This is a genomic window from Sphingobacterium sp. HSC-15S19 (assembly GCF_050433745.1).
GTDB classification, from domain to species: Bacteria; Bacteroidota; Bacteroidia; order Sphingobacteriales; family Sphingobacteriaceae; genus Sphingobacterium; species Sphingobacterium siyangense.
This window is the reverse complement of the sequence record NZ_JBNPWQ010000015.1, coordinates 57,672-115,342: the sequence shown is the minus strand read 5'-3', so window position 1 is coordinate 115,342 and position 57,671 is coordinate 57,672. Positions and strand designations below refer to the sequence as shown.

Here is a 57,671-nt window from a genome sequence, read left to right as displayed (position 1 = left end):
ACTATACTGAATGTTAATTATTTGAAAATATCGAACGTATACTTAGCCGAAGACCAAAACTCATCCAAAGCAATTATTCGAGGCTTAAAAAAAGAAATGAGCTCGGCCCAGTCATCCTCTTTAAAAACACTGTAACCGTTTAAGCTTGTATAGATCCGACAAATGGGCTTTCCATATTCGTCCATTCCGTCCATGTCCCAAATCCACTCTTCTCCAAGAAGATCCTGCAACAATACTTTAAACTGAAGAAATTGTTCTGCCATTAACGCCCTGAGCCCAGCATCAGGTTGGGACCACTGTATCGCAATAGTTGCCAGCTTCTTATCCGCATCCATTCTGAAGTATAAATGCTTAATACCTGTCTTGTAGTTAATCCAATTTGCCTTCTCCCCATCTGCCGATGCATGTAAAGCCATAAATTGGCCAAACTTCGTCCAGAATAATTGTTTCAATTGTTTTATCTCTTCCCTTGAATACACCGATACAAATTTTTAGTCAACAAAATTAGTAAAATAGCTCGGTATGTCTAAACCTTATTGGTATCAAAATTGTTGTTTTAACAATAAACATATTCGAAGATGAACATGGATAAGAAAAAATCACTGTTACTATTAACTGGCATAGCACTTGGGGCTGTGGCTTATAACGCCTTTAAACCTGTCGTCTCGCGACCTGATGTCGTGGATCCATTTGATTTGGATAAATATCTTGGAAAATGGTTTGAAATAGCCAGACTAGACTTCTATTGGGAAAAAGGCTTAAGTCAAGTTTCCGCAGAATATAGCAAAAATAAAAATGGCACAATACGTGTCAATAACCAAGGGTACTCCGAAGACAAAGAACGCTGGAAACAGTCTATCGGAAAAGCCAAATTTGTCAACAGCCCCAATGAAGGCGCACTTAAAGTATCGTTCTTTGGTCCTTTCTACAGTGGGTATAATATTGTAAAAATAACGCCGGATTATAAATATGCACTCGTTTTTGGTGACAATCTAGACTATATGTGGATTTTGGGCCGTGAGACGGAGATTCCAGATAAAATCAGAAATGAATTTTTAACCTATGCCCTGCAATGTGGCTATGAAACCGGCGATCTTGTATGGACCAAGCATTAGTCGAAGATCGGAGCTAATAGCGGGTAGTTTAGCGTCTTGTCCTGTGTGAGTACATCAGCTATTTCCTCAATATCTTCCGGCGTGATTGCATTTCTGATACCTGCATTGTAGAGATTTACAAGGAATAGGGCACCCGCACGTTTTTCGTCGAGTGGCAAAATTGAACTCCCGACATAAAAATTTAATACAGATACTGCATAATCACCAAACACGTTAAAACCGAAATCACCATTTTTCTGTAGGCAATAACGCATCATTTTTTCAAAATCAGAACGCAAAGTATCTTTAATCTCAGTAGTCATGAAAATCTTTTTAGAGGCACAGGTACTAGAAATAGCGCATAACATCATACACTTCTCTCCTGGCAGGACAAAAATGCAAAAAATATCCCAAACAATGTACCGCTAAGCAGTAGATTGTTTGGGATAAACTATGCGTTATGCTGCGACTAGGTTACAATGCTTCTGCATGTTGAGAAACATCCAAACCAAGCTCTTCATCTGTCTCTTCGACGCGTAATGGAGCAATAAGATCGGTGATCTTCAATAGCACAAGTGAACCAACGAAGGCAAAAAATGACACGGCAAATAGTGCGACCATATGGACAAAAAACAACTTCGTTTCGCCAAAAAATAAACCATTGTCCACAACAACAGGATTAATGTTATGATGGGCAAACACACCGGTAAGTACCATACCAACCATGCCACCTACCCCATGACAAGGGAATACATCCAAGGTGTCGTCGATACTTGTTTTACTCCTCAGATATACAACCAGATTACTAACCAACGCGCCAACCAAGCCAATGATCATCGCATGTGGAATACTGACAAAACCAGCTGCTGGTGTAATCGCAACCAAACCAACAACGGCACCGATACATGCTCCCATTGCTGAAGGTTTCTTTCCACGTATGATATCGACAAATATCCATGCCATGGCGGCCATTGCTGATGCTGTAGTCGTTGTCGCAAAAGCGTAAGCTGCCAAAGAATTTGCTCCACCAGCTGAACCTGCATTAAATCCAAACCAGCCAAACCACAAGAGTGCTGTACCTAATATCACGTAGCTTATGCGCGCCGGATTATGAATTTGCATTTTACGTCCTTTTAAATAAATCGCTGCTGCCAATGCTGCCCAACCTGCCGACATGTGCACAACTGTACCCCCGGCAAAATCAAGAACACCAAATTTTGCCAATATACCTTCAGGGTGCCAAGTAGCATGTGCCAACGGCATATAAATAAAAATACTGAACAGAATAATGAATAGCATAAATGAATTAAAACGAATACGTTCCGCAAAAGCCCCCGTAATCAATGCTGGTGTGATAATCGCAAACTTCAATTGAAACATCGCAAACAAAACCAAAGGTATAGTGGGAAGCGCTCCCCAAGCGACATTCCCTAATGTACCTTTCATCATAAAAAATGTACGCGGATCACCGACAATACCACCGATATCATCGCCGAAAGCCAAACTGAAGCCAACAATGACCCAGAGGATTGTCATTAAACACATACATATAAAGCTTTGCATCATCGTTGAAATTACATTCTTCTTGCTAACCATACCGCCATAAAAAAAGGCAAGTCCAGGTGTCATAATCAACACCAATGCAGAAGAAGTTAACAACCAGGCCGTATCTCCCGTATCAAATTCTGCCTTGTTTAAATCAGACAAGTCGATGGACGGAAATACAAGTCCCAATACTCCCAAAAGAACTAGAACAATGAGTGGAATAATTTTTTTCATTTGTTTAAACTGATTAGTGTTTTCAATATATTAATAAAATTGTTAAAAAAATACAAGAACAAAACAAAAACCTACTTTCCCTTATAATTTTTTCAAATATAAAGTCTTTTTGTTAAAAAAATACTATGCTATTTTATTTTTTATTATTTTTTTTACATAATTTCACAAAAACAAACACAAAAACCATAATTACCAATTAATTTTTAAACAAAAACCAATACAAAACAGACAAAACAAAAGAATTAAGCCTTAAAAAATCAAACAAATCAAACTTAAACCAAAAAAAACATGAAAAAACTTCTAACAACCATCTTTTTATCAGTATTTCTAATAAAAATAACCACAGCACAAGAAGAAACCAAAGAAAAAGGGATAGAAATATCCGGATCAGTGGATACTTATTGGAAATATGATTTTCAAAACAAACCTAACATCAACACCTATTTTACCGAAGACAACAACTCCGTCTCTATTGGGATGGTGGATTTGGCTGTAAAAAAGAAGTTTAAAAAGGCATCATTTGTCGGAGAATTATCTTTTGGCCCCAGAGGGCAATATCGATCCATTATGAATGGCGACGGCCAGGCTGGCGACGACAAAAACAGTTTTCATATCCAAAATCTATATGTAGGCTATGATCTAACCGAGAAACTCAATCTTACTGCAGGATTCATGGGAACATTTGTGGGTTTTGAAGTAATATCACCAACCTACAACTTCCATTATTCAACTTCTTATTTATTCGGCGCCGGCCCATTTCAAGACGCTGGTTTAAAAGCTACGTATAGTTTCTCAGATAAAGTGGCTTTAATGGTCGGACTATTTAACGACTGGAATGTCTATCAAGATATGAACGGAGTTTCCCATGTCGGCTCCCAACTAGCCTATACCCCCAATGATAAAAGCAGCTTTTATCTCAATTTCCTGACAGGATCCTCTGCTGGCGGTAAAACCAATTACAGTTCTGGAACCTTGATCGATCTCGTTGCTAATTATGATTTCACCTCCAAATTTTTCCTTGGTTTAAATGCTACAAATTATAAAAAGAGAGATGGTGGGGGTTACTCTGGAGTAGCACTTTACCCAAGAATTCATTTTTCAGAACATTTTGGCCTAGGATTACGCGAAGAGTTTTTCCAAACGCATAAAGAGGAAGAAAATGGAATCCCTAGTTCCAATATCCTCGCAACCACTTTGACAGCAGAATATAATTACCATGGATTCAAATTTATTCCCGAAATCAGAATTGACAAAGGAAATACCGAACGATTCATCAAAAACGATCTAAGCCCAACCAAATCTGCAGGACAATTTCTGTTGGCCTGTGTCTACAGTTTCTAAACAACATGCATTATACATAAAAGGAAAGAGCAGGTTCCAGTGGAATCTGCTCTTTTTTATTTTCACAGCGGTCTAGCTATGCTGCACAAAGCAATTATCGAACACTTATCGAAACATGCCGATCCATAATACGATCAGATTCTGGCGCATCGGCCTTATACTTAGCAAACTGTGAGCCGTACCCCTCTGCACCTATCACCTGTTTGGAAAGCTGCTCTTTACTCAGGTAATCCTTTACAACCGTTGCCCGCTCAAGCGATAACTTTTTATTAAAATCCTCATTGCCCGTTTTGTCGGTATAGCCACCGATCTTAATATTAGCTGCAGGAAAAGCCTTTAATATCGCTGCAAGATTACTTAGTTGCACCTGACTTTCAGGCAGTACCTCGGCTGTACCTGTTTTGAAATTCAGGTTATCGAAATCAAACCAGGTATTTTTCAGGGAATCTTCACCCATCGAATTATAATCGGATTTTAAAAATTGGACCAAGTGATCCTCTATCCCGCCTTTAAAAGCAGCAAGTTTGACACCGTTTGGTAGGATGACCTCCGTTTGCTCGCGCTCGACCATACTGGAACCCGTTTTCATAGTATCTGACTCTACTTTTGTATTGTTTACACTGGTGTCGGTAGCACCGTCTTGCTTGCTTCCACTACAGCCTTTTCCAAATAAAAACCAAAGCGCAGCCAATACGACCAGGGCGATTAAAATCTTCCACCAACCGCCACCGGAACCGCTTCCAGAACCGGTTCCAGCGATTGCTGCCCTGGACTCTTCCGCTCTTGGCAATGACAAGGGCTCTTTATGTGCTTCGAGTTCATTTGCCGGATTAATGGATATTGACTTATGACTATCCACCTCCTTAGTAACATCAGCAGGAATTGCATGTTCAGTCGCGGATTCTTCCGGCGCAGAAAAATGTGCACCATCAAAAAGCTTCCCAAAGGCGCCTAAGCCTAACCCAGCTGGAACAGCAGCAGCAAAAGCGGTTTTATTTTCCTCCAAAACATGACCGATACGATCAAAATCCCAATTTTGGCCCTTATTTGTTAGACTGGAGAATATCGCGGGCAAAGAAAAATTCATTAATTTCCCAATAGAACTGCCATCATACCCCAAATAACCGGCAACAGTACTCAAAACAGTATCCAGACCGCCACCAAATATTGATCCCAATAAACCCTGAGCATTCTCGCCTTTCACAGCAGGATCCGCTGCGGGCTCATCTGCTTTGGTTACACTACCGAGAAGCTCGCGGAAATCAAAATTCGCAAAGTGCTGCTTAGCCCTTTCAAGTATCGCCGAAATCCCACTACCGGAATCGGAATGTTGGCTTAAACCTAAAAACAAGGCGGGAATTGTTACATTCAAACCATGCTTTACCCCTTCTTTATCCTGATTTAAAACTTGCCCTATCTGAGCGACAGCCTCTTCGTCAAAAAAGTCCTTCGCCCCTTTTAAAAGCTGATTTTCCATAATCTTTGTTTGTTTATAGTTTATATAAAACTCTAACAAACAAAGGTTTAATTTGTTTACCCTACACGATTTAACGATCAAAATCACCGGAAAGCCATTTTGGTAGAACAAACTCGGATGCCAGGTGTGCCCATTGGTAACTTTGCCAATCAGCTCTACTGATCCACAGCACTTCTTCCAGTTCTTCATAAGGCTCAAATGCATGACGCTCTGCCAGTTTAATTAAATAGATATAGCCCACGACCACCGTATTTACCTCATTTACAGCCTGTGTACTGTGACTACCGATAAAGCTTATTTCCATGCTGCTCACATCATACCGAAGCTCCTCTTTCAGTTCACGAATTAAGGTCTGCTCACGGCTTTCTTCAGGCCCTACCTTCCCCCCAGGTAGCTGAAAATAGCTAGACCCTTTTTTACGTACCATTAGCAAATCCCCTTCCGGAGCAAGCATCACCGCCGAGCAAATAACAATTTTGTCCATATCATTTATTTCAGATCACAAAACTAACTTTTTATCCATCATCGAAGAAATATCTCGCCCGCATTCAAGACAGCTCTTTAAAATAAAATTTTACCGCAATAAACGCCTTATCATTGAAAATCTGTTACAGTTCACAAAACGAATAGTAAGGTTTAACAGCAAATCTATTTCCTTCAACTGCAATAAAATTGCAAATAATAAACTAATTATCTAAGTTTAAGGTATAAAACGATAATCTATACTTCCATATATGAATCGAAGATTAACCTGTTTAATACTAAGCATATTGTTTCTATTGCCGGGATGCCAGCAGGACAAGAAAAACACAGCAAAAACCAATCAGCAAACTGAGCAGCAAAAACCTACTCCACCTAAAGAGCAGATTGAGCAGAAAAAAATACTTACCGCTGAGGATATTATCTTAAAAAAAGAGCTGCTTTACAACAAATACACCCTGGAAGACAGCTATCCTTACAAAGACACTACACGCAGTTTTCAATGGGAAAAGATCAAAGAACGCCTGGCCTTTATCGAAAATTTTCAACAGACGCCATCGCTGTATGGGGTTCTACAGAATTATCAAAATGAAAAAGGCGAAGCCCCAACAATACAGGACTATAAACGGGACTCTTATAAACGCGTATCCGACAGTTTCAACGTCGAACGCTATCAAGCGGCACCACTCTACGATCTTAACAGCGCCAAAGCTGTTCGTTACGGTCGGGACGGCTGGCTCGTCCGCATACAAGGCCCCGACAGCATAGCTCGAATTCCGATTGAAGGTATTTCATTCGAAGGAAAATATACGGTTCCCAAAAGGTATCTGCGTATTATTAGCGACACCGTGCAGTTCAAGATCATCAATGTCGTCGATGTAAAGAACCAAAATATCTGCACCTTGGAAAAAGTCGGAAACGAATGGCTTGTCCGAAGCATGAATCCTGTGACGAGTGGCCGGCACAAACCTCCCCATGCCCAGGAAACTCCAACAGGCCTCTTTGTTGTCCAGGAACACAAATCCAAGATGTTTTATTATGAAGACGGCACCAAAACTTACGCCGGATTCGCGCCTTATGCCACTCGATTTACCGCCGGGGCCTATATACATGGAGTTCCAGTCAACAATCCCAATGGCAGCATTATCGAATATAGTGAGAGCCTAGGCACAACACCCAAGTCGCATATGTGCGTCAGAAATGCGTCATCTCACGCTCAATTTGTCTATAAACGGTCAAAAGACCTCGCTTCACTGGTCGTTGTTATTGATTAACAATATTTAACATTCTGTAAATCAAATATGTATTAACTTTAATAATTAATTTTGTAAACATCTACACAGAAAAGGGAGAAGAATGGGAAATACGTTTATGTTTCTTTTGATGGCACTCAATACAGCATTGTCCTCACAAGAAGAATTAAAAACAACAGATCAACAAACCACCAGCACTCATCGTATCAATGTCGAACGTCAACGCACCGAAGTTGACTCGTTGTATGATGAAATGAATCTAGGCAAAGTATTAAAATACGAAGCGTTTCGTCAGGCAATGGAAGGCAGAAAAGAACTTCCGATCCACAACAAGGACATCATGACCGTCATTGACTTTTCATTGGCATCAACGGAAAAAAGACTTGTGGTACTCGACCTTGCGCACAAAAAAGTACTTTTCAACACACTGGTTGCGCATGGAAAAAATAGCGGAGAAAACTATGCCGTCAATTTTTCAAATCAACAGGAGTCACTTAAAAGTTCTTTAGGGTTCTTCACAACAGAAAACACGTACAACGGCGAGAACGGCTACTCCTTGGTATTAAATGGTCTTGAAGAAGGTATAAATGACAATGCAAAAGCAAGATATGTTGTGATGCATGGCGCCGATTACTGTAGCACAGGAACAATAGCAAGCTTAGGCAGACTCGGTAAAAGCTACGGCTGCCCCGCAGTACCAAGGGAATTTGCAGGCCCTATCATTAACACCATCAAAGATGGAACGTTGTTGTTTATTTATGCCGACAACTCCGAATATCTCACAAAGACACACTTGATCCATCAACCCAATATATTGATGGCTCAATTTCAAAAAAGACCACCTGCATTTGATCACGAAGGCTAATAAATAAAAAAAGCCTGATGAAAATACTTCATCAGGCTTTTTTTATTTTATAAATTGTCTTTCGATACACCGCTACCGGACCAATACGACCCTAAGATTTATGCTTTTTCTTAAATTTCAACATCCAATTGTAAATTGCATCATCATGGAACAATCGCTCCACACTTCCATGCGTCCCCCCTTTTATCACATTTAAGCTCACATTTGCATCCGGATCTTCTCTTTTGATCGCATTCATAATTTTTCTGGACTCCGAAATTGGCACTGCACGATCAGCGGTACCATGATGAAGCCATATCGGCACCTGCGTCAGGTTAGAAGCATACTGACTCGATCCGCCGCCACATATTGCTACTGCAGCAGCCACCCTTTCGGGATATTTACCAGCCACATCCATCGTGCCATAGCCCCCCATACTCATGCCGCAAACGTAAATACGGTCGGGGTCAGCATTATAATGCTCAATAACATAGTCGACAATTTCGATTACTTTGTCCGGATCCCATCCTCCCCGGGACTGTGGCGCAACAATTATCCCAGGTACCTCCTGCCCTTTGTTGATGGCATACAATACACCATAACGCTTTACACGATCTAAATTTGTCCCGGACAAACTTCTTCCATGTAAAAACACAAATACAGGCTGTTTTTCAGATTCCAATGAATCTGGTGCGGCATCTTTCAATAAAAAAGGATAAGCAGTTTCTCCTTTTATAGCATGTATTTCCTGCGCGTTTACGCGCATCAACAGCATAAAGAAAAAAAAGATATACAGGTAAACTTTTCGCATATTTCTTGTCTATGACTATCTAGCTTAATTTTGGAGCACTAAAAATACAATTAAATGACTTTTATGACACGCATTTAACATGTTTTAACATTTCAACTGCGACAGCATTACACTTTAGCACAAAGCAAAGACTTCATCCCATATTGGCCCGAACTGATCATTTCGAAGATTCCATCCAATTATAATTGCATTTCATGCCAAATTTATCTTAGTTTGTAACATTGCGCAAAATATCCAAGCTCTCACATGAAAATATTGCATACCGCCGATTGGCATTTAGGAAAACGATTGGACAGTTTCTCCCGGATAGATGAACAAGTACTGGTCATGAATGAAATCGTTGATATCGCAGACCGGGAAAACGTGGATCTCGTGATCATTGCAGGAGATCTGTTCGATGCATTCAATCCCGGTGTGGAAGCCATTGAGCTATTCTACCGAACAATCAAGCGTCTTACCAAGAATGGCATACGCCCAGTACTAGCAATCGCGGGCAATCACGATTCACCCCATTTGATTGACGCGCCCGATCCTTTGGCACGAGCGTCGGGCATCATCCTAATTGGGCATCCGCATGCTGTGGTTACCCCTTTCGCAACAGATGGCTTCACCGTGTTACAGTCAGATATGGGCTTCATTGAATTGAGCTTACCGCAATTTGACTACCCGATTCGTATTCTTCATACAGCCTATGCCAACGAAATACGCTTAAAACAATATCTAGGCGAAGAGAAAGAAAGTAAATTAAATGAGGTCTTAGCAGCAAATTGGCAAAAAATAGCCAATACCTATTGCGATGATAAAGGCGTGAATATATTGACGGCACATCTTTACATGAATAAATTGGGCAGCGCACTTTTAGAGGAGCCTGACGGCGAAAAACCGGTCAAAATTGGCAATGCAGACTTAATCTATTCAGAGGCCATCCCACCACAGGTCCAATATACCGCATTAGGGCATCTCCACGGGTATAAAAATATCGGTTCTGCCGAAAAACCGGTGGTTTATGCATCTTCACCCCTATGTTATAGTTTTTCGGAGGCTGGGCAAGCTAAATACGTCGCACTGGTCAATGTATCGGCCGGCGAGCAAGCAAGGGTTGAGCGCATTCCACTAACTCAGGGCAAACCGCTGATCCGAAAATCGTTCGACGATATTGAACAGTGCATATCCTGGTTGTCTGAAAACCCCGATGCTTTGGTGGAGCTCACGCTGAAATCAGAAACCTTCTTAAAAGCCGAAGACCGCAAGCGAATCTATCAGAGCCATTCGGGAATAATCTATCTCATTCCGCTCGTTAAACAAGATGAGCAAGCGCTTCTGGACAACAAAGAAATCAATCTTACACAAGACATGTCGACCTTATTCAACGATTATTTCAAATCCAAGAATGGCAATCAGGCGCCCAATGATGACATCCTTGATCTTTTTCGCGAAATCCTAAACTCTTAATCCATGATTCCATTAAAGCTAACTCTAGAGGGTATATACTCTTATCAAGAACGTCAGACGATCGACTTTACCGCGCTTTCTCAAGCTGGGCTTTTTGGTATCTTCGGTGCTGTAGGCTCCGGTAAATCATCGATATTGGAAGCGATTACCTACGCCTTATTTGGAGAAACGGAACGCCTGAATGCACGGGATAAACGCGCTTATAACATGATGAATCTCAAGTCCAATCGATCTTATATCGAGCTTGATTTTGTCAATTTTGAAGACCGTACATTTAGAATTACCCGCGAATTTAAACGCAATTCCAAAAATTTCGATGATGTAAAATCCCCCACGGTTGTACTCTACGAAAAAATAAATGAAGAATGGGTTCCACAGGAAAGCAGCAACACACAGCATATCATTGGATTAAGCTATGAGAACTTTAAAAGAACAATCATCATTCCCCAAGGGCAGTTCAAAGAGTTTATAGAACTTGGCGCTAAGGAACGGACGGATATGATGAAAGAGATTTTTCAACTGCATCGATTTGACCTGCAGGATAAAGTTTCCAACCTCTATAAAAAAAATCAGTCCGAGCTGGATCACCTCAACGGTCAATTAATAGGTTTTGACGAGGTTACAAGCGAACAGATAGAAACGACCGAAACAAATCTCCAACTGGCAGTCGAGTCCTTTGTCGCGATTGAATCGTCGTACAAGTCGCATCATGAAAAGTTCTTAAGGCTCAAAAAACTCAAAGAGGATGTCTTAGAGCTTCGTACGGTGAAGGCGCTCTTTCAGCAATTGCTAGAACAAAAAGGTGAAAAAGAGACCTTACGATTAAAGTTAAACCGCTTTGAGGAAGCGCAAACCAACTTTCTACATATTCTTAAATCCAAGGAAAAATTAGCACAAGAAGGCCTAATTGCACATAAAAGAGTAGAAACCGAAAAAAAGAGACAGGCCGAAATTCAGCAGCTGATGCAGGAGCATTCCTCAAATCTCAATCTGTTGAAATCACAATACGAACTACTGCCGCAACGTCGTGTCCAGGAACTGGACCTTGAATTGATAAGCCAATTGATTACGTTTTCAAATGAAATTAAGAGTTTACAGGATCGGGCACAGAAGGGGCGTAATTTTGTGGAGGAAACAAGAGCGCAACAACGACATTTTAAAGCCAAAATCCAAGAGACAGAAATTCAGATCGCTAGGCTAAAGCAATCAAAGCCTTCTGCCCATGAACTCATGGAGCTGGGCCAGTGGTACGCCAAACAGCAGGGCATCCAACAACAGGAAGACGATCTAAACAAGCAGGCCATTGATTTAGAAACAAGTATAGCTGTGCTGAAGCAGGAACTCCAGGCCATTCATCCGGACCTCGAAAAATTCCGATCAAATCACCTCCTTGTAGCCAGTGCCCTCGAGCGAAAACTTCAGTCTCTCCAAAATGAAAAATCACATCTTCTCCTGCAGCAAAGGTTGACCCAATATGCAGAAAACCTTAAAGCAGGATCCCCATGTCCACTATGTGGAGCATTGGAACATCCTGCTATCAACCAAGGACAGGATATTTCCCAGGAAGTTGCCGCCAATGAAAAATTGATTGCCGAGACAAATGAAAGTCTTAAGCATCAACAGGACCAACAATTCCAAGTCGAAAAACTCCAGCTGCGCTTGCAGTCATTAAATGAGCAGCAACAAGATCTAAACACGAAAATTCAGCTGAATACCAATAGCAAAATTGCGCATGCTCAGCAATTTACATGGATCGGTTATAGCGCTACGGATGAATCCAGCTACACATCAAATAAGCAGGAACTTGCCCGGATCGAAACACAGATAACAACAGTGGAGCAACAGCTTGGTGAGCACCAGACGACACTCGCTTCCGTTGAGGAAAAGCTGGAGAAATACAATAAAGCACTGCATCAGTTTGAACGTGATGAAGCAAGCAAACAGGCCCAGATTGATCAAAATATGGGGAACCTGAAAGCGCTGCGCTGGTCTGATTATGAGATGCGGAAATCCGAAGCAGTTGAAAAGGAATATACTGCACTGAAAAGATCAAATCTGGAGATTGAGCGCGACTACATTACTTTAAGCGAACGATTAAATGAGTTAAACAGTCAATTTGCAGCACAATACAGCTTGGTACAGACGATTGTTGAACAGCTTGCAGATATCCGTCGTGAAAGTCAAGAAACCGATGCTACAATCCAGCAGCTACTTGTGGCTTCATCCTTTGAAACTTTGGCAGAGATTCGGCAAATTCTTGCCGAGAATTTGTCTGTCATACAGATCCGACAAGAGCTTGAACAGTTTCAAATCCAGTTTGAAACTGTGAAGGCACAGATCAGTCAGTCGGAAAAGAAACTCGTCGACCAGGTATATGACGAGAACGAATTTCTTGCACAAGAAAAAATCCTGGATGAGAGCGCCCAACAATTGAAAGCGAGCACTGAAGCTGTTGCCCTACTTCAGCAGGAGCGCGATCAGCTAAAAATCGCCTATGCAAAAAAGGAAAATCTCCTGCAACAACAGGTAAAACTAAATTTACGCCATGACAATTTGAAGCAACTTTTTAATCTCTTTAAAGGTGCGGGCTTTGTACAATATGTTTCTTCGATTTACCTAAGGCAGCTGTGTGATCATGCAAATATTCGGTTCCATCGCATGACCCGAAATCAGCTTAGCCTACAGCTGAACGACAACAATGAATTTGAAATTATAGATTATTTGAATGAGGGAAAAAGTCGCAGTGTAAAAACATTATCCGGTGGACAGGCATTTCAGGTATCCCTAAGTTTGGCTTTGGCTTTGGCCGAAAGTGTGCAGTCAAATTCGCGTGCGGCCAAAAACTTCTTTTTTATCGATGAAGGTTTTGGAACACAAGATATCACTTCTGTTAATATTGTTTTCGAAACGCTATTGGATTTACATAAGGAAAACCGGATCGTCGGTATTATTTCACACGTTGAAGAACTCAAAGAACGTATTCCAGTGTCCCTTTCGATAGAAAAGGACGAAGAACAGGGTAGCCAAATTTTTATCAATTAATTCCGTTTTATTTTGTATATTAGTTATAGCGGTCCCGCTGAACAAGCCTGATCGCTATAACCAACAAAAACAAAAGATTATGGGCTTATTTTCAAACAACAAAAAAGGAAAAGGGTCTCATCCTTTTTTTCATAAAGCGAGCAAAGCAGTAGTCAATACGACCTTTTCAGCTAAAGATTCCAGTCCATTAAGGACAACACAATCCATGCTTTTTGTCAAACAATACGATATCCTAACGATCTTGAAGGAGGTTTTAATGCCGCAGAATCAAAACTAAATTCGAATAAAAAGGCTTATCTTTCCATCCAAAAGTGAACAATTGGTTTGGAGTTGCTGGATGCAAAATAGCGTCATTGCCATTCTCATGGAGCCACCCAATCCAAACTGATCCGGGGACAAAAAAAAGAAATTCAAAAAATCATTGAAATTATAAAAAAGGAAGTTTAATTTAACAAGATAAAACTTTTCTAAAAAAATATTGTCATACGATAAATAACAATCGATAGACAGTATATTTGTCAGCTATATGAAGTACAAACAAATCAACAATAATTCCATCAATCAAATCATGCTAATCGTCATCATTCTGGCGATATGTATATTGATCTTTACAAGCCTATTCTACTACCTACCCGGTTTTCTGGGAGCAGTTACCTTATATGTTCTTTTTAGAAAAATCAACTTTAAGCTGACTGAAGAAAAAAAATGGAATAAATCTTTCGCCAGTATTTTATTGATATTATTGACCATCATATTCTTGGTAGGACCACTCTATCTGTTAATCAACTACATGGTACCTCAGGTAACAGAAGTCATTAGCAACAAAGACGATCTGATGCACAAGTTTGACTCGATCAAAACCTACTTTAAAGACAGTCCTTATTTAAGCAATATTGATCTTTCAGATACTGCCTTAATGGGAGCGCTTCAAAAAGCAGCTAAATTCATACCCAATATTCTGAATTCCGTTGCAGAAGTGGGTGTCAATATATTGGTTGCTTTGTTTGTTTTGTATTTCATGTTGGTTAGCAGCAAAAAATTGGAACAAACCATCTATCAAGCGATCCCTTTCACCAAGGCCAGTAAAGCCGAATTGTGGAAAGAGTTTGACATGATGGTAAAATCCAATGCAATCGGTATCCCGATTTTGGCCATGTGCCAAGGTATTGTAGCCGGTCTTGGCTATTGGTTCTTTGGCTTGGAAAGCCCTATCTTTCTAGGGATACTCACCGCTGTTTCCACCATAATTCCTATTTTGGGAACGATGGTAGTCTATCTACCGGCAGCGCTTTTTCTACTTGCGAATGGGCAGTCCGGAAATGCAATAGGTCTTGCCTTATACGGGATCATTATCATCGGGAGTATTGATAATGTCCTTCGGTTTACCATATTGAAAAAGTTGGGCGATGTACATCCATTAATAACCGTGTTCGGGGTATTGTTAGGATTAAATCTATTTGGTATGCTGGGATTGATCTTCGGTCCGCTCATTTTATCCTGCGTTAGCGTACTCCTGAAAGTCTACAGTATTGAATTTGGACGAAGTACGCCTGAAATCATTCAATCTACCTCATTGACAGACACAAAGTCTACTCATGACAGCCCTGACATTATAGAATAAGGGCACTTCAATAGGTTAAGTTGATTTGATCACAAATGCATCAATATCCAGTAAACTGTCATAAATGAGATTCAACGATTGATAATCCCTTTTTTTTCATAGTTTTGAATCATTAATACAATAGATTGTTCAATGCTTTCTACACAGAATTTGACAATTTATTAAGCATAAATATTAAAACGATAAAATCACTAAAACTGATTTAAAAGCAAACGTATTCTATGAATAAAAAGATAATCTTAGGAGTGACTGTGGCATTGGCTGCCGGAATTCTTTCCTCATGTAACAACAACAAACCGAAAACAGATCATACTGCAAATACGACCCAGGAAGCCAGCGCTGAAAGCCATGACCATGCAGGTCACGATCATGCAGGCCACGACCATAGTCAAGCTGCACCAACGCAATCTTCCGACCCTGCAGCCATTCTCCCTAATTTCACATTTTATCAGCTTCGTTCGGGCATCCGTGTTACGCAGGAAAACGTTGCCAAAGACAAGAATACCGTGTTTATCCTATTTGATCCAGGATGTAGTCATTGTCAACATGAAGCTACGGAGCTAGAAAAGAATATTGATCGTATAAAAGACGTCAATATCTATTATATTTCCATGAATGACCCGGCATTAGTATTAGGTTTTTTTGACACATTCGCTCCTAAGCTATCCAAAGCATCTAATGTAGAGGTATTGATTGATAAAGACCAAACGTTTATACAAACAATCCATGTGCCTTCACAATTTCCGGCAAATTATGTGTATGGTGCGGATGGAAAGCTAAAAGCGCATTGGGAAGGTGAAAAAAATATTAACGAAGCAATAAGCCAATTTCATAAATAATCTGAAATGCTAAACATAGCAATCAATGGATTCGGACGTATCGGTAGAAATACACTACGTAATATCTTTTTAAGGGGGGCTTTCGATGAACTGAATGTCATCGCTATCAATGATCTGACAGACACCAAGACGTTGGCCCATCTATTTAAATATGATTCTGTACATGGTCCTTTTCCTGGTACTGTGACGCACGACGACAAACATATTATTGTCAATGATCTTTCCATCTTGGTCACCAATGAAAAAGATCCCGCGGCATTGCCTTGGAGGGAGCTTCAGATTGATGTTGTCATAGAATCTACGGGGTACTTTACCAGTCGTGACAAAGCGTCGTTGCACTTGGAAGCTGGTGCAAAAAAAGTGATTATTTCCGCACCGGCACAAGATAAAGACATTCCAACAGTGGTATTGGGCATTAATGATCGTGTCATTGATTTATCTGCTTCGATTTTATCCAATGCCTCCTGTACAACAAACAATGTTGCTCCCCTAGTTAAAATATTGGATGAAAATTGGGGCATCAAAGATGGTTATATTACCACGGTTCACTCCATGACTGGAGACCAGAATCTTCACGACGCACCACATAAAGATTTAAGGAGAGCGCGGGCAGCATCGTCGGCGATCATTCCAACAACTACTGGTGCTGCTAAGGCGATAACCAATGTCTTTCCACATTTGCAGCATAAATTAGGGGGCGCAGGCATACGTGTACCTGTACTTAATGGCTCATTGACGGACTTTACCTGTACACTTGAGAAAGAAACCACGGTAGAAGAAATTAATAAAGCGTTCAAAGCAGCAGCAGAAAACGACTTAAAAAATGTATTATTTTATACAGAAGACCCCATAGTTTCGGTAGATATCATCAATAACCCCTATTCATGTGTATTTGATGCCCAGTTAACCTCGGTAGTGGGTGGTCTGGTCAAGGTTGTGGGCTGGTATGACAATGAATTTGGTTATTCTAATCGTTTGGTTGACCTCCTGATCAAGATCGACAAGCTTGTATAATCAGCTGCCCTGCAGCATCTTACGATAGGTTCCGGTATAAAAAAAGCGTCTTTGCCAGCTATAGTTGACAAGGACGCTTTTTTCTTCACGCCTTAATTTTACATTTCCCCTTCTACGCCTAAGCCAAACAACGCAAAATCATACTTGACCGGATCCAGCGGATCTAGTAGGCGTAGATTAGCCGTTAATTCCTGGGCTGTTTTCCAATTCACTTTATCCAATGTAATTAGACCAAATTTACGGGCAACGCGCTCAACATGAACATCGCACGGACAGATTAGATCTTTTGGGGACAGACGGTGCCAAATCCCAAAGTCTACCCCTTTTGTATCTTTTCTGACCATCCAACGTAAAAACATATTGATCCGCTTGACGGTTGACTTCTGTGCTGGACTACTAATGTGTTTCCGTGTGCGAACAGGATAATCAGGCAACGAAAAGAAATAGGTTTTAAAGGCATTCAGTGCCATTTCTAAGTCAACCTCCTCCCTGTTCTCCTGCCCTACAAGAAAAGCATCTTCTAAAGATTCGAAATGCTGATAGTGATGCTTAAAAAAAGAAACAAAATAAAGAATATCGGTATCATTGAACGTGCGGTGTTTAAATCCCAGTAAGGTTTTTAAATCCTGCTCTTGGTGATTGACGATATAATCGTATGGTGAACCATCCATTCGAGCCACCAGCTCGTTGCATTTATTGATAATCGTCTTTCTTTGCCCCCAAGCCATAATGGAAGCCAAGAATCCCATGATCTCAATGTCCTGCTTCGCTGAAAATTGATGCGGAATGGATATGGGATCATTTGGAATAAAACCAGGTTGATTATATTCATCAACTTTCTTATCCAAGAAATCTTTCAGATCAAAATCAACTGCCATGCTAATCCTTATCTTCCTGTCTGCAATATGCCTTTACAAATCTTTGCGATCAAGCCTGGACCTTCGTAGATAAAACCGGTATAAACTTGAATAAGACTGGCTCCAGCATCTAACTTCTCTATGGCATCTTTCGCCGAATGAATCCCCCCTACACCAATGATAGGAAATGCCTTGTTGGACTTTTCACTTAAGTAGCGAATAACTTCTGTTGAACGCTTGGTCAAAGGACGTCCACTTACCCCGCCCGCTTCATTAATAAGTTCCTGTTGACTCTTTAAGCCTTCTCTTGAAATTGTTGTATTCGTTGCGATGACACCTGCAATTTGTGTCTCCAATACGATCTCGACGATATCATCCAATTGACTATCCGTCAAATCAGGTGCTATTTTAAGCAGAATTGGCTTCGGAGCTATTTTAGCGACGTTGAGGCTTTGTAAAGTATTTAATAGATGTTTTAAAGGTTCCTTTTCCTGCAAATCGCGTAAGCCCGGTGTGTTCGGGGAGCTCACATTGACAACAAAATAATCCACGTAGTCAAACAATGCATTGAAGCAATAAATGTAGTCATTGACAGCTTCTTCATTAGGCGTCACCTTATTCTTACCGATATTCCCCCCTATTAACAATCCTTTTCGATCCTTTAGATTTTTCAATCTTGTGGCAGCAACGTCTGCCCCTTGATTATTAAATCCCATTCTATTGATCAAAGCTTCATCGGAAACAAGTCGGAACATCCTGGGTTTATCGTTGCCCGGTTGTGGCTTAGGAGTTACCGTTCCAATTTCGATAAAACCAAATCCCAAATTAGTCATATCTGCAATATATTCCGCATTTTTATCAAAGCCAGCAGCAAGGCCCACAGGATTTTTAAATTTCAATCCAAAGACTTCGCGTTCCAAACGTGGATCTTCCACGGTAAAAAAAGCATTCAATAATTGTTTGGCGCCCCAAATTTTTGAGAAAACATTCAATCCACCGGTCACTTTATGGTGAGCCGTCTCCGGATTCATTGTAAAGAATATAGGTTTGACTAATTTATACATAATCGCAAAGTTACTCAAAGAAGAAGAAATATTCATTACTTTTGTACTTTTGCAGTTGAAATGATATCAATAAATAATTTAACATTTGAAATAGGATCTCGCGCTTTATATGACGAAGCAAACTGGCATATCAAACCAGGAGATAAAGTTGGCTTGATCGGTGCCAATGGTACAGGTAAATCGACTTTACTTCGCCTTATTGTCGGTCAATATACGCCCACATCAGGAACGATTTCCATGGCGAAGGACCTTAAGATTGGTTATTTAAACCAGGACTTATTGTCGTACCATTCTGACAAAAGCATTCTGCATGTTGCCATGGAAGCTTTTGAGCGCCAAAATCAATTACATGCCGAAATCGAAGACTTACTCCACAAACTAGAAACAGATTATTCGGATGACATACTGAATAAACTAAGCGATAAACAAGTAGAATTTGAGGCCTTAGATGGTTATAACATCGAATTTAAGGCCCATGAAATCCTTGCTGGTCTAGGTTTTTCGGAAGAAGAACAAAAAAGACCATTGGCCACTTTCTCTGGAGGGTGGCGTATGCGGGTTATGCTTGCCCGTATCTTATTGCAAACTCCGGATATTCTGTTACTGGATGAGCCGACCAACCACATGGACTTACCTTCCATTAAATGGCTGGAGAACTATCTGCAAGCCTTTGATGGGGCCATTGTGATTGTTTCCCACGATCGATATTTCCTTGACCGCATCATCAAGAAAACGGTAGAATCACGTAAAGGAAAATTAACACTTTATGCAGGTAATTACAGTTTTTATCTTGAAGAGAAGGAATTACGAAATGAATTGCAGGCCAATCAGTTTAAAAACCAGCAAGCCAAGATAAAACAGGAAGAACGTTTAATTGAGCGTTTCCGCGCTAAGGCTTCCAAAGCCAAAATGGCGCAGTCGCGGATCAAAGCGTTGGATCGCTTGGAGAGAATTGACGATGTTGACGATGACAACCCTACAGTAAACTTCAGCTTTAAATTTTCAAAACCTTCAGGTCGTCACGTTGTGACGTTGGAAAATATTTCCAAGTCCTACCCTAACCTGGAGATCTTAAAAAATACCTCAGCAATTATAGAAAAGGGTGATAAGATTGCACTAATTGGTGCCAATGGTAAAGGTAAATCTACCCTCTTACGTATCGTGGCTAACGCGGATCACGAGTTTGAAGGAAAAGCAGAGCAGGGACACAACGTGTCGCAAACATTTTTTGCCCAACACCAACTGGAAGCCTTACACCTGGAAAATTCCATCCTTGCCGAGTTACAAACTTTCGCACCGAAGCATACAGAGACCGAATTGCGCTCCATTCTTGGATGTTTTCTATTCACCGGAGACGATGCTTTCAAAAAGATCAAAGTACTTTCCGGAGGCGAGAAATCACGTGTGGCTCTTGCAAAAGCATTAACCGCAGACGCGAACTTCTTAGCGCTCGATGAACCTACCAACCACTTGGATATGCAGTCTGTCAACATTCTGATCCAGGCTTTGCAGCAATACGAAGGTACATTTATCGTTGTATCCCACGACCGGTATTTCTTGGACAATGTGGCAAACAAAATCTGGTACATTGAAGACAAACAGATCAAGGAGTACCCAGGTACTTACCAGGAGTATGAAGAATGGGCTGCAAAACGCGTTGTGAAAGCGGAGGTAAAAACCGAGAAAAAAGTCAAGGAAGAACCCAAAGTAAAGAAGGAGAAACAACCTCTTACGGAAGATAAGACACGTTTGTTGAGCAAGAAAAATAAGGAGCTAACGTCTTTTGAACAAAAAATTGAGGAGCAGGAAATTTTAGTCAAAAACTTAGAATCGAAGCTTGCGGACGAAGCGGTTTATTCGGATGCGACTAAGTTACAGGAAACTACACGTTCTTACAACTCAGCAAAGGCATTATTGACACAATTCCAGGAGAGTTGGGAGCAGTTGGCGGAAGAAATCATGGATTTGGAAAATGATTAATTTTTTTGGCTTAAAATCAGCTTATTAAGCATTAGAGCGTGATTTTAAGCCAAAATTATTTGCAGGAATAGGATTAAAGCCCTACTTTTGCATCACTTCAAACAAGGAACGGTAGTTCAAAAATAAAGAAGTAAGATTCCGTAGCTCAGCTGGTAGAGCAATACACTTTTAATGTATGGGTCCTGGGTTCGAATCCCAGCGGGATCACAGAAAAAAGCTAATCACAAGATTAGCTTTTTTTGTTTATATGAATTATAAATGACAAAGACTGGACGATTATGTTATCTATTCTCACTCAATGACTTTAACCTTTTAATTCCGTTCAAAATACCTCCTCTAATCATATTTCCATATCCGTCATCAGATAATTTGTCCGTGAACGAAAGTGCTGATTGATAATTTTTTTCTGCATTTTCAGCATCGCCTAGATCCTCATAGCATTTGGCAATGTTCAAGTACAGCGACGGGAAGGCCCCGCTGACATCGTTGTTCTTTATTTCTTGAGCCAAATGTAAGGCCGTCTCATCCCGTTTCAATTTGTCTGCAACACTCTTCTGATGTCTTGCTATATAATGGGCTGCTATAAATCTTTCAAAGTCATTTATCGCTTCATTCCAAGCTTGAGTAAATAATTTGCTTGCTTCTTCCGGTTTTCCCTCGATGTCCATACCTTGGGCACAAAGTTTAACGGCGTGGTTATCTGGATCTAAATACATATTGATTATTTTTAAAAATGTAACTAATCAAATTTAAAACATTCCAACTTTAGACGCGTTGATGTATGTCAAAAAATCATTTCGATTTAAGCCTGCTCAACGTTTCTTGTGTAATATCAAGATAAGAGGCAAGTATTTCTGTTACATGCTGTAGTGTGAAGCATCTGCTTATCTGGTCTATGTGTTCCTCAGTGATACTCGCGTTGTTTGTAAGATAATATTTTAGTTTTCCTATCATACCAATTATTGTTTTGTTATTTGTTTATTACTGCAAGCAGTTTTGAAGTTAATTTTTAACGACACCCATGCCAAAACGTTCTTACATGCCTAACACTTCTTGTCTATTTGAGGAAGCGCGAAACCCAGTATTTGCTTTTGAATAGTTTCAACTATTTTCAAGGTTCTGATTAATTTAGGAATATTAGGGTTCGAAAGGAGGATTGACTAGGTTTAATACAATGTAGAAATGTCTTTAAAGAATTAATCGCACTTTACTCCTATTTTTTTTACCAATTCACTAATTTGACCTAAGTGCTCCTTTCTCACTTCATCTATTGCTAAAGTTCCGCCTAGAATTAACATTTCTTTATGCTGAAAGCGTGTTCCAAGTCTGTCCTCAAGCATAACTTTTTCCATGCTCTGAGCAATACCAATTTCCTCTAAAAACTTATTAGGATGTCCGGCAGTACAGATCACTATTCCCTGCTTAATTATTTTCATCTTTGGCAGCTCTGCTACGTGGCCATAAGCATAACCAAGGCAATAAACTCTATCAAACCAGCCTTTCATCATTGCAGGACAATCGCTCCACCAAACAGGATAAAGGAAGATAATACAATCCGCATTTTCTATTTTTCGATGCTCTTCGAGCACATCATTGGGAATAGACAATTTGATATTGTTCCCCCCTTCCCGCTGGTATTCTTCTACGGTCAGATTACTCTGAAAATTGTTAGCATACAAATCGGAAACTTCAATAAAACAGTTCTCAGAAATCAACATCTTTTTTAAGTGATTATATATATCAAATGTATACGACAGATTACTAGGATGGCAGTAAACAATTAAAATATTCATAATAACAGTATTGTTTTTTCCTTCTAAGGATTACAAGATAATATATAAAGATTTCTGAAGCAAAGAATAAGTAACTGCTACCTAAACCACACTCAAACAATACCAGCACACTGCATCACACTTAAAATGAAATAATTATAAATTAATCTCATATAAATATAATATTTTACAACTAGTATCAAAAAAAACACGTAGCTTAATACAGCTGGAAGTTGGAATCATATCGTATTTTTTTAATCTTATAAATTTAAAAAATGAGAATTGCTCTATTTGGCACGCACAAAGTAGGTAAAACCACCTTAGCAGAAGAGCTGCTAGAAAAGCTTCCCGGGTATACACTGGAAGTAGAACCTTACTATCAGCTGGAATCATCGGGGCATGAATTCCTTGAAGAACCCACTGCCGAAGATTTCGTTGAACAATTTAACTACTCCGCCCAGCTAATTTCACAAAGCGGAGACAATGTAATATTCGATAGATGTGTACTCGACATCTTAGCTTATCTGTATATTCTTGATCCAAAGAAAAATATTCAGTTCCTTTTTGAAAAGACCTTTGCTATATTGGCCGAAATTGATCTTTTGGTGTTTGTCCCCATTGAAGAACCCGATTTGATACCTTGCCACAAGTCGGATCTACCCAAACTTAGATCTAAAGTTAATGATTTACTCCGCGATTGGATTGACGACTTTGGTATACAAGCTATTGAAGTAAACGGCCCATTATCGAGTCGTAATAACCAGATACATGCAAAAATTAAATCCTGAGATGTTAGATTTTTATATTATTGATGATAAACAAGTAAAACCAGATTTCCCTGAAAAGGCAGGATTGGTTTTCGCTGGACAACTTGAAGAAAAAACTTTCAGCAGTCTTCAGCGAAAAGGCATAATCGCCACACGATTTGACTATTATACGGATTTCAGGCTGGATACTGCTCTGATTAAACAAATTGAGCAAATTATACTAAACAAGGGACTCCAAATGGATACTGACATAAATAGCTTCATCCAAATACTTGACATTGCAAGTAACAAACAAAGTGGTTTAATTGCCTATAGTGATTAAACATATCTTTTGCATGAAGCGCGGTCCCTCCTTCGCTAAAACGGATCGTTTGAGCTCCCTATAAAGTTCATAAACTCAATTTTGGGCTCAACAGCAAGGTTTTTATCTCTTTGTTCCTGAAAAAGGACAAAGCTCGGTATTCTCAGCAATTGATCCTGTATCTCTTTATTCTTATATTGGGAAATATGTACGAAAGTATTGCTTTCACCACCCTGCAAAATAGTATACAGGAATTGTGTTCCATCTAACTTCCTGAAATCTTTGAGAAAGCTTTCAATCATTTTTTTATTCATGTGTACATAGTCATCATGGACACTATAGGTTACTTTAACAACGATCATTTCTTTTATTAATTTATGTTTATAAATGCACAGCGGAATTTTCAATGCGCAAAGGGAGCTTCTCGATTTCACGTAAACTGACAGTCGAAGAAAGCCTTTGTGAATTGGACAACAAGATATGAAAAATTTGGGTCATTGGATCTCGGAATGTACAATCTATAAGCATTAAAATGCCGGCAGCTGAGTGTACCAGCAATAAAAATTGTGAATCCCCATAAACGATTCGGTACATCACAAAAAATGAGACTAACCATCGGGATTTTGATACGATTTGATCAAATTTAAACCTGTTATTTCATTATTTTCAGCCATTCATTCAATAACATTTATAAACAGTTAGCAAGTCCATAGACATCTTCGAAATACAATCAGAAGCCATGAACAATAAAAACCTTTCTACAAAGCCACACTATCCCATTTTAGACGGACTACGAGGCGTCGCTGCGATTATCGTTGTAACCTTTCATCTCACGGAGCCATTGGGAACAGGACATCTCGATATCTTGGTCAACCATGGCTATTTGGCCGTTGATTTTTTCTTCCTTTTATCTGGATTTGTAATCGGCTATGCCTATGATGATCGCTGGCATAAAATGTCTATTGGTACCTTCTTTAAACGCCGTATTGAACGCCTTCAGCCGATGGTTATATTAGGTATGACTCTTGGCGCAATAGGCTTTTATTTTACAGATTCTACAATCTGGCCACTTATTCACACCGTTCCGCTCTGGAAAATGCTTTTGGTCATGCTCATTGGTTATACGATTCTTCCAGTTCCCCTCTCTTTGGATATTCGAGGCTGGCAGGAAATGCATCCGCTCAATAGTGTCGGTTGGTCATTGTTTTTTGAATATATTGCCAATATGCTATATGCCATCGGTATTCGCAAACTATCCAAAACAGGGTTAAGCATTTTGGTCTTTATTGCAGCTGTGGCACTCGCCCATTTGGCGATCACAAGTCCTACTGGAGATGTTAGCGGTGGCTGGACATTAAATGCTGAACAAGTGCGGATAGGAATCACCCGCACCATGTACCCTTTTTTTGCGGGACTCCTGCTATCCAGAATAACGAGCCCGAGCCGTATCCGACATGCTTTTTTATACTGTAGTATTTTAATCGCCATTGTATTGTATATGCCTCGTATAGGTGGAGCAGAACAGCTCTGGATGAACGGGATATATGAGTCGGTATGTATTATCATTGTATTCCCCCTGATCGTTTACCTGGGGACAAGCAGCATATCAAGCAGCAGATTAGAAAACAAGCTTTGTAAATTTCTGGGTGACATCTCGTACCCGCTATACCTCGTACACTACCCTTTCGTCTATTTTTATGTTGCCTGGATCAGCAACAATAAGGATATGACGCTTATAAAAGCTTTGCCTTATGCCCTATTGATTTTGGTAGGAAGTATTACAATGGCCTATGTAAGCTTGAAATGGTATGACGAACCTGTCCGCAAATGGCTCAGAAAGAAACTGGGTTAATGTATAAAAAATTTGCCGGCATAAGAGGCAACCGCTAAAAATAGTGCTATTCAATACACCTGTTTAACGTTTCAGTATTCTTCGAATAGCTTGTTGTTCATGCCGTAACAACAAATTAAGTTCGTCGGGACTAACAGTCGACTTTGCAGCAATAAACAATACATTTGGGTAGTCAATGAGTTTTTCTTGCAATAATTTCGCTCGCTTCATGTGAAAATCTGAGGTAATCACGATGAAGAGATCCGGAGAGATCTTTTTGATGATCTCTTTTGATAGCATAAAATCTTCGTCAGTATTTGTGGATAGTACACATGGAAGTAAATCTTTCTCCGCGACACCTCTTTCCATAAGATAAGCTTGAGCATAAGCGCCATGCGGCTTTTCTGTCCGATTGAAATGTTCACCCATGCCGCCGGTACACAAAATTGTAGTCCCTTCATTATGACAATAGAAATTATAGGCACATTCATTTCTATCTAATGCCATAACGCTGAGATTCCCCTGCTCATCATTGGGTGCGCCCAACAATAATATCAGGTTTTTAATTTTTTCCATACGATTTAAATATTCATACAATCAAATGTAATAAGACCTGGATGAAAAGCAAGTAAGAAGTCGGTTAAATTTTATCCAGCCATTATTAACTCTCAACCATTTCATGCTCAAATAAATTAAAATGTTACAAAACATTTTTCAAAGTTGATTAATCAATCGATTGACTAAACTAATTGTGATAAAAGTTTATTTTTTTACACACCAATAAAAGATGCCTTATTTATATTTATTGATACACAATATAAACCATTATGAGAAAACTTTTAAATCTAATGCTTGCAACCCTCGCTTTAGGGGCTGCATCCTGTAACAAGACCTTGGTAAATACCGAAGAAAGTGTCGAAACTCTAAAAGCAAAAACATCAACTAGCTCGGTAACAAATGAATGGAACAGTAATCCCTACAAGCTGAACGTCATCTATTTTGTTCCAAATGATGTGGATTCCATTCCCAACTTCAGAAAGCGTCTTAGCAAGATCCTGTTGGACGCCCAAAATATGTTTGCAAATAATATGGATCGCGAAGGCTTCGGCAGAAAATCCTTCGGATTGGATCTGCTCAATGACAGCCTGATTAATATCCATTACATCGCTGGAAAATATGGCAAAGCTACTTATCCGTACTCAGGGGGCAGCGGCGCTGTGAAAGCCGAAGTGGACAGCTATTTTAATCAAAATCCGTCAGGAAAAAAAAGCGAGCACAATCTAATCATTATTCCAACCTACAATACAGATCCAGCTAATCCGGGAGGCCCTCCATTCTATGGCACAGGTACCAGCTGCTACGCATTAGATTATGTAAATCTGGACGCCAAAAACTTAGGAATAGGCGGTGATATTGGATGGAAAGCAACTGTATGGATAGGTGGAATGATTCACGAACTGGGCCATGGCTTAAATGCCAGCCACAACAGAATGAACAAAACGTTAGCGCCAGCTTTAGGTACGGCATTGATGGGTTCGGGCAATTCAACCTATGGAATCTCTACAACTTCTTTGACCAGTACCACAGCAGCAACATTTAACAATAGCCAAGTATTCAGCTCTGTGGTAAGAACTGACTGGTACGCATCCGCATCTGCAGAAATAACATCCTTGTCATCAAGCTTTGTGAACAATAAGATTATCGTTTCCGGGAAATTTACAACAACAAAACCGGTCAATGACATTGTTGTTTGGCATGATAGGGAGCCATTTGGAGTGAATAACGATTATGATGCCGTACAATGGTCGACAAAAATAATTGGACAGGATAGTTTTCGATTTGAGTGCCCATTAGCTGATTTTTATGATCTGACAGGGAATTACGAAATGAGAATAGGATTTCTCCATGTCAATGGAAGCCGTACCACCTTAGGATACGCCTATAACTTCGTTAACAATATACCCGATTTATCGAAGGTTGTGACCTATAAACTGTTACCGACAACAGGTTGGTCAATTGTAGCTAGCGATAGTAATGAGCCTGGATCACCAGCCAGCAATGTATTGGATATGAATAGAAGTACGGTCTGGCATACTCCGTGGTCGTCCACTCAAACCCCGCAGCCACATTTCTTTTCCGTCAATATGGGTGCATTACGCACCGTGAAAGGTATTGCTTTCCGTAACCGCGATAATTTAAATGGAGCGATGAAAGATGTCAATATTTACTCAAGTACAAATGGTGTAAGTTGGACCTTGATCAAAACGACACAATTGAGCAAAGTCGCGGGCTCCTGGATCAATGTCGACCTTACTACATCCGTTAGCACCCAATACCTTAAAATAGAGTCGACAAGTTCTTGGGGTGATTTCTTCTATTCTCATCTTGCAGATTTTGGTGCATATTAAAACTTAGATCGATAGAATAAACGGCCGGTATAACAAATAGTACCGGCCTTTTTTAGCTTTGATCAACACCGAATAAGTGAGATTCATAATTGAGGGTAGCAAATAATTTTATATTTTTAGTAGATCATACTGACTTTGACTTATCAATAAGCTAGAAAAAACGATCGAAATAATCACTTATCACTAAAATTAGGATGAATAGACAAGAACTGATCAAAACTTTTTCTGACAACCACCATACGGTTATTGCCTATATCCAGGCATTACCTGAGCCCCATTTTTCATATCGTAATCATGAAAAATGGACGGCTGGTCAGCAGCTAAAACATATTCTCTTAACGCTTCTACCATTTCCAAAGGTACTTCAGTCAAAAGATTATATAGCCCAAAAATTCGGATCCCTGCAACGCGCAACCTGGGACTACGACACGGTGCGTAACAATTATCTCAAAACAAGCCGGCAGGCCCCAAGTCAATTTTTGCCTGAAGAAATCCTGCCCGCACAGAAAGAGGGGCTGATTGCGCAACTGGAAGAAGTATTGGCTAAAATCAATCAGCTATTTGTACTGTACAATGAAGAGGAGCTCGATAGCCTTGTTTTACCACATCCTTTGCTCGGCAAACTCAGTATTCGCGAAATGTTTTTTCTGATGAGCTATCATCCCTTACACCACCTGAATCAAATCAAGGAAAACTTGGTCTCATTCAATCAATGAGCTACACTTTATTTATCAGCTTTTCATCGAATCAGTGTTAACGGTACTGTCTATTCTCTTGTATGGACCATATCATATAAATCAAAGCCTTCAGCCCAATAGTCTTTATGGATTTCCCTTAGTATAAAACCATTTTTCTTATAAAATCCGAACGTGAATTGAGAGGTACCGACTTCGATCTTTTCAACCTGATGATGGGTGTACAGAAAGTCAATACGGTGATGCAATAGATTTTTTCCAAAACCAAATCCGTGATATTTTGGATTTAAAAAACTCCAGCTCAAAAAACCTATGCGCTCATCATCAGAAAAACCTACTCCACCGCCACCAATAATTTGCCCGTTAACCAGCGCAACAAAATACGTCTCCATTTCCTGGTCAAGATATTCTGTGAAATCGGCAACCTCGCTCTGTGCAAAGTACTTCGGTATATTCATATGAAGAATATCGATCAGCTTATTTCTGTCCTGAACATCATATTTCCTAATTTCCAAATACTTATCCATAATTGGTATGATTACAAATCCCTGTCTATTGTTAACTTACATCTCCTATAAAGTTTATTAAATATAATAATAATTTAGTGTGTTTTTATTGCGCTATTTCCAGCCCTACCGATTGGCCGTATTTTTCCTAAAAAACATTAAAAACCATCGCTATTGGCTTGATTTTTGATTAATTTTACGGTCGCACTGCGGTAAGCAGATAATCATTAAATACCCAATATGCAAAAACCTCAAAAGGATATTCCGATTTTTTTTGAAGCATTAAATCAGATGCCGATTGCAACGGCGATTTATGATAATTCGAACCTCAATATCGCATTCGCCAACTCGCGAATGCTAAATATGTGGCGTACAGAGAACGAAATATTTGGACATTCCTTTGGAGAGGTTTTTCCGGTTTTTACCCAAGAAGGGTTTACAGATATACTCCGTAATGTCTGGGAAAGCGGCGTCACCTACAAGGCATTTGAAACCCCTGCAACGATCATTGACCGTGATTTCAAGATCAAACGCTATTTTGATTTTGAATACAAACCCCTCTTTGATAAGCGTGGCCGAACTTATTCCATCCTCCACACAGCCACAGATGTCACGCATAAGATACACGAAGAGAAACTTGAAGATCAAGAAAATATAACAATCAATCCCGCAACCAACCTGCGCATGATATCCTATACGCTATCACATGATGCTAAAAATCCTTTGGCTCTTGCTAAATTGGGTATAGGTGTACTAAAAGAACATTTGGATATGCAGTCCAATAGACGGCTCGAATTGTATGATGTCATTGATCAATCAGTTGAAAACATTGCTGATATTATCGACAAAACGGTCGAACTGAGTCTTGCTCCAATTAATAGACTACGGAAACAACCTGTTCGTTTAGATCTTACATTGCCCAATTGGTGCCGGGAAGCGAAATTACTATACCGTAGCCCACATACTGAACTTATCTTTGGTGACCTTTTTCCAGTAAACAGTGATCAAAATGCAATCTACCAAATCTTTACAAACTTGATCAACAATGCGGTCAAATACTCTTCGGCCAATAAGAAAGCAGCGGTGCATATCTATAGTGAAAAAGTAACGAACGGTGTATTATATATCATCAAAGACAATGGTATCGGTATTCCCCAGCATGAACTCGAAAATATACGCATGGAAAGACTCCGTGGTTCAAATTCAACGGATTATCAGGGAAAAGGCATTGGGCTGTTTATCGTTCAGGAAATTCTTGAAAGACTCAAAGCGCAGATGGCCATCTTCAGTAAGGAGAACCAAGGGACCGAAATCCGTCTATTTTTTCCAAATTAATCGAGCGACCTAGCTCTTTTATCTTCCTTTGATGGCAAATTTTGTCAATCTTATTCTGCTTTCAAGAAAAATCATTGTTGGACTCCTGATTTATGGCTAATTTTGAGTGTTTAGAAATTGTAAGCAAAATCAGACACGTCTCTATGAATCATTTTCGTAAATATTGGAAACTATTTTCCCATATTGGTGCACATCCGGGCATGTCATACATCGATTTCAAACGTGTGCACATGATAAATTTGATTGCATTGTTATGTTTATTTCCGACAATTTTCTTTTCAATCCTCAATCTTATCGACCACCGCTATGTTTTATCGGCGATTAATTTCTCCAATTCTATATGTTCGTTTACGGTCCTTCTGCTTCAATATTATGGGAAACACAATATCGCTAAGGCAACTCTATTGATAAGTAATTCTGTGTTTTTCTTCGCTGGGGCACTACTTTATAAAAATGGCGGCGAATATTTTCTATTGTGCACATTGATTGTCTCGATGTTGATGTATGACAACCGAAAGATCCATATAGTCCTTTGTATTACGGTAGCTTTCCTGATTTTACTGTTATATCTGCTTCCTGATATACTTCCCCTGAGTCAGCAAGTTCCACGATCCAGATCTGTTTTCAATATTATCAATGCGCTTGCTTTTATGGTCGTTGCGGTCAACTTTTTTCTTGATATCATCTATAAGAATATGAAAAAAATTGAGCAGCAACGCCTCAACTTAGAATCCATGAATCGGGACAAAGAAAAAATTTTTTCTATTATCGCGCACGACATCAAAAGCCCTTTTGCCAACCTGGAAGCACTGATATTTATGTTTCGTAATCAGATGCTCGATAGTACGGCATCCCAGGAATATATCCAACAGATCTATCAGCAGATTACACAGCAGAATCAAGCTTTGGATGATTTGCTACAATGGGGCAGCAGCAGTATGCAAGGTATGAATACCAAAGCATCACCCCAATTAATCAAACCTATGATACAACAAATTATTAAAGTTTTTAATGAGAATACACAATCTAAACAACTAAAAATCAATATTAATATACCAAACAACACGCAGATAATTGCCAATCGGGATCATACCATTATTATTTTACGCAACTTGATTAGCAATGCGATCAAATTCAGCTATGTAAATGGGAATATCAACATCTACACCAGCGTGGATGAAACCTATACACATATTCATATTCAGGATGAAGGAATAGGAATTAACCCCTTGAAGTCTGCTGCACTTTTTAATGAAATTCAGCAAAAGTCCTTTGGCACTGAAGACGAGCCCGGATCGGGTGTGGGCCTTGTCTTATGCAAGGATCTTATTGAACGAAACAAAGGTATTGTGAACATCCAAAGTACACCCAATAAGGGATCCGTTTTTACAGTTGGATTGCCATCCTGCCCCAGCCATAAGCAGCAAACCAAGATCGAAGTTCCTACATGCTGTTAACCCAAATATAGGTTTAGAAAATTTTTGATGAGATTATTTATGGTAGAAAAACTTTGTGTACTTCAATATAGGTTCATTTTTGTAGATTTACTCCTAATACACATTGACGCAAAGGAAATATGGAAGCAAATGCCAATTATGTATATAAAATCATCGACACACCAGTTGGCCCTATACACTTAATCGCTACCGAAAAGGGACTTTCAGGTTTAGTTTGGGCGGACAAGGATTATATCCGCACAAAACTTCCTACAGCAACCTACAATGAAGAGACTCCCGTTTTAATACAGACGGAACTGCAGCTGAATGAGTACTTTGCAAAAAAAAGACAGATATTTGATATTCCGCTTGATTTTCAGGGAACAGCCTTTCAGATCAAGGTCTGGAAAATGCTTTTAGGTGTTCCCTATGGTACAACCAGGACTTACGGTCAACTGGCGCAGCAACTTGGCGACAGCAAAGCCGTCCGGGCCGTTGGTGGCGCGTTGAATAAAAATCCTATCGCTATCATTGCCCCTTGCCATAGGATAGTTGGCACCTCGGGCAAGCTCGTTGGCTTTGCCGGAGGCATTCGCAATAAGTCTATCCTGCTTGACCTTGAACAACAATATCGGACCCCGACACTATTCGGTCTTTAACGCTGACTATTAGCCTTAGAGTATGTTATTCCTGCGGAATAACAATCATTTCAGGGAATCTTTGAATTGCCGATGAAGAGAAAAAAAAATGCATCTCCGCTTTTGTAATTAAAACTATATCTTTATAAAAAGAATTACACGGTCACTATGATAGAGAATACGTTTGGAATGGATATAATGCCTGAAAATGAACATGACAGACTGAATGCCCTCAGACGCTATAAAATAACTGGAACCCCTTCTGAAGCCAGCTTTGATGGAATTGCAAAATTAGCCACACAAATCTTCAATGCCCCTATTGCATTACTCTCACTGGTCGATGCAGAATCTGTCTATTTCAAAGCAAATATTGGCATGGGCACTACAAAGGAAACGAACCGAGGGCAAAGCTTGTGTAGTCTAGCTATTCTGGACAAGAAAGTAACGGTCTTTGAAGATACACTGAAAGAAGATATTCTACTGACCAATCCAAATGTAATTGGAGATTTTGGACTACGGTTTTACGCAGGTGCACCACTTATTACCCATGATGGTTTTATGATCGGTTCGCTGTGCGTCATCGACAAACATCCACGCGTTTTCACTACAGCAGATCGACAGATATTAGAAGGTCTTGCACGGACCGCAATGGACCAAATCGAGCTTCGAAGTTCTTCCATAGATAAAATTGATGAGCTTGAGGGTGTCAATATTACCATGGCAACCATGCAACAACGGCTGCTCGAACTTAATGACGAGATGGAACTTGCCAATGATGAACTTTATCGTACCAATAGCCAGCTCAACAAATCCTATGATTTGACAGTGCTGCTCAACAAAAACCTCAAAAAAAGTGAACGTCGATTCAGATCCTTTATAGATAAGGCCCCAATAGCATTTGCGATTTTAACAGGTCGTGAATTAGTCATTGAAGTTGCCAATGATATGATGCTCAAACTCTGGCACAAAACAGAAATCATTCTTGGCAAACCACTTGAGCAAGCACTTCCCGAATTACAGGGACAGCCTTATTTGGGAATATTGGATGATGTCTTTACTACTGGCCAAAATTATATTGGAGACACTGCCTACGCAAGACTTGAGTCTATGGGAGTATTGGGCGATCATTATTTTGATTTCACCTATGAGCCGTTGAAGAATGATGAAGGTGAAACGGAGTCTATTATTGTCATCGCCAATGAGGTTACGGAGCGTATCAAAAGAAACGAACACCTTGAAGCCCTCAACTATCAGCTGGAAATTGCACTAAAAGCTGGTGAACTCGGTTCTTACAATCGCGATATAAGAACAGGTAAAATGGACTGCTCGGAAACCTGTAAACTCAATTTTGGCCTCACTAAAAACGATCGCTTTGACTATGACGTCCTCATGCAAAGCATCGTCCCTGAGCACCGCGAAATGGTCTATCAAAAAGTTCTGGATGCTATCCAGAACAAGACCACTTATCACGCTGAATATCTCATACGTTGGCCTGATGGATCGTTGCATTGGATCAATGCGTCGGGTCTTCCCAAATACGATGCAGAAGGTAATGCGACTCACCTCATTGGTGTAGTGGCGGATATCACAAAACGGAAAAATTATGAGTCTCAAAAAGATGATTTCTTGGGTATTGCCAGCCATGAACTAAAGACGCCCGTCACGGGATTAAAGGGAACAATTCAACTGCTGGAACGATTCAAGGACAAAACTGGAAGTGACATCATTTCAAGACTTATTGATCAGTCTGCTGTCAATATCAAAAAGATCGTTACTCTTGTTGACGACCTGCTCAATATGCATCGAATCAGTGAAGGGCAGCTTCATCTCGAAAAAACAACCTTCAAGGCATCGAAGATACTTACCTCCAGTTGTCACAATATCATATCCCAAGGCAACCATCAAGTTAATATTACCGGCGATCTCGATGCAGATATCTTTGCCGACGAACAACGTCTAGAACAAGTCCTTGTCAATTTTGTCAATAATGCCGTTAAATATGCTCCAGAATCGAGAGAAATCAATATTACGGTTGAACAGTTGCAAGATCGTATCAAAATAACCGTCAAAGATCAAGGTGAAGGTATTAATCCGGCAGTACAGCCATTTATTTTTGATCGATATTATAGAGCTAATCACGAAGGCAAATCCTACTCGGGGCTTGGACTGGGGCTCTATATTTCCGCTGAAATAATCAAAAAACACGCGGGTCAGATAGGAGTTGATAGCACCGTGGGTTTGGGCAGCAGTTTCTGGTTTTCCATCCCACTCCCGACAGCAGAAAAATAAACACAAAAGAGCCGGTTTTTACCCGGCTCTTTACTATCAAATCATACGTGCTTATTGACAGACTGCTTACACTTACGTGTAATAGTCCGGCATTTGAAAATAGACTTAGGCTATCTCCTCAACCGTCGCATCAGGCGCATTCTTCTTGACAGATTCAATGCCATTTTCCATACCACTTGCGCTTTCATACATCTCGCTGGTTCCAATAATTTGGCCATTGGTAGCCTTGAGGTTGAAGTAGTGCTTACCGTTCGTAGAAGTTTTACGATCAAATTTGTTATCGTCCTGAGCGTTCTTTTTTACAGATTCAACGCCATTTAAGCAGTTTGCTTTAGTTGTATAACCTTCACTGCTTAAAATCACCTGTCCGTTTCCAGCTTTTAGATTAAACTGGAATTCTCCATTTTTCCGTGTTTTTACTTCAAATTTACCCATTTTCTCAATTAATTAAATAAATATGTGGTTATCGGAATTAACTTCCATACTAAAGATAATACTTTTCAATGTTTTTATTGTAAAACAACGATTAATTTTTTTATTATCAATAAGGCACATACTTCCTATACATCTGTACTAACAGATTCAACGCCACAGTACGCAAGACAGTTTAATCTCTTAAAGCGGTTAAATCTTGTGTAGGAGCCGGCAAATTCAGATCACTTATCGCCGTATACACAGATTCATCGATTTTAAAACCCCATTTTCTAAAAAAATCCGAAAGATCTTTTTGTGCAATCTGACATGCCGACAGCATAAAATAGCGCATTTTCTCTGCGTCTGTTGAAACTGTGGGTCTGTTCTCGCGGGTAGTTTTGCTAAGTTTGATGTAGAAATCATCACCAAACCCTAGCCAAAGCTGATGAAACATAATCATTTTCAAATCATTATCTCCTGAATTAAAGTTGCGGTCCGCGATGTTTTTCTGAAAGTAAGTCGTCAATTTAGGCCAGGAATTATTGGCAGTCACCCGGCTTACCGGCAATCTAAATCCCCTTTCACTGGCTAGAGAATAGACATTCACGGTTGTTTCTGTCAGATTGCCCCAGGTCCAAGCTTTTTGTTGATAGGTATGCCCTACTTCATGCCATATTCCCCATCCATTTGTATTGGACAAGTATTTTGGCTGCAACATATGATAAGATAAAGCATCGGTAAAATAAATAGAAATACCGGCAGCCATATAACCACCTGCACTCGAATCTCTCACGGTAATCAGGTGTTTATTATATGGTATGGCATGGACTCCACTCGTACCATTCAAACCACTTATACTATTGGAAAAACCAATAATTGAATCCAGTCTATCCACAATAAGCTGTTGATCTTCGTTCTTATACAATAGCGCATCGGCAATTTTGGTTACCATAATGGTGTGATCTGACGAGAAGACGACATCCGGCACGGTATTTTTCAACGAATCCAATGTAGCTACCCATTTCTCATGGGTGGTAATTCCCTTTTGAAAGTAAGGCACCGGGATAAAGCCATTGCCAAAAGAAAGCTCTATTTCTCCAGTTGTTGTGTAGTTATCAGCTGTATAAATCACATAAACCAAGCCCCCGTATTGGTCCACTGTGAACTTTTGCGTACCTGCCTGCAGATTGAAATACTGCCGCACTGGTCGAATATTGTCTCTAAAAGGCGTCCCGATCGCCAAGCGTGCTGCTGTCGTCCCCGAGTTGACTTTGACTTTTATCGTTATAGTACTGTTTGGCACTACATAAAATCCGGTCATTTGCATTTCATTATGATTTGCTCGAAACTGAAGTCTATCAGCCTCAGTTGCAGCCGAAGGACTTACTTTAAATCGTTGGACCGAATCCGCTATTGCTAAGGATTCTGCACTGGAATCGTTAAGTAAAGTGTACATTAAGCTACCATCCTTCCGGCAAGAAGTGGTCATAGCGATCACTAAAATCGTGATTAAGGAAAACAGGGTCTTTCTCATAATTTTTAAATAAAGTTTATAATTTGTATTAATTGTCAACACTTCTTTCCGATCACCCTTCAAAGCCTAAGCCGCTGTTTCGAAGTTTTTATTTTTCTGATCGATTTATGGTTCATCGAAACTTGAAAACCAGATGATCCATGCAAAGAATTCACTTCACCTTCAGCAAAGTATTTTAGTTCATAATCTAAAAGCAAGATATAATATATTGTACGGAAAAATAATCAACCACTCCACATCAAACGTTTGCACAATCAACGAAAACCTTTTCGCTTTGATAAATTTCAAATAATTATAAAGAAAATCTGTTTTAAAAAAATGACAAGAAACGAGTAACACCCCTATTCTCTACTGCTATAGAAGCTAGATGTTATTCAAACTAATTACACAACCCCAACGTTATTCCCTCGAACACCACATCATAAAGGACTAACATGGCAGCACATGATCATCACAACTGTTACCATCAATAACATTATATATCATTCTCTTGATGCAGAATAATCATTACGTGAAGTCGAAAAACTCCAAAAAAAACAGTATAACCAAAAGTTATAACACACCTGTTTCTATAATCAACTTTTAATACAGATAACAAACATAAACACCTACAATACAAAGAATAACGAAAAATAAAATCATAAAAAACAGCAGTCAAAAATTAAAATAAAAAAGGCGATTTCTCTGTTATTGGAATCAGGTTTTTACTCATCCGCCTATTTTTCCAGTGATAGTCTTCTGCAGGTTGGTTTTACCACAATCGGTGATAAAAAATTATAATTTTAAAAAGCGAATCGTTAAATTCGAAAAGTACACTATGAAATTAATACGCTAATTTTGCTTGCAATCAAACAAGATTGATGGAACACTTAACCTAAACTATAGCCCTAGACACTATAGTGCGGCAATAACGAGCGATTATCTTAAAACATGAAAAACAACATAAAGGAACAAAACGAAACGTTAAATCAATTGGATCAAAATTCAGCATTGCTAGCAGAACACCCCATTCTAGTAGAATTTAAAAACCTTATTCACCAGTATCCTCAGAATCACTGGGATCTCCAATTCTACTTGAAAAAGCTCAATATATCAAGAATAGCGTTACATCGATTGACGCTTTCAAGTAATGAAACTTCACCCAGCACGATCGTCAAGGAAATTGTTGCAAGTGAGATTGCCAAAAAACTAGCTTCTACGGAGATTCCGATTAAAGAGTTGACTTCGTATTATGGTTTTAGTTCATCAGCATCATTAACACGGTTTATAAAAAAGCATACTGGTCTTAGTCCGCGAAAATTTAGAGCATTAAACGCATTGGATTATATTTAGACTTGTCCAGCGACTATCTCTCATTTCGATGGTTAAAAATTGAATATCTTTAGGTAAACCTTTTTACGATGTTTCATGATACTCATGCATTTACCAACATTTAATATTGATTCAATAAGGCTGCACAGTGAATAAAAATCAAGATAGTGCAGCTACTGCTTTTTGATAAGCTTGTAATTATTCAGCGATTCGTCCTTTTGAACAGTATACTGATCTTTGAGTTGCATCACCCAACCCTCACCCTCTATTCGCTGTCCTTCGATTTTAGTAGGCCTACTAACGGTTATTTTATCCCAATTGGGCGCCATGAGCGCCCCACTTTTGACATCTAGAATCCCCCAGTTATCGGTGATCCTTATGGTTGGATAAACAGTTCCCAAATCTGTGATTGGGAGGATATTTCTCGGATCAAAAGACACATTCATTTTCTCAAATTTAATGGTCATAGGAGGCTGATCCACAAACAAGGAACGATATAATGCAATTTGCTTCTTTATTTTTTCCGCTCGTAATTGTTCTTCTGTGAATATCTGTTTTCCATTATACTCCGCTGTAATGGCTTTTACTGTTGCTGCAAGATCTTTCGGAAGTTCAATGTTCAATTCGCGCATAAAGAATACAGTTAAATCTGTATTTACTGAAATCTTTTGATTCCAAAGCGGATCCTTTAAACTCATTATATATCCATAGATGGGCGTGGTATTGTAGGCAAAAGACCTTACATAAGTGGGGTTCTTGAAAAATCTGTCTATTACATCAATGAAATGTTTTTTTGTTTTTTCTTTATCTCTCCCACTGATCATTACTCCGGTATACTCTGCAATCCCTTCATTAAGTTCCAATTGATTTTCAATATGGGCAGAGCCTGGAAAAAGTGAATTTCGATACTTCCGAAAAATCAAAGCATCCTTCAAGTGCATTCGTTGTTCATCTTGCGCGTCTGAACAAACCGCCTTTTTAAGCGCCTCCAATTCAAAACGTAAGTATATCCGTCCATTCTCTTGATCCAGATGGGTACTTTCGCTGTTATTTTGAACGAAGCCCAAAGCCGATTGTGCGGAATGAAACAATTCATGAGCCAACAAATTGATCCGTGCATAATAATCTTTAGATAAAGGCAACATAATCATCGCCCAAGTGCGGCCATTCCACGTTAAAGACGTATTGGCAATATTTACACTGTCGGGCAATTTACCAATATAGCTATTTTTATATTGCACAAACGAACTATCGGCACCAAAGTTATTACTAAATAGCTGTCGTGTCTGAGGCTCCACCAAAATAATATCACCATATAAATCCCTATTCCATAACGAATAACCAATTTTAGTTGCAGTTTTAATTTCACTAAAATATTGAACGATACTGTCTGGCTTTGTCTCCTTAGATTCTTGTCCAAGCGCTAATGCACTGAGCAAAAGATATAGAAACGTTATAGATATTTTCTTCATTAAACACTTGTGAAAACGGTTATAAATGATATTTTTTAGTTAAAAAGAGATTATTAGAATTTGACAAACATCTTCTTTTAAATCCCTAAAAATACATTATATCACTAAAATATCTATCATTAAACAAAAAAAGCACACTTAATATGTGTACTTTTTTGCTCAACATAGACTATGCTGTGTTTATACATCAATATAAAGACTCTTTGAACTACAAAGTCTCCTTGAGATATACTACTGATTCCAAGTTCAATCCATCGAGTCTGCTAATACCTGGTTGTTTTACAAATCCATTCTGTTCAAAAAGTCCGATCAACGAACTTCTTAAGGGTTCATTGATCCAAATCACGTCGTAGGTACTGCATACGGCAAGACATTTGTCCATTAATGATACCTCCATTTGCTGCAAAGCCTCATGCTGGCAGACACCGAAATCCGCGATTCGAATCACACGTTTACCTGCCAAGCCATCCGGCTTCTGCCCTTTCGAGGTTATTCTGGCATAACCCATCGGCTGATCGTTAGCATATACTACCAGCCATTGATTTGACATACTGTTTATTTCGTTGACAAGTGTTTTGGAATTAAAACTATCAGCAATGTAATTGTCTAGTTCAGCTGGCTCCACTAAGCTGCCGAATTTTTCTAGGGCTAGAGTTTTGGTGAGCATTGACAACGCTTCAATTCCCTGCTCTGTTGCTACCGTAAATTTTGTGACTATATTCATATGTGCATCTACTATTAAATACACAAATGTACATGCTATCACTTGCTATTATTCGATACACATTGTTCATTTAGCATCAGTACAGGCTCCCACATAAATAACGACCTATATGCTGGATCGCTTCTATTCGTTTAGCAGAAAACTTGTCCGCGATGACCAACCTAAAATAATGTTCAAAAGTATTCGCAAAAGAGAACGTATAGCCCGGCGTAAATCTTGCACCAATTTTTTCACACTGCGCGTAAAAATCCGCCATATCTGTACTTTTAGGCATTTTAACCCAAAGATTATACCCACCTGCAGGTGTGATCACTTTGGTTTTTTCAGGAAAACTGGAAGCGATTAGGTTGGTGGCCAGATAGGCATTTTTTGCCAGTTGCATCTTCAGTGAACGAATATGCCGATCGTAACTGCTGCTACCGATCAAACGGTTTACGGTCTCCTGATTCAGAGGAGAAACTGTACTGCCCAATGCAAACTTGATCTGTTCAGCATCTTTCAGAAATCGCCCTGTGCTTAACCAACCCAGCCGAATTCCAGGTGCCAGGGTTTTTGAATACGATGAATACGTCATGACCAATCCGCTTTCATCAAATTGTTTTAGTGTGGATGGTCTGCTCCCCTGAAAGTTCAGGTCTCCATAGATATCGTTCTCGATTACAGCAACATGATATTTATGAGCAATCGCCAATAAAGCAATTTTCTGTTCATCTGAGAGCAAAATACCTGTTGGATTATGAAAATTCGGTGTTAGGACGACTGCTTTTACAGCACTTCCTTGACACGCTTGTCTAAAAAAGTCTATATCAAAACCATCTTTAGTAAGAACAGGAATTTCAATAACGCGCAGCTTGAGCACCCGAATGACCTCCAATACAGAAAATACGCACGGACTTTCCACAGCAACAATATCTCCGGCTTCACATGCAGCAGCCAAGGCGATATACAAAGCCTGCAGGGCGCCATCTGTGATCAGCAGTTCATCTGCATGCAGTAAGGTCTGATAGGAGGCCGCACGCCTGATAATATTGTCCTTCAATTGTACCGAACCGTTAGATGGATAATAGCGTAGTAACCCTGCCCCTTGTTCCCGAATGACCTGCTGCATGGTCCGAAGTAAAAGTTTTTGCGGAACAAGAAGGTCCCCTGGGGCAGCAACATTAAATTCCGAAAAACCCCGCCCCACAGGTGACGCTGTTGTCAGACCAAGCCCTTGCTCAAAGACAGCATCCCTTACTACCGGTGGACGTCGACGCCCTTCCGGTTCTGCCAGCATTTCATTCTTCGCACTGACATAGTAGCCAGATTTCGGAACGCTCTCCACCAAACCAATAATCATAAGATACTCATAACCTGACTGAATAGTACTCATACTTAAACCGTAGTAATCTTTAAACTCGCGTACTGAAGGCAGCTTTTGCCCCGGTTTATAGACTCCTGATTTTATATTTTTCTCAATTGCTTGTGTAAAAATTTCAAATTTATAGCTCTTCATCTGTATTGATCACTTTTACCTATACTGTACCTGTATCTCAAATCTAATCAATCTAAATTTGTCTAAAAAAGAAATGACAGGTAATTATCAAATCAATAGCCCTAGCGAATTACGTGCTCTTCCACAGGAGGTATTACCCGAATTAAGTCAGGAACTAAGAAACTTCCTCATTGACCATATTGCTACACATGGCGGTCATTTTAGTTCAAGCCTTGGTGTTGTAGAACTTACTATAGCAGTTCATTATGTATTTAACACCCCTAAGGATAAATTGATCTGGGACGTTGGTCATCAGGCTTATATCCATAAACTACTCACAGGGAGAGCGGCTCGCTTCCATTCGAACAGACTTCTAGGCGGCATAAGCGGATTTCCTGTTATGGAAGAAAATAACTTTGACGCCTTTGGTACAGGTCATTCTTCCACATCCCTATCAGCAATTCTGGGTATGGCCTGCGCAGCCAGGTATAAGGGTGATAACAGCCGTCAACACATCGCTGTTATCGGCGACGGCGCCATGACTGCCGGTCTAGCATTCGAAGCTTTAAATAATATAGGTTTCGAACAGCCTAACCTATTGATTATATTAAATGATAACGATATGTCTATTGATGCCGGTACGGGAGCCCTACAAAACTATCTGACCGACCTGACCTCGGGGCAAGCCTATAATCAGTTCAAATCACAGATCAAAAAGCTGCTGTCATCCCATAAAGATCGGACACAATGGTCAATTGCTGCGATTAGAAAAATAGAGAAATTGATAAAAACAGGGCTATTTGCTTCGAGCAATATTTTCGAGGCCTTAGGAATACGTTATTTTGGACCACTGGATGGTCATAACCTCCACAAGCTTATCAAAATATTTGAACAGTTGAAGCATATCCCCGGGCCCAAAATAGTGCATTGTGTAACACAAAAAGGAAAAGGTTTTACACCAGCCATGTTAAACAAGGCGGAATGGCATGCCACAGGGAAATTCGACAAACTGACAGGTATACGGTTAGAAAACCAACTACCGCAACTCTACAAGGAAACTTTTCAGCAAGTGCTGGGCGAAACGCTGATACAGCTCGCCCAACATAATAGCCGTATTATCGCTATAAGCCCAGCTATGCTTTCCGGCAGCAGGCTGACGGCAATGAAACAGCAGATGCCTAACCGCGTTTTTGATGTTGGTATCTGCGAGCAGCATGCCATTACTTTCTCCGCAGGCCTTGCTGCTGATGGGCTACTTCCTTTCTGTGTGATCTATTCGACATTCTTACAACGCGCCTATGATCAACTAATCCACGACGTCGCTTTACAGAAATTACCGGTCGTGTTCTGTATCGACAGGGCCGGCGTTGTCGGCCCCGATGGCCCCACCCATCAGGGGGCATTCGACATTGCTTTTCTTCGCTGTATACCCAACATCGCAGGCGCTTCGCCCATGACGCTCACAGACTTTAAAAATTTGTTGTTCACGGCTCAGGACATCACTCTTGACGGACCGCTTGCAATCCGCTACCCAAAAGGCCCAGGTGGTCGAGAGAAGCAATCAGACAAATTTATAAGACTTGAAATTGGAAAAGGAAGAAGGCTTTGTTCAGGGCAAGACATTGCCATACTCTCTCTTGGGCCCGTTGGTCAATATGCACAGGACGCATGCAACGAACTGCTCCGGGAAGGCATGCAGGTTGGGCACTATGATCTACGGTTCTTTAAACCGCTCGACGAAGCGTTATTACATGAAGTATTCCAATCATATTCCTATATCATCACTGTTGAAGATGGATGTATAGCTGGTGGAGTAGGAACTGCAGTACTGGAATTTATGACCGAACATGGCTACTCAGCGACCTTGAAGCGACTTGGCTTGCCCGATACTTTTGCAGTACAGGGTACACAGCAACAGCTTCACCAACTTTATTACTACAATAAGCAGGCTATTATCGCCACGGTGAGACAGCTATACACGGGCCCGCTCGAATCGGCAGGCTCAGGGTGTAGCCTTAAGCCGAACGAGTCTTCCCCAAACAGTTAACTTAGTCACAATAGTAGTGCTTAAACAATATAGATTAAACTATCATTTGGTCTGATCATAGGATCTAAACAGCAAAGGGCCGACCCTGTCAGACATTCAGCTTGCGAAGCTTTCCTAAAAGGTCTTTTTGTCAGGACATGCCTTTCATAGATTTACTTCGTCTTTCAATTGTAAAAAGAATCTATAAGAACCAAAACTGCTTATATCTTCTAAGACAAACATCCAGAAAGGTACGGTGTTTGTGGCTTACATGAAAGAAACAATGTTGTTTCTTTCATGTAGCAATTCATACCATGAAACACTTATTCGTCCTCCTTGCTATAGCGACAGGCTTATTTCTGATCAGCAAGGTTTGCTTTTCACAAAAAGGGAAAGATTCAAAACCGTCAATACAAAATACTATGAATACTATAAATCAAAAAGATCATGTTGTCTATTTTGCCGGAGGATGCTTCTGGGGAACTGAGCATTTCTTTAAACAAGTCCGCGGGGTCACGGCAACCGAAGTTGGCTATGCCAATGGAAACCTTCAGCACCCTTCATACGCACAAGTTTCGACAGGAACCTCAGGTTTTGCCGAAACGGTAAAGGTAACCTTCGACCCGGAGCTTGTCGATCTAAAGCTTCTCGTAGACCTTTTCTTCAAAACAATTGATCCAACTTCATTAAATAAACAAGGCAACGATATCGGTACACAATACCGTACAGGAATCTATTATACCAATGCGGATGATGCCGCTGTTATCAAAGAACAGATAGCTGCTTTAGCAAGTCAATACAACAGCAAAATCGTGGTGGAAATAGAACCTTTACAGAATTATTATAATGCTGAAGCTTATCATCAAAAATACCTGGACAAAAACCCTGGCGGTTATTGCCATATAAGCCCTGATTTATTTAAACTTGCGCGAAATGCCAACCCCGAAAAAGCGAAAGCGGACGTTAAAAACACGTATAAAAAAGCAGATAAGGAGACCTTGAAGAAAGAGTTGACTACATTGCAATACGATGTTACACAAAACAGTGCAACGGAGCGCGCGTTTGACAATGCCTATAATGATGAATTTAGGGAAGGTATTTATGTCGATATCACAACCGGAGAACCCTTATTTGTTTCTACAGATAAATTTGAATCGGGATGTGGGTGGCCCAGTTTTTCCAAACCGATTAGCGATAGCCTGATTCAAGAACACTCCGACAATTCGTACGGGATGCGCAGAACGGAAGTACGCAGCAAAACTGGTGATGCACACCTTGGCCACGTTTTTAACGATGGACCGGCAGATAAAGGTGGTCTGCGCTATTGTATAAACAGTGCTTCACTTCGATTTATTCCAAAAGACAAGATGAAAGCACAGGGTTACGAAAAGTATTTGCCATTATTGGTAAAAAAATAGGCTGCAGCGCCTCATTGGAGGCGCTTGCTCTGAACATTTCAGAATCCTTCAGGCTACCCTTATAATAACCTATTATTCAATGCAAAAACCAATGCTTCATTCATGTTGCTTACCCCTAGCTTTTCAAATAATTTTCGCCGATGAAATTTCACCGTATCAATGGAAACGAAAATTTTCTCCGAAGTTTCATGAATGGTCAGACCTCGATGATAAAAACGTAAAATCTCTATTTCACGTTCGGTAAGATTAATCTTTTTCTGGGAGTTCCATTTCCCAGTCAACAGATCCAATTCCCATACTAAGTTGGAGTGCAACTTTTCGATAGTCACGTTACCTGAAGATATATTAGTGGATAAAGACACGATACAAATTGCTTTCCATATTTTCCCCTCTTCTGTCAAAAAAACAGGTGTCAGTTTATGATTAATTAAAATAAACTTGTTGTGTGCATTTTGTATCTGAAAATCATACGATATAACATAAAGCTTCCGTTCCTCAATGGGTATTTTTTCATAAAAGCTAAACCCCGCTTCGTTAATCTTAATGAGCATCTGGAAATCATCAGATGGAACATATTTTTGATAAAAGCCATAGCCCATTTCCATCACCTCTTTGGCTGTTAAACCAGCTAGAAACAGCGGGTTGTCTGAAACAAACTCAAAACTTTTAGCTTGGTAATCGATTAGGTAAATACTCTGATAAGTAATCCGTGAGAAGGCTTTGACGAGCTCAATATAGCCGTGGGTCTGCTGGATGTCCTTTTCTGAAAGACGATCAACAGTATTTTTTTGTGAAAATAGCGCGTTAAAATCCATAACGAAATTCTAAATGTCGAAGTTAATTAAAACTACACTCAAGTGTAGCTTTTATTTGGACAAACTGTAATACTTTTGGACAAAACAGCTAAGAAATATAGCTAACTGAACGAAAAGCCGGAAAAAACATAAAACCACTTCTTACACAAATGCTTATTAACACTATTCAAATTCGAAATATTGGAATCGCTATCGGGATCTTATTTTTTGGAAACAGCTATGCACAGCAGAAAATTGAGGTTCTAAATTTTGGGACATTTCACATGAGCTATACGCCTGATGCACATAAAGTGGAATTTGACGAAAAAGATCAAAAAAACAGAAAAGAAACATACCAAGTAGCCAAACTATTGGCAGACTTTAAACCAACTATCATCTGCGTGGAAATCATTCCTGAAAAAAACGAAGAATTGAACGGCGATTACAGCTCTTTTATTAAAGATAAAGGATATAAAGCTAAGTTCGGTGGTGAAATAGCCATAATTGCATATGAAGTTGGCAAACTTGCAGGGGTAAAAAAAATTTATGGAATTGATGAACAACAAACTGCTGCTTATAATTACAACATTGCAAATGAGTTGGAGAATCAGGTAGACAGTGTAACCTATAAAAGCTACATGGGAAAAATTATGCAGGAATTCACCCATATTGATAAACTCTCCATTTTAGAAAAATTAAAGGTATTTAATCAAAAAGAGACCTTGCAAAAGTTTATCAATGTAAACGCCGATATCTTAACCTACAGCAGTACAAAAGGTAATTTTGAAGGAGCAGATGAAGCCAGTAAATTCTACCGAAGAAATCTACGGATATTCTCCAATTTAAATCAGATCCCAGTCACTGGGCAGGATCGAATTTTGCTAATCACGGGCGCTACTCACGCAGCTTTCCTTGGTGAACTTTTGCAACGGAGCCCCAAATACAAACTCGTAGAGGTTGCCGAATACCTTCAATAAAACCATCGGTAAGCAAAGACTCTTTTGGCGACTTTCGAATGAAACAGATTAACAAACCTTAATTACTTAAAGAAACACTTCAACATGATCACATGCAGAAACTGTGGCACGGGCATTACATCAAAATTCTGTCCCGATTGTGGCCAACCTGCGACGCTAAAAAGGATAGACGCTCATTACATCACCCACGAAATAGAACATGTGCTTCACTTTGAACGCGGTATTCTCTATACCATTCGAGAATTGGTGACAGCTCCAGGTAAGAATGTGCAAAACTACATTTCTGAAAATCGCAGCCGACTGGTCAAACCTATTATTTTCGTTATTGTCACATCTTTAGTGTATTCTATTATTGCCCACTTTTTCCATACTGAAGAGCGCTATTTGCAATCAATCGACAGCCATGGTATTGAAAGCAAACTCGTCATCACAACCAACATCTTTCGATGGCTACAAGGTCATTATGGTTATGCTAACATTATTATGGGGTTCTTTATTGCCCTTTGGACTAAATTATTTTTTAAAAAATACGGTTATAATCTTTTTGAAATCATCATCTTATTATGTTTTATTATGGGGATGACAATGTTAATTTATGCACTTTTTGCAATAATTGACGGTATCACGCACCAAAGTTTAATCCTATATGCAACTTTAGTAATTTGTATATATTACTCCTGGGCCATAGGACAGTTTTTTGATAAAGCTAAAAAGATCAACTATTTTAAAGCATTTGCCGCTTCAATAATAGGTTTTTTCTCCTATTTGATCGTCATACTTTTCATTGGTATTACATTGGATGTACTTATAAAATAGCATTTTTTTGACTGATGCAGACATGTATCTAAGAAGCCACCATCATCAATTGATGCGATAAATGGGATAAAGAAGATGTGACTCTTCATAATAAGGTGAATGTTTGTATATCCAATCCAGCTGCGCACTACTACTTGCAGCAAGTTTAGGGTTGTTCATCTTTTCGCGTTCAAAGGCAGATCTTAAATCTTTATTCTCTTTTAGAAGCTTGGCTGCTGTATCTTCAAAAACATAAGCTGAATAGTATTCTTTCTGTCCTAAGATCGCATCAAAGAAATTCCAATTAAAATAAGAGTCTATTGCTTCAGGTTCCAAGGTTTCCAGCAGAAACTTCACACCGTCCTGGTTCAAAGGGACCAAAAAATCACCGGCACTGAAGTTTACCTTGTTGGATTCCCTAAGGAGACTGGTGTCAAAATGTAAATAATGTCCTTCATATGGACTTGAAGTTGTCTTGAAATCCTTAATCCTATACTGTTCCACCGCAATAACAGAATCTTGTTTAAGCGGAATCATCTTGATTTGATTGAGTGTCAACAATTCAATAACTTTCCATTCAGACTGCGGAATGACATAATACGATGGAATCGTCACTTCTTTTGTCGGAACATATGTATTATATAACTTAACTTGTTTTGAAAACTTAGCGTTTCTATCATACCACAACCTATCTTTCGAAGAAACGTCACTTGGTTTATATTTTGCCTCGAAGCCCTTAAATTCCAGCGATTCATATTTTGATGAATCAAGCTTCCATGCTATGGCATATTTATCCCCTATTTGATATTGCTTTAGGTTTTCAGCTCTTTTTTGTTTAATCACCTTATAATTCTGTTCGATAAAATCCAAGTTACAACGCATATAGTCATAAGTCGCTTTGACACGTTCTTGATAAGGTTTCAACATATCTGTTTCCACAACAGTTCCGATTACATTAAATAGACTGGTGTAGCCTGTTGCGTATCTTGGCGAATCCATAAAGGTTGGAAAACCACCATCGGGCACATCGTTGTGGATGTTGACATAGGGAACAGACATAAATCCTTTCTTTTGGAGATCCTTGAGTAAGTTCTTTTGCATGTGGCTGTTAAAATAATTTCCCAAAAGGTTTCCTAAACGTTCTTTGTTTGTTGAGATATAGGTGAAGGTGTACTGATAATCGGCTCCATTGCTGACATGATTATCTATAAAAACATCTGGTTTGACCCATTGGAAAATCCGCTGAAAGCTCCGCGAGTTTTTAGTATCTGTCTTAATAAAATCCCTATTTAAGTCATAGTGTCTTGCATTTCCACGAAAACCATACTCTTCAGGGCCATTTTGATTAGCTCTAGAAAAGCTCCCACGATTTAACATCCCACTCACATTATAACTCGCCAGCGCAACAACAATAACATTTTGAGGTGCCTTTATCTTTCCTGTTGCCAAATCGCGCATAAGCATCATAGTCGCATCAATACCGTCTGGCTCTCCAGGATGAATACCATTGTTGACCAATAAAACGCACTTCTCTTCCCTAGCCACTTCCAGTGTCTTTCCAAACGGATTAAATACAACAACATCTATTGGTTTATTGTTATCGTCTTCTCCCCGTGTTTCATAGTGAATTGTTGTATATTTCCGTGCCAATTCCTGATAATATGCCCGCATTTCCTCAAAAGTTGTCGATTGATTGCCATTACCCCGTTCATAAGGTGTAAGTATTTGCGCATAACTTCTGCCAAAAAGCATGAAAGAAAATAATATCAGGAACTGTTTCATAAGATCAATTTAGGCTCCAATTTACGATAAACTTGTTAAAATGCGTAAGCAATTTCTACCTTCTATTAGGAACCGCTTCCCAATAAAACAAAATCCCTAAGAAATGTAGGGATTTTGTTTTTACGCTTTATCACTATTTCATTTGCTGACCTCATTTAATAATTCAATATCTTCCGTATCTAATTTAAGAGTCGGCGCCGCACATAGCGTATCCAATTGACTCTCACTTGTAGCACTTACAATGGGAGCGGTAATTAGCGGTTTAGCCAACAACCATGCTAATGCTACAGTAGCCTGTTTTGTCCCGTGTTTCTCGGAGATAACATCGAGCGCTTTTAGGACAGCTTTACCTTTAGCATCAAAATATTTTTTGATCCCACCACCCCTAGCCGTTTTATCAAAGTCAGCTTCAGTACGGTATTTACCGGTCAAGAAACCTGCAGCAAGCGACCAATATGGAAATACGCTCAAACCGTACTTCTCGACCAATCCCGCATAATCTGTTTCAAAACCTGCGCGCTCTACCAAATTGTAATGCGGTTGCAAAGCAACATATTTAGGAAGACCATTTTTCTCCGCAACATCAAAGCTTTCCGTTAACCGCATCGGCGATAGATTAGAAGCGGCAATATAACGTACCTTGCCTGCTTTTATTAAGTCAGCATAAGCCGACAATGTCTCCTCCACAGGTGTTACGTTATCGTCAAAGTGGGTATAGTATAAATCAATATGATCTACTCCCAATCGTCGCAACGATTCATCAGCAGATTTCAAAATATGTTTTCTTGAGATATCATACCCGTGCTCCTTAGTCTCGGATCCAACTTTTGTTGCGATTACTATATTTTGACGGTTGCCACGGCTTTTTAACCATTTCCCAATAATTTCTTCGGACTGCCCGCCGGTTCCATTCACCCACCAAGAATACGTATCTGCCGTATCGATAAAATTAAATCCTGCTCCTACAAATTTATCTAGCATTTCAAACGATTTTTGCTCATCTAATGTCCAGCCAAAAACATTCCCGCCAAAATTAATTGGAGCTATCTGCAAATCTGTGTGTTGTATTTCTACCTTTTTCATTGAAATTATCTGTTTATTGTTCCTTTAAATAAAAAATCGCTATGTAAGTACAGCTATAAAGCTAAAGTTACGGTATTCATCTTGAGCCACGCCAGCATTCTTCACATCTAAATGTCAAAAAGATTAAAGTACGCTATTGCAATTTAGTACGCAGTTACTATGATTATACTAAATTGCAGCCGACTTTCGATCAGATCATTGTGCTCATAGCTAAAAATCTTATCTTCGTACTCATGGCCCATATCAATCTGACCTTCTTTGAGCATGTCAGATAAAGCCTTCGATAGATTGAACAGATTACATTGATAAAACCCAATCATCTATGATCCCAATAGTATATAGACGAGCAATGGAAAGTGATTTGACTTTTCTTTTAGATCTACGATTAAAGACAATGACCCAACATTTAATAGCCGCTGCTTTACCCACAACGAGGGATTCACATCTACAAAGAATTAAATACAAATTTGAACATGCTGCTATCATTGAATACAACCATATCCCTATCGGACTTTTGAAAACCGAGAAAGGACGGGCTCATATCGAGTTGATTCAAATACAGATCGATCCCCGATACCAAGGGAAAGGGCTAGGAAAAAAGATATTAAAAGACCTTATAAATGAAGCAATTTACGAAGGGAAGTCGATTTCATTACATGTATTAAAAACCAATAAAGCGCAAAAGCTCTACTTTAGTCTTGGTTTCGAAATTATCGGAGAAGATGAGCATTCATATCATATGAAGTACTCAAACAAGGATAAGATTTTAAAAAACAGGTCGGCTCTTTAACCGACCTGTTTTTTCATTACTTTTCAATAGACGACATATCGATTACAAAACGATATTTCACATCACTATCCAATACTCTTTGATACGCCTCATTTACATAATCGATATCAATCATTTCTGTTTCGGGTAGAATATTATGTTCAGCACAAAAATCAAGCATATCCTGCGTTTCCTGTATTCCCCCGATGCTGGAAGCCGTTAGGATCTTATTTCCCCCCATGATTGAGCGTCCATTAATTTCCATGGGTGCAGCTGGAATCCCCACGCAAATATAAACTCCTTTTGTTTTCAATAATGCAAGATAGAGGTTATAGTCATGTGGTGCCGATACGGTATCAATAATAAAATCAAAATACGAGGAGAATTTCTTTATTTCATCGGCCTCATGGGTATTTAAGAATTTGTGTGCTCCAAGTAGAGCGGCATCGTCCTTTTTGCGTGGTGAATGGCTTATCATTGTAACTTCTGCCCCCATTGCCACTGCAATTTTAACAGCCATGTGTCCCAATCCGCCTAAGCCCAACACACCAACTTTATGCCCCTTACTAATATTCCATCTTTTTAATGGCGAATAGGTGGTGATTCCAGCGCAGAGTAGCGGTGCCACCTTTTTAATGTCCAAAGATTCCGGCACATGCAGCACAAAATCTGCATCCGCAACAATATTATTGCTATAACCACCAAAAGTAAAGCTGTGATCATGCATCACATCTTTACTGTTGTACGTCCAGACGGTCTTTTTTTCTGAACAGAACTGTTGTTGGTCTGACTTACAGTTATCGCATTCGCCACAGGAAGCGACCATACAACCGACACCTGCCAGGTCACCTTTTTTGAACTTAGTCACTCCAGGACCAACTGCACTTATCCGACCAACAATTTCGTGCCCGGGAACAATTGGGTATTGTGTACCACCCCACTCATCATGTACTTGATGAATATCGGAGTGACAAATCCCGCTGTACAAGATATCTATTAAAACATCGTTTGCACCAAGCTCTCTCCTTTCAAACTCCCAGTATTCAAGTGGAGAACTACTGTCTTTCGCCGCATAACCTTTCGACTTAATCATATTATCTTTTTTATAGACCACAATTTGGATACGAAGATATCTTCGATCCCCTATTTACGCTGTACTAAGTTAGCGGGTATCGATGACGAATAAAGAAAGGCAGGCACAATATTGACACTGCGCAAACAAAAAAACAAGTTTAAACATAGAACTATCCGCACAAGACCATGTATATTTGAGTTCATATAAATCACTTCAATGAAAAGAACCAGTCTAACGCTAGCAATTATTTGCTTAACATCAATGGCCTTCGCCCAAAAGATAAGCTACAAAGTGAACACGCAAAATTCGACAATCAAATGGAATGCGAAAAAAGTTGTCGGGGGACATGTGGGAACAATCAATATACAAGATGGAACGGTACAGACAGAAAAGGGGAAAATTACCGGCGGTGGTTTTACCATAGATATGAATTCCATGGCTTGTACTGATGCTCCTAAATTGACCGGGCACCTAAAAAATGAAGATTTCTTCAATGTGCCTACCTACCCCAGCAGTAAATTTGTCATCAGTAAAGTTGATAATAGCAAAGGTAATCCAATCATAACGGGTAATCTGACGATTAAGAATAAAACAAAATCGATCTCCTTTCCAGCAAAAGTCACCACAACTGCAGACGGACTTTCTGCTGAAGCTATAGGAGTTAAGGTAAATCGACTGGACTTTGATATACAGTATCGTTCAGCAAGCTTTTTCTCCGACTTAGGCAATCGCGCCATCGATGATGAATTCACCTTAGATATCGTGCTTAAGGCTGTAAAATAAAAACCTCATAAGAGCCCTCTGTTAATACAGGCGGCTCTTCCTTCATTGAATAATCGCACCGAGAATCGACATAATTTACTCGAGCTGCTTTTACACACAGACTACTTAAGGCTGTGATGTCACCTCATACCGGCACGGAAAATCCAACAGTGTGGCACTTATTCTTCCTCAGAAATAGCGCATTAGCGCTGTGCTACAACACTAAACAAAGACTCTGTTAAATTAGATTTGATTCAAATTGCACTTAGCAAGCGATAAGATTGATGAAAGTAAAGTTTTAAAATTATCTTTAAACTCGCTAAAGTAAGGTTAGACAAATTATATATGGAGAAAATAAAAACTTTTCAACAACACGAGCTTAATAGAATTAGAAAAAATTGGAGTGAAAGTGACCTCGCATTTGAAAAGTTGGGAAGATCTTCTAATATATCCGATTATTCGGATCGGGAGATCAATGAAATGCTGCTCGGTGTATATAAAGACAGTAAACACCTTATGGTCGATGAAGGCTACTTTATTGATCTCTCGAAAGCGCATAAAGCCAGTTGTATTTTGGTTGATGTATCCTATTCAAGACGTATCAAACCTGCTCCAAATAGCATACTTAATCTTCAGGATATCCGTAATTTTTACATTGAAGATTATTTTATAGAGACGAAAGAAGCATTCTCCAACAAAAATAAACATAAGATAACGGGTTATCTCAAAAAGATCGGCGGTATTAGTTTGGGTAAAGGGCAATACAATTATCTGTATTCTATTCCGAACGATTTCAAAACGTTTTTCGGTGATACACCGTCCGATCTGTTCTATCCTATACAACGTTATATCAACGGGTTATTTTTTGACGACGATTATCGAATTTCAGATTTTGAAGTCATCAGTAAGATTGTTATCAGTAAGACATAATTCCAATTGCCGGAGCAACCGCTCCAGGTTTCTTAATTGATAATCTCGCCACCATTCTGATCTAGTTTATCACGAAATTTTTCAAGTTCCTGAACACCTGGTTTTACCCATTCAGCAACCTCACCTATAATTTTTAATGGAAATTCAGATCTATAGGAACGTGTCGGATTTCCGGGAAACTTCTGGTCCGTCAGATTAGGGTCATGCTCATAATCACCGGTAGGTTCAACAATAAATACCCGCTCGCTGCGCTCACCTTTTGCCAGGGCCGCTGCAAGTCCGGCCCCATTCATCATACCTGTAAAATAAATATGATTCATTTTGAAGCCGGCTTGATAGTTAGAATTGAAGCCTGGAACCAATAAGTCGCCGATTTGTGCATCTGCTTTTGTACCGTGATAAAAAGGTCCCTTATCAAAGGGAATGTTCTTATAAGAAGAGGCCAACCTAGCATATTCACTTGCCATTGCTTCTTCTCCTAAACTTGTGTAACAGGCACAAATCTTCAAATACATTCTGGGCAATGCACTGGTAGTCCGATCATCACTGATTACCAATGCGTGATCTAAGGCTATGTGCAGCCATTTCAGACGATCCGACACCGTTTTCTGCTGCCGGGATACAAAATAGGCTGCAATAAACTTCTCATGGTCATCGCTTGCCTCCCGATAACCCTCTGCAAAAAAGGACAGCGCTTCATCGTGTCTACCGTTTTCTTCCAATTGTATGCCTTTTAGGCAAAGTTTGACAACCCCGTTAAATGGTGAAAATTCCATCGTATAAATTATTATCTATTCAACCGAATATTATCCTCGCTGTAGTTATAAGTGAACACCCTTAGTAACATCAGGACTTAAGCAAGGCTATGTATGTAAAAAGCCAGTTATTAAGAATAACCGGCTCTTCAACAAAATTGTTCTCTTATTTTCAATATTTCTCGCTGGAATCCTGAAAACAGTTGGCCTCCAGAGAGCAGCTAAATTATCCGATAGATGGTCTCCTTAGAATACAATATTGCCTTTGTGTATCAAGGAAGTCACCGGTGAAATACGAGAAACTGCTTCAGCGGAACAACTTGCATCAACAAAAACCATGCTTGCTTCATCACCCACTTTCGGCCATTGTTGATTTCCATTATTGTCCAAAGGCAATTTGTAGCGTGTCGCGAAAGCAAGTGTTCTAGATAAGCCGAATTCTGTTCCATAACCATAAAGCTCAGCAATAAGATTCGCTTTCTGCAGCATGTTTCCCGAGCCAAACGTATTCCAGTGATCCTGAATATTGTCATTTCCAATCAAAACCTCCACCCCATATTTCCGAAGTGTCGGAATAGGCATAATCATATTGCCAAAGGGCACAGAGGACACGATTCCCACCCCCGCTTCTGCGAGACGTGCCGCAATTTTTTCAGCGTCGACATTTGTGAGACGACTAAGTGCAAAAGCATGGCTAACAAAAGCTTTCCCTTTTAATTGGGGGGTTTCCAATGTACGGTCGATCAAAAACTCGATTGTCTTCATACCACTTTCTCCCATTTCATGGAGGTGTATGTCAATTCCCTTATTGTTATCAAGCGCCAACTGTGTAATCTGCTCCATACTTTTTTCGATACTTCCGTCCAAAGAGTACGGATCTACTCCACCTATGAAACTAACAGCATCCAGTTTTGCAACATCCTTCAAAATGGGTAAAGTATCCGTATAATAGAGGCCATGCTGTGGAAAAGCAACCAGCTCCGCTTCTACCGTGTGTTTTTTCGATGCCAGTGCCTTTTCCAAATTTGTTAACGATTTTAGTCCAGATGTTGGATCAACATTGAAATGTGAACGAATAAAATCAGTTCCGTATGCCTGCAGAAAATTCAGCATTTTGCCCGTTCTTTCGACTGAGGTGCTTAACCATTCTGGGATCATCTTCTGCTCATACGCGATCATATCTTTTACGGTATGCCGTGTTGGCGATACAGCTTCCCATGGCAGACCAAACAACATTTTATCCAAATGGGCATGCATATCCTTAAAAGCCGGCAACATCAAATGTCCTTTTGCATCGATCGCATTAGCATTTGCAGTATTTGGTTTGATTCCTTTGATCTTACCCTCTTCAACTTCTACACAGAATAAAGCCGTATTTGTGCTTATAACTTCCTTTCCATCAAACTCGAATCCTGTCTCAAGCCGTACGTTTTTTAAAATATATGTTTTAGCTTTCATATTTATTTTGATAATATTCTTTTTCTCTAAAAATTACCGGACAATAGAAACGGTATTATTTTTCCACTTTTATTATTCAGTATCACCAAAACAAAGGTCGCAATGATTCTCCCAGATCTTTTGCAGAATACATCTCGATACTTGAACAATTTATCACAGCGCCGACTTTTGCTCAACAGTATGCATAAGGTGAAACTACAACGAATGTGCTTTCAGCCAGCATGAGACCAATGAGAACGACACTTAAAATACACTGTAGTAATAAATTGTCCAACAGATGGAATGAAAACCACATTGTAAAAACAGCCTTAGCTACTATTTTTGTATTAAACAGCGAAGCTTCTTCGGCTTTATCGAAAAAATTACAGCACAATAAAATGATGAAAACAACTTTAATACTCCTGATAATGATGAGCATAACAAATTCGTGCCGATCGGCATTAACAGAAAACTCATATACTGAAAATCCGTCCCAGGAAGAGATTATTAAATTGGTCACCAAAAATGACTTACAGGGAGTGAAAAAAGCGCTAGAAAATAATGCCAACGTGAATAGTGAAGATACGAATAAACGTTCTATTCTACTTATCGCGACAAACAACGGAAATATTGAAATGGCTAAATTATTGGTAGAGTATGGTGCCGATGTCAACCTTCAGGCCGACAATATGGACAGCCCATTTTTATACGCAGGAGCAAGTGGGCAAGTTGAACTCGTCAAACTTTTCTTATATCACGGCGCTCGCTTTGATTTATTTAATCGATATAATGGCACAGCTTTAATCCCGGCTTGTGAACGTGGATATGTAGAAACGGTAAGATTATTGGCCAATACCAAAAATTTCCCATTGGACCATGTCAATCGTTTAGGATGGACTGCTTTGATGGAAGCAGTTGTACTCGGTGACGGAAGTAAAAAATATCAGGAAATTATTCAGATTCTAAAAGATGCTGGGGCAAAATTGGATATTCCTGACTTCAATGGCACAAGCCCTTTGCAACACGCAAAACAAAGAGGCTTCAAAGAAATTGTTAAGATACTAACATCAGAAATATAAAGGTTCATCTTCCTTTAAATAACTTAAATTTGAATAAAATTTCAAGCAGTATCTCACTATGCTATCTGATTTTTCATTCTCAATGGCTAGTTTTGCAATATGCAGCATAAAATAATAGACAAAGTTGCTTTAAT

54 protein-coding genes and 1 tRNA gene (1 of these 55 only partly in view) are annotated in these 57,671 nt (G+C 39.5%); 31 read left to right on the top strand and 24 right to left on the bottom strand.

Annotated features, from left to right (window positions below):
* Nucleotides 1-17: 17 nt before the first annotated feature.
* Nucleotides 18-479, bottom strand: coding sequence for a DUF4268 domain-containing protein (locus L1283_RS14105; protein ID WP_240199577.1), 462 nt, complete (start codon nucleotides 477-479; stop codon nucleotides 18-20).
* 99 nt (nucleotides 480-578) lie between these two features.
* On the opposite strand from L1283_RS14105, the gene L1283_RS14100 reads away from it, so the two are divergent.
* Nucleotides 579-1,115 carry a lipocalin family protein gene (locus L1283_RS14100; protein WP_240199576.1) on the top strand — a complete coding sequence of 179 codons (537 nt, stop codon included), beginning with the start codon at nucleotides 579-581 and terminating at the stop codon, nucleotides 1,113-1,115.
* Here the strand turns inward: L1283_RS14100 and L1283_RS14095 are convergent.
* The gene (locus L1283_RS14095) at nucleotides 1,112-1,417 is read right to left on the bottom strand and encodes a hypothetical protein (RefSeq protein ID WP_429626270.1); all 306 of its coding nucleotides are present in this window, start codon (nucleotides 1,415-1,417) and stop codon (nucleotides 1,112-1,114) included. The two genes, L1283_RS14100 and L1283_RS14095, sit on opposite strands and share 4 nt — an antisense overlap.
* Before the next feature lie 151 nt (nucleotides 1,418-1,568).
* Entirely contained in the window at nucleotides 1,569-2,873 is a 1,305-nt protein-coding gene (locus L1283_RS14090) for an ammonium transporter (RefSeq protein ID WP_075992776.1), read from the bottom strand.
* A gap of 288 nt (nucleotides 2,874-3,161) precedes the next feature.
* Between L1283_RS14090 and L1283_RS14085 the strand changes: the two genes are divergently transcribed.
* The gene (locus L1283_RS14085; RefSeq protein ID WP_088161701.1) at nucleotides 3,162-4,214 is read left to right on the top strand and encodes an outer membrane beta-barrel protein; all 1,053 of its coding nucleotides are present in this window, start codon (nucleotides 3,162-3,164) and stop codon (nucleotides 4,212-4,214) included.
* Between the two features lie 94 nt (nucleotides 4,215-4,308).
* Here the strand turns inward: L1283_RS14085 and L1283_RS14080 are convergent, their stop codons facing one another.
* Together L1283_RS14080 and L1283_RS14075 are read right to left on the bottom strand one after the other, a co-directional pair.
* Nucleotides 4,309-5,691 (bottom strand): OmpA family protein, encoded by a 1,383-nt coding sequence (locus tag L1283_RS14080; RefSeq protein ID WP_429626269.1) that lies wholly within the window; start codon nucleotides 5,689-5,691, stop codon nucleotides 4,309-4,311.
* 70 nt (nucleotides 5,692-5,761) lie between these two features.
* Complete coding sequence (locus L1283_RS14075) at nucleotides 5,762-6,175, bottom strand: NUDIX hydrolase (RefSeq protein WP_286848123.1); 414 nt, start codon at nucleotides 6,173-6,175, stop codon at nucleotides 5,762-5,764.
* A gap of 250 nt (nucleotides 6,176-6,425) precedes the next feature.
* Here L1283_RS14075 and L1283_RS14070 point away from each other — a divergent pair, with 250 nt between their 5' ends.
* Both L1283_RS14070 and L1283_RS14065 read left to right on the top strand, forming a co-directional pair.
* The gene (locus L1283_RS14070; RefSeq protein ID WP_286848122.1) at nucleotides 6,426-7,445 is read left to right on the top strand and encodes a L,D-transpeptidase; all 1,020 of its coding nucleotides are present in this window, start codon (nucleotides 6,426-6,428) and stop codon (nucleotides 7,443-7,445) included.
* 82 nt (nucleotides 7,446-7,527) lie between these two features.
* Nucleotides 7,528-8,289: a murein L,D-transpeptidase catalytic domain family protein gene (locus tag L1283_RS14065; RefSeq protein ID WP_236582837.1), complete on the top strand. Its 762-nt coding sequence runs from the start codon at nucleotides 7,528-7,530 to the stop codon at nucleotides 8,287-8,289.
* A 91-nt stretch (nucleotides 8,290-8,380) separates the two neighbouring features.
* Here the strand turns inward: L1283_RS14065 and L1283_RS14060 are convergent, their stop codons facing one another.
* Nucleotides 8,381-9,079, bottom strand: a complete 699-nt coding sequence (locus L1283_RS14060; protein WP_286848119.1) for a prolyl oligopeptidase family serine peptidase — start codon at nucleotides 9,077-9,079, stop codon at nucleotides 8,381-8,383.
* A gap of 246 nt (nucleotides 9,080-9,325) precedes the next feature.
* Between L1283_RS14060 and L1283_RS14055 the strand changes: the two genes are divergently transcribed.
* The 6 genes from L1283_RS14055 (at nucleotide 9,326) to gap (ending at nucleotide 17,047) form a co-directional block, all read left to right on the top strand.
* The gene (locus tag L1283_RS14055) at nucleotides 9,326-10,531 is read left to right on the top strand and encodes a metallophosphoesterase family protein (protein WP_346068534.1); all 1,206 of its coding nucleotides are present in this window, start codon (nucleotides 9,326-9,328) and stop codon (nucleotides 10,529-10,531) included.
* A 3-nt stretch (nucleotides 10,532-10,534) separates the two neighbouring features.
* Nucleotides 10,535-13,573 (top strand): SbcC/MukB-like Walker B domain-containing protein, encoded by a 3,039-nt coding sequence (locus L1283_RS14050; protein ID WP_286848117.1) that lies wholly within the window; start codon nucleotides 10,535-10,537, stop codon nucleotides 13,571-13,573.
* 79 nt (nucleotides 13,574-13,652) lie between these two features.
* A complete protein-coding gene (locus tag L1283_RS14045) occupies nucleotides 13,653-13,850 on the top strand; it encodes a hypothetical protein (protein ID WP_145326820.1) in 198 nt (65 codons plus the stop codon).
* Between the two features lie 249 nt (nucleotides 13,851-14,099).
* Entirely contained in the window at nucleotides 14,100-15,194 is a 1,095-nt protein-coding gene (locus tag L1283_RS14040) for an AI-2E family transporter (protein WP_075992785.1), read from the top strand.
* A 221-nt stretch (nucleotides 15,195-15,415) separates the two neighbouring features.
* Entirely contained in the window at nucleotides 15,416-16,033 is a 618-nt protein-coding gene (locus tag L1283_RS14035; RefSeq protein ID WP_075992786.1) for a TlpA family protein disulfide reductase, read from the top strand.
* Between the two features lie 6 nt (nucleotides 16,034-16,039).
* Nucleotides 16,040-17,047, top strand: a complete 1,008-nt coding sequence (gap, locus tag L1283_RS14030; protein WP_075992787.1) for a type I glyceraldehyde-3-phosphate dehydrogenase — start codon at nucleotides 16,040-16,042, stop codon at nucleotides 17,045-17,047.
* Between the two features lie 98 nt (nucleotides 17,048-17,145).
* Here the strand turns inward: gap and L1283_RS14025 are convergent, their stop codons facing one another.
* Nucleotides 17,146-17,925, bottom strand: a complete 780-nt coding sequence (locus L1283_RS14025; RefSeq protein WP_120334283.1) for a TIGR02757 family protein — start codon at nucleotides 17,923-17,925, stop codon at nucleotides 17,146-17,148.
* Between the two features lie 8 nt (nucleotides 17,926-17,933).
* Entirely contained in the window at nucleotides 17,934-18,968 is a 1,035-nt protein-coding gene (locus L1283_RS14020) for a quinone-dependent dihydroorotate dehydrogenase (RefSeq protein ID WP_075994823.1), read from the bottom strand.
* A 60-nt stretch (nucleotides 18,969-19,028) separates the two neighbouring features.
* Here L1283_RS14020 and L1283_RS14015 point away from each other — a divergent pair, with 60 nt between their 5' ends.
* The gene (locus tag L1283_RS14015) at nucleotides 19,029-20,948 is read left to right on the top strand and encodes an ABC-F family ATP-binding cassette domain-containing protein (RefSeq protein WP_145326822.1); all 1,920 of its coding nucleotides are present in this window, start codon (nucleotides 19,029-19,031) and stop codon (nucleotides 20,946-20,948) included.
* A gap of 134 nt (nucleotides 20,949-21,082) precedes the next feature.
* Nucleotides 21,083-21,155, top strand: a tRNA-Lys gene (locus tag L1283_RS14010).
* A gap of 74 nt (nucleotides 21,156-21,229) precedes the next feature.
* On the opposite strand, the gene L1283_RS14005 is transcribed toward L1283_RS14010, so the two are convergent.
* Together L1283_RS14005 and L1283_RS14000 are read right to left on the bottom strand one after the other, a co-directional pair.
* Nucleotides 21,230-21,664, bottom strand: coding sequence for a hypothetical protein (locus L1283_RS14005; RefSeq protein WP_088161713.1), 435 nt, complete (start codon nucleotides 21,662-21,664; stop codon nucleotides 21,230-21,232).
* A 480-nt stretch (nucleotides 21,665-22,144) separates the two neighbouring features.
* Nucleotides 22,145-22,741: an NAD(P)H-dependent oxidoreductase gene (locus L1283_RS14000; protein WP_088161714.1), complete on the bottom strand. Its 597-nt coding sequence runs from the start codon at nucleotides 22,739-22,741 to the stop codon at nucleotides 22,145-22,147.
* A gap of 254 nt (nucleotides 22,742-22,995) precedes the next feature.
* Between L1283_RS14000 and L1283_RS13995 the strand changes: the two genes are divergently transcribed.
* The gene (locus tag L1283_RS13995; protein WP_088161715.1) at nucleotides 22,996-23,508 is read left to right on the top strand and encodes an AAA family ATPase; all 513 of its coding nucleotides are present in this window, start codon (nucleotides 22,996-22,998) and stop codon (nucleotides 23,506-23,508) included.
* On the top strand, nucleotides 23,489-23,809 hold the full coding sequence (locus tag L1283_RS13990) for a hypothetical protein (RefSeq protein WP_088161716.1): 321 nt from the start codon (nucleotides 23,489-23,491) through the stop codon (nucleotides 23,807-23,809). The genes L1283_RS13995 and L1283_RS13990 overlap by 20 nt, the downstream gene beginning before the upstream one ends.
* A gap of 35 nt (nucleotides 23,810-23,844) precedes the next feature.
* On the opposite strand, the gene L1283_RS13985 is transcribed toward L1283_RS13990, so the two are convergent.
* Entirely contained in the window at nucleotides 23,845-24,150 is a 306-nt protein-coding gene (locus L1283_RS13985; protein WP_088161717.1) for a hypothetical protein, read from the bottom strand.
* 377 nt (nucleotides 24,151-24,527) lie between these two features.
* Between L1283_RS13985 and L1283_RS13980 the strand changes: the two genes are divergently transcribed.
* Nucleotides 24,528-25,640 carry an acyltransferase family protein gene (locus L1283_RS13980; RefSeq protein WP_088161718.1) on the top strand — a complete coding sequence of 371 codons (1,113 nt, stop codon included), beginning with the start codon at nucleotides 24,528-24,530 and terminating at the stop codon, nucleotides 25,638-25,640.
* A 63-nt stretch (nucleotides 25,641-25,703) separates the two neighbouring features.
* On the opposite strand, the gene L1283_RS13975 is transcribed toward L1283_RS13980, so the two are convergent.
* The gene (locus L1283_RS13975; RefSeq protein ID WP_088161719.1) at nucleotides 25,704-26,195 is read right to left on the bottom strand and encodes a YdcF family protein; all 492 of its coding nucleotides are present in this window, start codon (nucleotides 26,193-26,195) and stop codon (nucleotides 25,704-25,706) included.
* 251 nt (nucleotides 26,196-26,446) lie between these two features.
* Here L1283_RS13975 and L1283_RS13970 point away from each other — a divergent pair, with 251 nt between their 5' ends.
* Both L1283_RS13970 and L1283_RS13965 read left to right on the top strand, forming a co-directional pair.
* Nucleotides 26,447-28,027 (top strand): discoidin domain-containing protein, encoded by a 1,581-nt coding sequence (locus tag L1283_RS13970; protein ID WP_198385910.1) that lies wholly within the window; start codon nucleotides 26,447-26,449, stop codon nucleotides 28,025-28,027.
* A 194-nt stretch (nucleotides 28,028-28,221) separates the two neighbouring features.
* Nucleotides 28,222-28,743, top strand: coding sequence for a DinB family protein (locus L1283_RS13965; RefSeq protein ID WP_088161720.1), 522 nt, complete (start codon nucleotides 28,222-28,224; stop codon nucleotides 28,741-28,743).
* 50 nt (nucleotides 28,744-28,793) lie between these two features.
* On the opposite strand, the gene L1283_RS13960 is transcribed toward L1283_RS13965, so the two are convergent.
* A complete protein-coding gene (locus L1283_RS13960; RefSeq protein WP_075992798.1) occupies nucleotides 28,794-29,249 on the bottom strand; it encodes a GNAT family N-acetyltransferase in 456 nt (151 codons plus the stop codon).
* Nucleotides 29,250-29,468: 219 nt separating this feature from the next.
* Between L1283_RS13960 and L1283_RS13955 the strand changes: the two genes are divergently transcribed.
* The 4 genes from L1283_RS13955 (at nucleotide 29,469) to L1283_RS13940 (ending at nucleotide 34,926) form a co-directional block, all read left to right on the top strand.
* Complete coding sequence (locus tag L1283_RS13955) at nucleotides 29,469-30,563, top strand: PAS domain-containing sensor histidine kinase (RefSeq protein ID WP_088161721.1); 1,095 nt, start codon at nucleotides 29,469-29,471, stop codon at nucleotides 30,561-30,563.
* Between the two features lie 143 nt (nucleotides 30,564-30,706).
* Nucleotides 30,707-32,020 (top strand): sensor histidine kinase, encoded by a 1,314-nt coding sequence (locus L1283_RS13950; protein WP_157698462.1) that lies wholly within the window; start codon nucleotides 30,707-30,709, stop codon nucleotides 32,018-32,020.
* A gap of 119 nt (nucleotides 32,021-32,139) precedes the next feature.
* Nucleotides 32,140-32,658 (top strand): methylated-DNA--[protein]-cysteine S-methyltransferase, encoded by a 519-nt coding sequence (locus L1283_RS13945; RefSeq protein WP_088161723.1) that lies wholly within the window; start codon nucleotides 32,140-32,142, stop codon nucleotides 32,656-32,658.
* 147 nt (nucleotides 32,659-32,805) lie between these two features.
* Complete coding sequence (locus L1283_RS13940; protein ID WP_088161724.1) at nucleotides 32,806-34,926, top strand: ATP-binding protein; 2,121 nt, start codon at nucleotides 32,806-32,808, stop codon at nucleotides 34,924-34,926.
* A 105-nt stretch (nucleotides 34,927-35,031) separates the two neighbouring features.
* On the opposite strand, the gene L1283_RS13935 is transcribed toward L1283_RS13940, so the two are convergent.
* Nucleotides 35,032-35,361 carry a YegP family protein gene (locus L1283_RS13935; protein ID WP_075992803.1) on the bottom strand — a complete coding sequence of 110 codons (330 nt, stop codon included), beginning with the start codon at nucleotides 35,359-35,361 and terminating at the stop codon, nucleotides 35,032-35,034.
* 172 nt (nucleotides 35,362-35,533) lie between these two features.
* Nucleotides 35,534-36,874, bottom strand: coding sequence for a M60 family metallopeptidase (locus tag L1283_RS13930; RefSeq protein WP_429626268.1), 1,341 nt, complete (start codon nucleotides 36,872-36,874; stop codon nucleotides 35,534-35,536).
* A gap of 930 nt (nucleotides 36,875-37,804) precedes the next feature.
* Between L1283_RS13930 and L1283_RS13925 the strand changes: the two genes are divergently transcribed.
* Nucleotides 37,805-38,206, top strand: a complete 402-nt coding sequence (locus L1283_RS13925) for a helix-turn-helix domain-containing protein (protein ID WP_145326836.1) — start codon at nucleotides 37,805-37,807, stop codon at nucleotides 38,204-38,206.
* A 152-nt stretch (nucleotides 38,207-38,358) separates the two neighbouring features.
* Here L1283_RS13925 and L1283_RS13920 read toward each other — a convergent pair whose 3' ends face one another.
* From L1283_RS13920 to L1283_RS13910, 3 genes are all read right to left on the bottom strand, one after another.
* Nucleotides 38,359-39,657 carry a hypothetical protein gene (locus L1283_RS13920; RefSeq protein ID WP_286848231.1) on the bottom strand — a complete coding sequence of 433 codons (1,299 nt, stop codon included), beginning with the start codon at nucleotides 39,655-39,657 and terminating at the stop codon, nucleotides 38,359-38,361.
* Between the two features lie 208 nt (nucleotides 39,658-39,865).
* Entirely contained in the window at nucleotides 39,866-40,381 is a 516-nt protein-coding gene (locus L1283_RS13915) for an N-acetyltransferase (RefSeq protein ID WP_088161728.1), read from the bottom strand.
* Nucleotides 40,382-40,457: 76 nt separating this feature from the next.
* Complete coding sequence (locus L1283_RS13910; protein WP_286848232.1) at nucleotides 40,458-41,876, bottom strand: PLP-dependent aminotransferase family protein; 1,419 nt, start codon at nucleotides 41,874-41,876, stop codon at nucleotides 40,458-40,460.
* A 73-nt stretch (nucleotides 41,877-41,949) separates the two neighbouring features.
* Between L1283_RS13910 and dxs the strand changes: the two genes are divergently transcribed.
* Together dxs and msrB are read left to right on the top strand one after the other, a co-directional pair.
* Nucleotides 41,950-43,902, top strand: a complete 1,953-nt coding sequence (gene dxs, locus L1283_RS13905) for a 1-deoxy-D-xylulose-5-phosphate synthase (protein ID WP_286848250.1) — start codon at nucleotides 41,950-41,952, stop codon at nucleotides 43,900-43,902.
* 401 nt (nucleotides 43,903-44,303) lie between these two features.
* A complete protein-coding gene (msrB, locus tag L1283_RS13900) occupies nucleotides 44,304-45,299 on the top strand; it encodes a peptide-methionine (R)-S-oxide reductase MsrB (protein WP_232475538.1) in 996 nt (331 codons plus the stop codon).
* A gap of 59 nt (nucleotides 45,300-45,358) precedes the next feature.
* Here msrB and L1283_RS13895 read toward each other — a convergent pair whose 3' ends face one another.
* Nucleotides 45,359-46,114 (bottom strand): response regulator transcription factor, encoded by a 756-nt coding sequence (locus tag L1283_RS13895; protein WP_145326840.1) that lies wholly within the window; start codon nucleotides 46,112-46,114, stop codon nucleotides 45,359-45,361.
* 149 nt (nucleotides 46,115-46,263) lie between these two features.
* On the opposite strand from L1283_RS13895, the gene L1283_RS13890 reads away from it, so the two are divergent.
* Together L1283_RS13890 and L1283_RS13885 are read left to right on the top strand one after the other, a co-directional pair.
* Nucleotides 46,264-47,070, top strand: coding sequence for a DUF5694 domain-containing protein (locus tag L1283_RS13890; RefSeq protein ID WP_198385912.1), 807 nt, complete (start codon nucleotides 46,264-46,266; stop codon nucleotides 47,068-47,070).
* Between the two features lie 84 nt (nucleotides 47,071-47,154).
* The gene (locus L1283_RS13885) at nucleotides 47,155-47,886 is read left to right on the top strand and encodes a DUF3667 domain-containing protein (RefSeq protein ID WP_083663647.1); all 732 of its coding nucleotides are present in this window, start codon (nucleotides 47,155-47,157) and stop codon (nucleotides 47,884-47,886) included.
* Nucleotides 47,887-47,931: 45 nt separating this feature from the next.
* On the opposite strand, the gene L1283_RS13880 is transcribed toward L1283_RS13885, so the two are convergent.
* A complete protein-coding gene (locus L1283_RS13880; RefSeq protein WP_429626267.1) occupies nucleotides 47,932-49,647 on the bottom strand; it encodes a hypothetical protein in 1,716 nt (571 codons plus the stop codon).
* 138 nt (nucleotides 49,648-49,785) lie between these two features.
* A complete protein-coding gene (locus L1283_RS13875; protein WP_286848235.1) occupies nucleotides 49,786-50,730 on the bottom strand; it encodes an aldo/keto reductase in 945 nt (314 codons plus the stop codon).
* A 322-nt stretch (nucleotides 50,731-51,052) separates the two neighbouring features.
* Between L1283_RS13875 and L1283_RS13870 the strand changes: the two genes are divergently transcribed.
* Complete coding sequence (locus L1283_RS13870) at nucleotides 51,053-51,520, top strand: GNAT family N-acetyltransferase (RefSeq protein ID WP_286848237.1); 468 nt, start codon at nucleotides 51,053-51,055, stop codon at nucleotides 51,518-51,520.
* Nucleotides 51,521-51,536: 16 nt separating this feature from the next.
* On the opposite strand, the gene L1283_RS13865 is transcribed toward L1283_RS13870, so the two are convergent.
* Entirely contained in the window at nucleotides 51,537-52,592 is a 1,056-nt protein-coding gene (locus L1283_RS13865) for an NAD(P)-dependent alcohol dehydrogenase (protein ID WP_286767300.1), read from the bottom strand.
* A gap of 198 nt (nucleotides 52,593-52,790) precedes the next feature.
* Between L1283_RS13865 and L1283_RS13860 the strand changes: the two genes are divergently transcribed.
* Together L1283_RS13860 and L1283_RS13855 are read left to right on the top strand one after the other, a co-directional pair.
* Complete coding sequence (locus L1283_RS13860; protein ID WP_075992815.1) at nucleotides 52,791-53,357, top strand: YceI family protein; 567 nt, start codon at nucleotides 52,791-52,793, stop codon at nucleotides 53,355-53,357.
* A 324-nt stretch (nucleotides 53,358-53,681) separates the two neighbouring features.
* Nucleotides 53,682-54,266, top strand: a complete 585-nt coding sequence (locus L1283_RS13855; protein WP_075992816.1) for a hypothetical protein — start codon at nucleotides 53,682-53,684, stop codon at nucleotides 54,264-54,266.
* Between the two features lie 32 nt (nucleotides 54,267-54,298).
* Here the strand turns inward: L1283_RS13855 and arr are convergent, their stop codons facing one another.
* On the bottom strand, nucleotides 54,299-55,042 hold the full coding sequence (arr, locus tag L1283_RS13850) for an NAD(+)--rifampin ADP-ribosyltransferase (protein ID WP_075992817.1): 744 nt from the start codon (nucleotides 55,040-55,042) through the stop codon (nucleotides 54,299-54,301).
* 225 nt (nucleotides 55,043-55,267) lie between these two features.
* Complete coding sequence (locus tag L1283_RS13845) at nucleotides 55,268-56,479, bottom strand: amidohydrolase (protein ID WP_429626266.1); 1,212 nt, start codon at nucleotides 56,477-56,479, stop codon at nucleotides 55,268-55,270.
* Between the two features lie 230 nt (nucleotides 56,480-56,709).
* Here L1283_RS13845 and L1283_RS13840 point away from each other — a divergent pair, with 230 nt between their 5' ends.
* Complete coding sequence (locus L1283_RS13840) at nucleotides 56,710-57,537, top strand: ankyrin repeat domain-containing protein (RefSeq protein ID WP_232475539.1); 828 nt, start codon at nucleotides 56,710-56,712, stop codon at nucleotides 57,535-57,537.
* Between the two features lie 99 nt (nucleotides 57,538-57,636).
* Nucleotides 57,637-57,671 carry the 5' portion of an NUDIX hydrolase gene (locus tag L1283_RS13835; protein ID WP_075992819.1) on the top strand. The gene runs 370 nt beyond the window's last position, so 35 of the gene's 405 nt are visible here — the first part of the coding sequence; the start codon lies at nucleotides 57,637-57,639; its stop codon lies off the right edge, out of view.

Bases quoted from the DNA above. Each gene is read 5' to 3' on its own strand.
- L1283_RS14065 (WP_236582837.1), top strand. From the start codon at position 7,528: ATGGGAAATACGTTTATGTTTCTTTTGATGGCACTCAATACAGCATTG.
- L1283_RS13860 (WP_075992815.1), top strand. From the start codon at position 52,791: ATGAAAAGAACCAGTCTAACGCTAGCAATTATTTGCTTAACATCAATG.
- L1283_RS13870 (WP_286848237.1), top strand. From the start codon at position 51,053: ATGATCCCAATAGTATATAGACGAGCAATGGAAAGTGATTTGACTTTT.
- L1283_RS14090 (WP_075992776.1), bottom strand. From the start codon at position 2,873: ATGAAAAAAATTATTCCACTCATTGTTCTAGTTCTTTTGGGAGTATTG.
- L1283_RS13885 (WP_083663647.1), top strand. From the start codon at position 47,155: ATGATCACATGCAGAAACTGTGGCACGGGCATTACATCAAAATTCTGT.
- L1283_RS13925 (WP_145326836.1), top strand. From the start codon at position 37,805: ATGAAAAACAACATAAAGGAACAAAACGAAACGTTAAATCAATTGGAT.
- L1283_RS13840 (WP_232475539.1), top strand. From the start codon at position 56,710: ATGAGAACGACACTTAAAATACACTGTAGTAATAAATTGTCCAACAGA.
- L1283_RS13855 (WP_075992816.1), top strand. From the start codon at position 53,682: ATGGAGAAAATAAAAACTTTTCAACAACACGAGCTTAATAGAATTAGA.
- L1283_RS13960 (WP_075992798.1), bottom strand. From the start codon at position 29,249: ATGGATAAGTATTTGGAAATTAGGAAATATGATGTTCAGGACAGAAAT.
- gap (WP_075992787.1), top strand. From the start codon at position 16,040: ATGCTAAACATAGCAATCAATGGATTCGGACGTATCGGTAGAAATACA.
- L1283_RS14100 (WP_240199576.1), top strand. From the start codon at position 579: ATGAACATGGATAAGAAAAAATCACTGTTACTATTAACTGGCATAGCA.
- L1283_RS14080 (WP_429626269.1), bottom strand. From the start codon at position 5,691: ATGGAAAATCAGCTTTTAAAAGGGGCGAAGGACTTTTTTGACGAAGAG.
- L1283_RS14040 (WP_075992785.1), top strand. From the start codon at position 14,100: ATGAAGTACAAACAAATCAACAATAATTCCATCAATCAAATCATGCTA.
- L1283_RS14070 (WP_286848122.1), top strand. From the start codon at position 6,426: ATGAATCGAAGATTAACCTGTTTAATACTAAGCATATTGTTTCTATTG.
- L1283_RS13950 (WP_157698462.1), top strand. From the start codon at position 30,707: ATGAATCATTTTCGTAAATATTGGAAACTATTTTCCCATATTGGTGCA.
- L1283_RS14045 (WP_145326820.1), top strand. From the start codon at position 13,653: ATGGGCTTATTTTCAAACAACAAAAAAGGAAAAGGGTCTCATCCTTTT.
- msrB (WP_232475538.1), top strand. From the start codon at position 44,304: ATGAATACTATAAATCAAAAAGATCATGTTGTCTATTTTGCCGGAGGA.
- L1283_RS14085 (WP_088161701.1), top strand. From the start codon at position 3,162: ATGAAAAAACTTCTAACAACCATCTTTTTATCAGTATTTCTAATAAAA.
- L1283_RS14095 (WP_429626270.1), bottom strand. From the start codon at position 1,417: ATGACTACTGAGATTAAAGATACTTTGCGTTCTGATTTTGAAAAAATG.
- L1283_RS13920 (WP_286848231.1), bottom strand. From the start codon at position 39,657: ATGAAGAAAATATCTATAACGTTTCTATATCTTTTGCTCAGTGCATTA.
- L1283_RS14050 (WP_286848117.1), top strand. From the start codon at position 10,535: ATGATTCCATTAAAGCTAACTCTAGAGGGTATATACTCTTATCAAGAA.
- L1283_RS14000 (WP_088161714.1), bottom strand. From the start codon at position 22,741: ATGAATATTTTAATTGTTTACTGCCATCCTAGTAATCTGTCGTATACA.
- L1283_RS13965 (WP_088161720.1), top strand. From the start codon at position 28,222: ATGAATAGACAAGAACTGATCAAAACTTTTTCTGACAACCACCATACG.
- L1283_RS13895 (WP_145326840.1), bottom strand. From the start codon at position 46,114: ATGGATTTTAACGCGCTATTTTCACAAAAAAATACTGTTGATCGTCTT.
- L1283_RS14020 (WP_075994823.1), bottom strand. From the start codon at position 18,968: ATGTATAAATTAGTCAAACCTATATTCTTTACAATGAATCCGGAGACG.
- L1283_RS14005 (WP_088161713.1), bottom strand. From the start codon at position 21,664: ATGTATTTAGATCCAGATAACCACGCCGTTAAACTTTGTGCCCAAGGT.
- L1283_RS13845 (WP_429626266.1), bottom strand. From the start codon at position 56,479: ATGAAAGCTAAAACATATATTTTAAAAAACGTACGGCTTGAGACAGGA.
- dxs (WP_286848250.1), top strand. From the start codon at position 41,950: ATGACAGGTAATTATCAAATCAATAGCCCTAGCGAATTACGTGCTCTT.
- L1283_RS14025 (WP_120334283.1), bottom strand. From the start codon at position 17,925: ATGGCAGTTGATTTTGATCTGAAAGATTTCTTGGATAAGAAAGTTGAT.
- L1283_RS13880 (WP_429626267.1), bottom strand. From the start codon at position 49,647: ATGAAACAGTTCCTGATATTATTTTCTTTCATGCTTTTTGGCAGAAGT.
- L1283_RS13915 (WP_088161728.1), bottom strand. From the start codon at position 40,381: ATGAATATAGTCACAAAATTTACGGTAGCAACAGAGCAGGGAATTGAA.
- L1283_RS13875 (WP_286848235.1), bottom strand. From the start codon at position 50,730: ATGAAAAAGGTAGAAATACAACACACAGATTTGCAGATAGCTCCAATT.
- L1283_RS13955 (WP_088161721.1), top strand. From the start codon at position 29,469: ATGCAAAAACCTCAAAAGGATATTCCGATTTTTTTTGAAGCATTAAAT.
- L1283_RS13980 (WP_088161718.1), top strand. From the start codon at position 24,528: ATGAACAATAAAAACCTTTCTACAAAGCCACACTATCCCATTTTAGAC.
- L1283_RS13935 (WP_075992803.1), bottom strand. From the start codon at position 35,361: ATGGGTAAATTTGAAGTAAAAACACGGAAAAATGGAGAATTCCAGTTT.
- L1283_RS13865 (WP_286767300.1), bottom strand. From the start codon at position 52,592: ATGATTAAGTCGAAAGGTTATGCGGCGAAAGACAGTAGTTCTCCACTT.
- L1283_RS14015 (WP_145326822.1), top strand. From the start codon at position 19,029: ATGATATCAATAAATAATTTAACATTTGAAATAGGATCTCGCGCTTTA.
- arr (WP_075992817.1), bottom strand. From the start codon at position 55,042: ATGGAATTTTCACCATTTAACGGGGTTGTCAAACTTTGCCTAAAAGGC.
- L1283_RS14035 (WP_075992786.1), top strand. From the start codon at position 15,416: ATGAATAAAAAGATAATCTTAGGAGTGACTGTGGCATTGGCTGCCGGA.
- L1283_RS13985 (WP_088161717.1), bottom strand. From the start codon at position 24,150: ATGATCGTTGTTAAAGTAACCTATAGTGTCCATGATGACTATGTACAC.
- L1283_RS14075 (WP_286848123.1), bottom strand. From the start codon at position 6,175: ATGGACAAAATTGTTATTTGCTCGGCGGTGATGCTTGCTCCGGAAGGG.
- L1283_RS13930 (WP_429626268.1), bottom strand. From the start codon at position 36,874: ATGAGAAAGACCCTGTTTTCCTTAATCACGATTTTAGTGATCGCTATG.
- L1283_RS14055 (WP_346068534.1), top strand. From the start codon at position 9,326: ATGAAAATATTGCATACCGCCGATTGGCATTTAGGAAAACGATTGGAC.
- L1283_RS13910 (WP_286848232.1), bottom strand. From the start codon at position 41,876: ATGAAGAGCTATAAATTTGAAATTTTTACACAAGCAATTGAGAAAAAT.
- L1283_RS13975 (WP_088161719.1), bottom strand. From the start codon at position 26,195: ATGGAAAAAATTAAAAACCTGATATTATTGTTGGGCGCACCCAATGAT.
- L1283_RS13995 (WP_088161715.1), top strand. From the start codon at position 22,996: ATGAGAATTGCTCTATTTGGCACGCACAAAGTAGGTAAAACCACCTTA.
- L1283_RS13890 (WP_198385912.1), top strand. From the start codon at position 46,264: ATGCTTATTAACACTATTCAAATTCGAAATATTGGAATCGCTATCGGG.
- L1283_RS13945 (WP_088161723.1), top strand. From the start codon at position 32,140: ATGGAAGCAAATGCCAATTATGTATATAAAATCATCGACACACCAGTT.
- L1283_RS14060 (WP_286848119.1), bottom strand. From the start codon at position 9,079: ATGCGAAAAGTTTACCTGTATATCTTTTTTTTCTTTATGCTGTTGATG.
- L1283_RS13990 (WP_088161716.1), top strand. From the start codon at position 23,489: ATGCAAAAATTAAATCCTGAGATGTTAGATTTTTATATTATTGATGAT.
- L1283_RS13940 (WP_088161724.1), top strand. From the start codon at position 32,806: ATGATAGAGAATACGTTTGGAATGGATATAATGCCTGAAAATGAACAT.
- L1283_RS13970 (WP_198385910.1), top strand. From the start codon at position 26,447: ATGAGAAAACTTTTAAATCTAATGCTTGCAACCCTCGCTTTAGGGGCT.